Source organism: Streptomyces sp. JW3, assembly GCF_052216785.1.
In the GTDB taxonomy this organism is placed as follows: Bacteria; Actinomycetota; Actinomycetes; order Streptomycetales; family Streptomycetaceae; genus Streptomyces.
In genome coordinates this window covers 1-55,373 of the sequence record NZ_JBQOUX010000034.1, presented here as the reverse complement: position 1 = coordinate 55,373, position 55,373 = coordinate 1, and the positions used below count along the sequence as shown (strand labels likewise).

Sequence of the window (55,373 nt, the reverse complement as noted above, 5' to 3'; positions counted from 1 at the left end):
CGCAACCTGCGCCCGCACCTGGACCGTTACCCGGTGATCGAGTCCGCGCACCCCTCCCCGCGCTCCGCCGACCGCGGTTTCTTCGGCTCCCGCCCGTTCAGCCGGGCCAACGACTTCCTGGCCCGGCAGGAGGCGGCGCCGGTGGACTGGCGCCTGCCGTAAGGTCCGTCACCCCTCGTCGGCGTCCAGCGCGGTCAGCCGCGCGGAGACGTCGGTGACCAGGCGCCGCAGCAGCCGCCCGAGGTCGGCCCGGTCCTGCTCCGGCCAGTGCCCGATCGCCTCGGTGAACCAGCCCATCAGCGTCGTCGTGTAGCGGTCGGTGGCCGCCGCGCCCTCCTCGGTGGGCTCGATGAGACTGGCCCGCCGGTCGTGCGGGTCGGCGATCCGCCGTACCAGGCCGCGCCGCTCCAGCTCCTGCACCTGCCGGGTGACATGCGGCCCCACCACCTGCATGCGCTCGGCGATCTCCCCGATCCGCAGCGGCCGGTCGGCCAGGTGCACGGAGAGCAGGACCGTCATCGCCGGCCGGTCCAGGGCGAGCCCCGCACGGTCCATGGCCTGCTCGGTCAGCCGCCCGCGATTGATCGCGTTGCTCAGCTGGGCCAGATGCGGGAGGACCTCCCGTACGTCGTCCATGCCCTCCATGCTCCCACTCGCTTGCATACCTAACTCAGGTATCTATATAGTCCCGAAAGAAAGATAACTAAGGTACGCATCTTTCCGATGCGACGCACGCGAAGGGTATGTCATGACCCGCTCCGTTCTCGTCTCAGGTGCCAGCATCGCGGGCCCCGCCCTGGCCTACTGGCTCGACCGCCACGGCTTCGACGTCACCGTCGTGGAGAAGGCGCCCGCCGTCCGCGGCGGCGGCTACGCCATCGACATCCGCGGCACCGCGCTCGGCGTCGTCGAGCGCATGGGCCTGCTGCCCGAACTGCGCCGGGCGCACGTGGACACCCGCCGGATCACCTTCCTCGACACCGAGGGAGCGCCGATCGCCGCGCTGGACACCGACACCGTCGTCGGGTCCGACGCACAGCGCGACCTCGAAGTACGCCGCGGCGACCTGGCCGCGGGCCTGTACCGGCTCACCCGCGACTCGGTGGAGTACCTCTTCGACGACTCCATCGCCACCCTCGACGACCGGGGTGACCACGTCGACGTCACCTTCCGCGGCGGCGCCCGCCGCCGGTTCGACCTGGTGATCGGCGCCGACGGACTGCACTCCCACACCCGCGGCCTGGTCTTCGGCCCGGAACAGCCCTACCACCGCTACCTCGGCCGCGCCTTCGCCGGCTTCACCCTGCCCAACGACTTCGCACTGGAGCGCGAGGCGGTGGTCTGGAACGTCCCCGACCGGGGCGCCGCGCTGTACGCCTACGAGCCGGGCGAGCGGATCCACGGCTTCCTCTTCTTCGGCCGGGCCGAGCCCCCGTTCGACGCGTTCCGCGACCCGCAGGCGCAGCGCGACCTCGTCGCCGCCACCTTCCCCGACCGGCGGTGGGAGATCCCCCGGCTGGTGGCCGCCCTGCGCGAGGCGGACGACCTGTTCTTCGACATAGTCAGCCAGATCCACCTGCCCGCCTGGTCCAAGGGCCGGGTCGCGCTGGCCGGCGACGCGGCGCACGCGCCCTCCTTCCTCTCCGGCCAGGGCTCCAGCCTCTCCCTGGTGGGCGCCTACGTCCTGGCCGGCGAACTGGCCACGCACGCCGACCACACCGCGGCGTTCACCGCCTACGAGAAGACCCTGCGCCAGTTCGTCACCCTGAACCAGGCCCTCGCCACCACCGGCGGCACCGTGGTCACCCCGCGCACCCAGGAGGAACTGGACGCCCGCGACCAGGCGCTGCGCGGCCGGACCGCCCTGCCCTCGGAGGAACGGGGCCGCGCCGCCTACAACGCGCTGGTCCTGCCGGAGTACGAGGACCTGACCTGACGCCCCGTCAAGCCGCCTGTGTCACCCGGTCCCACACCCAGTAGCAGCTGACCAGCACGATCGGCGCGGTCAGCGCGGGCAGCGCCCAGCGGTGCGCGGGGACCCGGCGCAACAGCGCCAGCAGCGGGAAGACCACCGCGATGATGCCCAGCTGCACCACCTCGATGCCGACGTTGAAGCTGAGCAGGGACAGCAGCAGTTCCCAGGACCAGCTCTCGTCGATGCCGAGGGAGCCGGCGAACCCGAGCCCGTGCACCAGGCCGAAGACGAAGACGGTGGGCAGCCGCCAGCGGGCATTGCGCGCGCGGTCGCGCAGCAGGACGTTGGCGAGGGCGACGACCGCGATGGACGCGGCGATCACCGGCTCCACCACACCCGCCGGCACCTCGACCACCCCGCACGCGGCCAGCAGGAAGGTGACGCTGTGCGCGGCGGTGAACGCGGACGCGGTGAGCACGATGTCGCGCAGCGAGCGGGCGCCGAGCAGCAGCGACAGCAGGAAGAGGATGTGGTCCAGGCCGAACAGCAGGTGTTCGGTGCCCAGCACGAAGAAGTCCCCCACCTGGTGCGTCGTCGCGGCCGGGTCCGCGCCGGCCAGGGTGAGGGAGGCCGCGGCGGGGGTGAGGACCTGGGAGCCGCGCCGGCCGCCGACGTCGTAGTGCACGATCGTCCGGGTGCTGTGGACGAAGCTCTCCGCGTCCGGGAACAGCGCGCTGGCGACGGTGACCGGCTCGTCGGCGCCGGCCGGACAGGTGTAGTCGAGGGTGACGACGGCGAAGGCGCGCCCGCCGCGGCTGCGCAGGTCCGCGTCGCCGGCTGGACGGGCGGTACAGGCCCGCGCACCGCGGACGAGCCCGAAGTGGCCGGTGACGTAGGCGCCGACCGCGTCGGCGTGCTGCGCCAACTGCCGCAGCTGCTCGTCGCGTTCCCGGGCCTGGTACGCCTCGGCGTACAGCCAGGCCGACTTCATCAGCAGGTCGTACTCCAGGTCGAGCCTGGCCTCGGGACGGTCGGCGGTGCCGGTGATCTCGGCGTACGCGGTCGAGGTGGCGTCGTGGGCGGCGGCGGGGGTGGCGCGCGGCAGGACGGTGAGGAGGACGGCGGCGAGCACGGTCAGCAGGAGGGCGGTGGAGGTGCGGCGCATGGCGGGCCCGGTTCCGATGTCTGATGGCGGTCGGTGGCCCCGCCGCCCGGACCGGTCCGGTCCGGGCGGCGGGGGAGCGGGGTGTACTCCTACGGGGTCAGTCCGCTCCTACGGGGATCAGCCCCGGTCCTCCAGGTGGCCGAACCAGTCGTAGTACGGCGACCCGGGGCCCCAGTGGCCCGGGCGCCCGTCGGCGTCCTTCGTCACGAAGACGCTCGGCGGGGAGGCGGTGACACCGCCGCCGCTGGAGCGGGCCGTGACGAACCACGCGTGGGTGCTGCCGGGCTTCAGGTTCCGCCAGGTCACCGAGGCGGCCTCGCCCGACTTCACCTTGGCCCGGCCGATCACGCCGACCGGGTCGTACAGCGCGACCGAGTCGGTTCGGAAGGTCGTCGCGCGGGACTGGAGGTCGATCGGCAGCACCATGTTGTCCTCGGTGCCGTCGTACCGGTGGTCGGTGTCGTACTCGGTGGCGCCGAACTCGTCGAGCAGCGGCGAATAGGTGTCGACGGTCAGCTCGGAGCGGTCCACGTCGAACTGGAGCATCCGGAAGAAGCTCGCGCCGAACTGGAGTTGGTCGTCCGGCTGGTAGCCGCCCACCTCGGTGAGCCCGAGCCGGTCCGCGGAGACCGTGTAGAACTGGTAGTCCGCGAGCAGCTCGACCACGTCATGGCTGATTTGGCCGACCTTCGGCTTCACGTTGGTGCCCACCCCGTGCTCGTGGCCGGCGAGGATCAGGAACACGTTCGGGTTGTCCTGGACCACCGTCTTGTACAGCATCGAACCGTCCGGCGCGGAGAACGCGGCGCCGCGGCCGTCCGGGCTGGTGCTCGGCGCGAGGTAGTCGTGCGAGAGCAGGATGCCGTTGCGGTTGGAGAACCGCTCGAACACCGAGTCGGCCCATTCGGCCTCCTCGCGGGTGACGCCGTAGGACAGGCCGACCACGACGAAGTCCTGGCCGCCGGCCGAGAACAGGTCGTAGTGGTTCTGGTTGTCGCCCGGCTGCCAGGGACCGCCGTAACTGGCGTGCTCCCAGCCCTTGGCGAGCGCCTGGTAGCGGTCCGGACCGTAGTACTGGTTGTAGAGGGCGTCCGGGCCGTTCTCGGTGCCCGACTGGTTGTCGTGGTTGCCCGCGATCACGCCGTTCGGGATGCCCGCGTCGTCCAGGATCCGCTGCTGCCTCGAGGACAGTTCCAGCTCGCCGACGACCTGCTGCTGGAGGGCCTCGGTGGCGGGCTTGCGGATGTTGTTCTCGATGATGTCGCCGGTGTGCGCGACGTACGCGATCTTCCGCTCGTCCTGGTTGGCGACGATCCAGCGGTCGACGTCCCCGTACGCCTTCTCCCACACCGCGCGCTCCGCCGCCGTCTCCTGCTCGACCGCGCCCTCGGAGAGGTACTGCGTGTCGGTGTGGTGGACGATCGAGAAGTCGTACGAGTCCGGGTCGGCGAAGGAGTCCGGGTCACCGGCGTCGATGTCGTCGGCGAACGGGTCCTCGCCGGTGACCATGACGTGCACCGTGCGCCGGTCGACATACCTGTCGTCGTCCAGTACGGCGCTCAGGACGGTGTTGCCCTCGGCGGCGCCGCGGGCGCTGCCGACCACGTCCCACTGCCGGGTGCCGGTGTTCCACACCCGCAGCGCGGCCAGCCGCTCGGGGTCGATGACCCCCTCCCAGCGCAGCACCGGGTGGTCGACGCGGCCGGTCACCCCGACGTCGTACCGCTGGAAGGTGACGTCGGAGGAGGCGGGCGCGTCCAGGGTGCGTCCGTCGGCCGGGGCCAGGCCCGCGGCCTTGACCTTCTTCTCGCCCTTGACCTTCAGGGTGGTCGGCACGGCGGTGGCCGTGCCCTGGTACACCTGGTCCGGGGTGAGGATGTCGGCCTCGGCGAAGGTGGCGGTCACCTCGCCGCCGTCCGGTTCGCCGACCTTCGCGGACAGCTTCACGTTCCGGCCGGCGTCGGTGGTGCCGGCCGCGGGGGTCAGCCCGGCCGGTGCGTCCGGGATGCCGGCCGAGGTGAAGGCGATCTCGCGGGTGCCGGTGTTGCCGAGGCCGTCGGTGGCGGTCACCGAGAGGGTGTGCTTCCCGGCCTTCAGACCGGGGCCGATCGGGTCCCCCGCCTCGACCGCCTTGCCATCCAGCTCGATGTCCGGGCCGTCGGTGACACCGGAGGAGTCGTCCAACTGCACACCGAGCACGACCGAGGCGGTCAGCCGCTGCCCGGCCTTCGGGGTGCTGCTCGTGACCACGGGCGCCGAGTTGTCGGTGGCCAGTACGCGGGTGGCGGTCTGCCCGGACTCGGCGGTAGCGGCCAGCGTGTGGGTGCCGTCGGGGAGCTTCGTGGTGTCCAGGTCGGTGCGCAGGCCCCCGGCGGGGCCGTCCACGAAGAACTCCAGGTCGACCTCGGCCAGCGGGTTGGCGCTGGAGCCGCAGGAGCCGTCGCCGAAGCTGTACGACCCCTTCACCAGCCGCCCCTCGGCGGTGCCGGCGGCCGGGGTGAGGGTGAGGTCGGAGAGCACGAAGTCGTCGCGGTTGACGCCGCAGGTGCTGTCGATGCCGCCGGTGACGACATCGAGCGTGTTCCAGCCGGGCACCAGCCACTCGTCGGGGAAGGTGAGATCGACGTGCTGGCTGACGTAGTCGCTGTCCAGCAGCACCCTCTGACCGTTGACCAGGACGTGGTTCTGGTAACGCGCCTCGATCGAGTTGCCGCCCACGGTGAACCCGAGGGTGGCGGTGCCGGAGCCGAGCGTCTCCACGACCGGCACCGCCGGGGCGTCGATCGTCCAGTGCAGCTCGGCCTCGCGCAGCGCGGTCGACGACGAACCGCAGGTGCCGTCGCCCATCACATAGGAGGCCGCGATGTCCTCGCCGGTGACGGTGGCGCCGTCCAGGGCCAGACCGAGGCCGCCGATCGTGAAGTCGTCGCGGTTGGCGCCGCAGCTCTCCTGGTAGTCACCGGTGACCACCTTGACGGTGTTGTCGCCGGGCACCAGATACCGGGCCGGCACCGGGATGGCGACATGCTGGCCGACCCAGGTGCCGCCCAGGTCGATCCGCTTGCCGTTGACCAGCAGGTAGTTGTCGAACTTGTCGTCGATCGAGTTGGCGCCGACGTCGAAGGAGAAGGTCGCCGCACCGTTGCCCAACCGCGGCTTCGCGGCGGGTGCCGTGCCGTCCACGGTGAGCGAGGCGACCTCGCCGTCGGCGCCGGCCGGGAAGGTGGCGAACACCGGCTGCTCGCCCTTGACCAGGGTGCCGTCCTTCGGGAGCAGCCGGGGCGCGCCGGCCGGGGCGTTGTTGACGGTCACCTTGTTGGTGACGGTCTTGCCCGAGGCGGTGGTCGCGGTGAGCGCGTGGTCGCCGCCCGCCAGCTTCGTGGTGTCGAGGTCGCCCTTGAGCCCGGTGGTGCCGCTCGGGTCGCCGAGCACGAAGAAGCTCAGCGACGCCTCGGTCCGCAGTGAGGTGTTGGAGCCGCAACTGCCGTCGCCGAACGAGTAGGTGTACTCGTTCTCCTCGCCGTCCGCGACCTCGCCGAGCAGCGTGAGCTGGATGTCGGAGAGCACGAAGTCGTCGTGGTTCGTGCCGCACGAGGTCTCCACTGCACCGGCCACGAACCGGACCGTGTTCTCGCCCTTGACCAGGTGCTCGTTCGGGATCTCGAGGGTGCCGCGCTCGTTGACGAGGTCACCGAGGGTCGCCCGGTACTCGCCGTTGACGAGCACGTAATTGCCGTAACGGGCCTCGGTCGAGTTGGACCCGACGTCGAAACTCAGCCGCGAGACCCCGACCGTCCGCTCCGCCGCGACGGCCTTCCCGTCCACGGTGAGCCCGGTGACGGAGTCGCCCGCCAGGGTCGGGGTCGCCTCGATCTCCTGGGTGCCCTCCAGGTAACTTCCGTCGGCGGGCGTGAGGGCGGGCAGGGCGGTCGCGTCCCCGGCGGTCGGGTCCCGCCGGTCGGTGGTGTGCGGATCGGTCGTGGGACCGGCGTACGCCGCCGTCACGTTCCCGCCCACGAGGACGAGCGCGGCGAGCGCGGCACCCGCCAGCCGCTGTCCGGCGGACCCGCCGCTCGGCCGTCTTCGTCGCTGTGCTGGCCGCATCGGCAGCCGTCCTTCCTGTCGCTACGAGGCGTGTTGTCGTCCAGAGCGGATCATGCGCACGTCAGATGAACGCCCATGAGCCACCTGTGAACGAGCGGGGGAAGGAATGTCAGGCAACTTTGAACACATCCATGACAAAGTGTGGACATGTCAAGCAGAAGTCTCCTACCGTGACGGCGGAACGGAAGCCACACCGCTCACGACCGGAGCGATTTCCGGCACGGTCCGGTCCCCACCCCCGGAGGACCAATGCACCCACGCCTGTTACCCCGGCTGCGCAGACGCGCCGTACTCCTGCTGGCCACCGGCGTCCTGACCGGCGGCCTGTACGCCGTCCCGACCGCCACCGCCGCCGCACCCGCTGACATCCCGCCCCAGGAGCCCGGCGTCACCCTGCGCGTCTTCGACACGCAGACCCCGCTGAACGAGCTGTGCGTCCTCAAGCCGGGCCAGACGCCCAACCACGACCAGCTGATGCCGACCGTCGACTGGTCCACGGAGGCCGACTTCGGCGGCTTCGCCGACAACTTCACGACGGAGACGTCCGGCTACCTGAACGTGCCGAGCGAGGGCAGTTACGTCCTCCGCCTCACCAGCGACGACGGCTCCCGGCTGACCGTCGACGACGCCACGGTCATCGACCACGACGGACTGCACGGCGCCGAACCGAAGGACGGCACCGTCCACCTCACCGCCGGCCCGCACCCGTTCCGCATCGACCACTTCGAACGCACCGGCGGGCAGGAGCTGCGGCTGTCCTGGCGCCCGCCCGGCGCCGCCGACTTCACCGTCGTACCGAACGAGGCACTGAGCACCGACGCCGGAGTCGTCCGCGTCACCGCACCGGGCCGCAAGGAGTGCGAGGCGGGCCGCGACACCCCCGGCGACGGCCTGCCGCTGACCTCCGTACGCCCCGACCTGACCCTCACCGACCTGCGCCCCGAGGGCTTCGAACCGCAGGTCAGCGGCATGGACTGGCTGCCCGACGGGCGCCTGGCCATCAGTACCTGGGGCGGCACCGACAACCTGGCCGGCGAGGTGTACTTGCTGGACCACGTCACCGGGGCCACCAGCGCCGAGCAGGTCACCGTGAAGAAGGTGGCGAGCGGACTGCGCGAGCCGATGGGCATCAAGTACGTCGACGGCTCGCTGTACGTCTCGCAGAAGCATGAGCTGACCCGGCTCGTCGACGAGGACGGCGACGAGGTCACCGACGACTACCGCACGGTGGCCACCTGGCCCTACGGCGGCAACTTCCACGAGTTCGCGTTCGGCCTGCTCTACCGCGACGGTTACTTCTACGTGAACCTGTCCGTCGCCATCAACCTGGGTGGCGCCACCACCGTCCCGCAGCCCGCGCCGAACCGTGGCGCCACCTACAAGGTCAGCAAGAAGACCGGGAAGATCAGTTCGGTGGCCGGCGGACTGCGCACCCCCAACGGCATCGGCTGGGGACCCGGGGGTGACCTGTTCGCCACCGACAACCAGGGCGGCTGGCTGCCGGCCTCCAAACTCGTCCAGATCAAGCAGGACCGCTTCTTCAACCACTACACCGAGCCGGCCGGCCCCTTCGACGCCAACCCCGTCACCGAGCCGGTGCTGTGGTTCCCGCAGAACGAGATCGGCAACTCGCCCTCCACCCCGCTGTACCTGAAGCAGGGCCAGTACGCGGGCCAGATGCTGATCGGTGACGTCACCTACGGCGGTCTCCAGCGCGCCTACCTGGAGCAGGTCAAGGGCCAGTACCAGGGCGCCGTCTTCCGCTACACCCAGGGCCTGGAGGCCGGCGTCAACCGGATCACCCTCGGCCCGGACGGCGCGATCTACGCGGGCGGCCTGGGCGCCGACGGCAACTGGGGCCAGGAGGGCAAGCTCAAGTTCGGCCTGCAGAAGCTGACCCCCAACGGCGGCAACACCTTCGACGTCAAGACCATGCGCGCCGTACCCGGCGGCTTCGACCTGACCTACACCCAGCCGCTCTCCGCCCAGACCGCCGCCGAACTCACCGCGCGCTACGAGGCCGAGCAGTGGCGCTACACCCCGACCGCCGACTACGGCGGCCCCAAGATCGCCGAGGAGCGGCTCGCCGTCCGCTCGGCCACCCTCTCGGCCGACGGCCGCACCGTCCGGCTGCGGCTGGACGGCCTGAAGCCGGACCGGGTGGTGCACCTGCGCTCGCCGCGCCCCTTCGCCTCGGCGTCCGGCGAGACGCTCTGGAGCACGGAAGCCTGGTACACCCTCAACGAGCTGCCCGGCAAGCAGCCGCCCGCCGCCACTCTGTACGAGGCCGAGGAGGCCACCCTCACCGGCACGGCCGGCATCCACACCGACCACACCGGCTACTCCGGCAGCGGCTTCGTCGACCGCTACGCCACCGAGGGCAAGGCCGCCACCACCTTCGACGTGACGGTCCCGAAGCAGGGCACCTACGACGTCGGCCTGCGCTACTCCAACGGCCCCAACCCCTTCCAGGGCACCAAGTCCCTCTCCCTGTACGCGAACGGGAAGAAGCTGCGCCAGACCCGGCTCCCCTCGACGGGCGACTGGGACACCTGGTCCACCAGGACCGAGCGGCTGACCCTGCGCGCCGGACACAACAAGGTCTCCTACCTCTACGACCCCGGCGACACCGGACACGTCAACCTCGACCTGATCACCGTGCACCCCAAGGGCGCCCGGGTCACCCTCTTCGACGGCACCGCCGCCGCGCAGGCCCAGTGGCAGCACACCGACGGCCGGCCCACCGCCTGGCCGCTGGCGGACGAGAAGTCCATGGAGGTGTGCTGCGGCGACCTGCGCACCAAGGACGCCTACCAGGACTTCGCGCTGCACGTGGAGTTCCGGGTACCGGAACTGCCCCCGGAGGTGACCGGCCAGGACCGCGGCAACAGCGGCATCTACCTCCAGGACCGCTATGAACTCCAGATCCTCGACTCCTACGGCGACACCACACCGGCGGCCAACGAGGCCGGGGCGCTCTACGAGAAGAAGGCACCCGACGTCAACGCGGCCACCGCGCCGGGCACCTGGCAGACGTACGACATCGTCTTCCGGGCGGCCCGTTTCGACGACGACGGCGACAAGACCGCCGACGCCCGGGTGACGGTGGTGTGGAACGGCCGGACGGTCCACGACGACGTGGCCCTGGACGGCCCCACGGCCGCGGGACGGCCGGAGACCCCGGCCGCGGGGGCGATCCGGTTGCAGGACCACGGGAACACCGTGCGGTTCCGCGACATCCAGGTGCGGCCGCTGGGCTGAGGTGGTGTCCGGGGGCGCGCCCGCGCCCCCGGACGTCAGCCGCGTGCCCGGTTGCCCGGCGGCAGGTCGGCGGGGGTGGACCCGGGCGGGCCGAGCAGGATGTCGCCCATCTCCTGGGCCACCGCGTTGAACAGGTCCACGTCGAGCGCGGTCTGCTCGGTGGCGAGGTGCAGCGGGGTGGCGACCCGGGCGATGAGCTCGGCGAACCCGGCGGGGGAGGAGATGTTGAGGGCGCGGGCGCCCTCGGGACCGGCCGCTATCGCGTGCGGGACGTGCAGGGGGATGGCGTAGAAGTCCCCGGAGCGCAGCGTCACCGTCGCGTCCCCGGCCCACACGGTCAGCGACCCGGAGGAGACCCAGAGCCGCTCCTCGTAGGCGGTGTGGGCGTGCAGCGGGGTGGCCGCGCCGGCCGGCATGAAGGAGTCCGTCACGTCGTGGCGGCCGTCGGTCTCCTCGCCCGAGGTGAGGATCGAGATCCGCAGTTCCTGACCGAGCGCGTACTGCCGGTCGGGGTGGTCCGGGTTGATGGACAGAGACGGGAAGTGGCTCACTGATCGTCCTCGGAACGCTCTAAAGGGGGCTGTATTTGGTTAGAGGCGACATTGGTTAGAGGCAACATTGGTTAGAGGCAACCTATATCGAATAGCCTCCGCGCACCGCCGGTGCGGCAGAATGGCCCGGTGAATCCGCAAGACCCGCCCGCCGGGCCCAGGCAGCGCCGCCCCTACCACGCGCCCCGCCGGGCCGAGTCGGCCGCGGAGACCCGCGCGGCGATCCTCGACGCGGCCACGCGCCTCTTCCTGGCCCACGGCTACGCGAGCGTCACCGTCGCCCAGATCGCCCGGGCGGCGGGGACCGCCGTCCCCACGGTGTACGCCAGCACCGGAGGCAAGGGCGCCATCCTGACGCTGCTCATCCAGGACGGCGTGCGGGGCTCCGCGTCCGGGGCGGCGCTGGCCGCGGTGCGCGGCACCGGCGTACCGCGCGCGGTGCTCGCGGCGGCCGCCCACGGCACCCGCCGCGACAACGAGCGGCACCACGGCCTGGTCCGGGTCATGGTCAGCGCCGCGCACGCCGACGCGTACGCCGCCGCGGCCCTGGCCCGCGCCGACGAGGCGTACCGGGCGGCCCTCGCCGCCGTGGCCCGGCGCCTTCGCGAACTGGACGCGCTGCGTCCCGGCCTGGCCGCCGAGCGGGTCACCGACATCCTGTGGTTCCACCTGGGCCACGCCTCCTGGCATCAGCTGGTCGTCGAACGCGGCTGGTCCTGGGACAGCGCGGAGCACTGGCTCACGGAGCAGCTCGCGGCGGCCCTGCTGCCGGGGACGGGGACGGGGACGGGGGCGGGGTCCGCTCCGGAGGTGGCTTCCGACCAGGGCGCCCGATAAGCTTCACAATGTAAGCTGACGGGATGGAACACACCAGTTCAACGGCCGAGCCCACCGCGCCCAAGCGGACCCGTACCCGCAACCGCCGCGGCGAGGGCGGGCGGCTGCGGGAGGAGATCATCACCGCGGCCGCCGAACTGCTCGACGAGACCGGCGACGAACACGCCGTCACCCTGCGCTCGGTGGCCCGGAAGGTGGGCATCGCCGCCCCCTCGATCTACCCGCACTTCCCCGACCAGCCGGCCATCATGCTGGCCGTGGTGCGGCGGGAGTTCGCCGGTCTGGAGCGCTGTCTGCGCACCGCCCTGGACGAGGCCGGCCAGGACCCCCGGCGGCGGCTGCTGGCGGTGTGCGACGCCTACCTCGACTTCGCCCGCAGCCATCCCGAGCGCTACCGCACGATGTTCGGCGGCCTGTGGGTGCCGGCCCTGGAGGACAGCTCCCTGACCGTGGAGGACATGGCCACGCTCGGTATGGAATCCATGCAGCTGCTGATCGACGCCCTCGGGGACTGTGTCGCCGCGGGTCTCGCCAACAGCACCGACCTGACCGCCGACGCCACGGCGCTCTGGGTGGGCCTGCACGGACTCGCCCACCAGCGGGCCGTCAGCCCCTCCTTCCCCTGGCCGGAGGACATCGCCGAGCGCGTCATCACCTCACTCGCCCACCTGGCCGAACCGAGGCCGTGAGGGTCGCTGCGGCCCTTGTGGCCCTGCGGCCCTTGCGGCCCTGCGGGGCGCCCACCGCCTCATCCGACCACCGCCGCCCGCACACACAGCACGTCCGGCAGATGCGCGGCCAACTGCCGCCAGCTGTCGCCGTCGTCGGCCGACGCGTACACCTCGCCGTTGCGATTGCCGAAGTACACCCCGGCCCGCTCGCCGGCGTCGTCCGTGCACAGCGCGTCGCGCAGCACCGTGCCGTAGTGGTCCTCCTTCGGCAGCCCCGCCGTGAGCGGCTCCCAGCTCTTGCCCGCGTCGGGGGTACGGAAGACCCGGCAGCGTCGGTCGGCCGGGACCCGGTCCGCGTCGGCGTTGATGGGAAAGACGTACGCCGTGTCACCGCGCCGCGGATGCGTCGCCACCGCGAAGCCGAAGGTGGACGGCAGGCCCGCGCCGATGTCCGTCCAGTGCGCGCCCGCGTCGTCGCTGCGGTACACCCCCCAGTGGTTCTGGAGGTAGAGGCGGTCGGGCTCGGCCGCGTCCCGGGCCACCTTGTGCACGCACTGGCCGAACTCCGGGTGCGGATCCGGCAGGAAGACCGCCGAGACACCGGAGTTGGACGGCGACCAGCCGGCGCCGCCGTCGGTGGTGCGGAACACGCCCGCCGTCGACACCGCGACGGTCACGGACCGCGGATCGCGCGCGTCGGTGAGCACGGTGTGCAGCCCCTCGCCCCCGCCGCCCGGCACCCACCGCGAACGCGTGGGGTGCTCCCACAGCGGCCGGACCAGCTCGAAGCTCTCCCCGCGGTCCGCCGAGCGGTACAGCGCGGCCGGTTCGGTGCCCGCGTACACCACGTCGGGTTCCGCCGCGGACGGGTGCAGCTGCCACACCCGCTCCAGGGAGGCGCCTGTCTCCTTGGGGAACTTCACGGCGGGCCGGGCCGGTTCGCTCCAGGACCGGCCCAGGTCGTCGGAGTGGAAGACGGACGGTCCCCAGTGCGCGCTGTCGCCGCCGGCCAGCAGCCGCGGGGTGTCCCGCCGGGTGTCGATGGCGACCGAGTACACGGCCTGCGCGTTGAAACAGGGGTCCGCGTCGAACTCCCAGCCGCCCCCTCGACGGCGCCCGATGAACAGACCCTTCCTGGTGCCCACGGCGAGCAGTACCTCGGTCATGCCGATCACCTCCGCGGCGTCCTCGTCGACGCCTTTGTCTCGGACATCGGCCAGTCTGCACCCCACCACTGACACTCACCTCCGAGATCGGAGTCCGCGCAGGTCAGACCGGCAGTGCGCGCTCCAGGACCCGGCCGGCCGCCGCGCCGCCCTCACTGCGGTCGGACTCGTCGTCGCCCTCCTCGGTCACGTGCTCGGATCCTGTGGTGCGGGACCGCTCAGCACCCGCGCGGGTCGCCCGGCTCGCGAGGGATCTCCGCGGCGGCGCGACGACGTCCGGCACTCCCCTGGTGGACTACACGGTTTCCCCCGAGGGAGCCGGGGTGCCGCTCCTTACCGGTTCCCCGGAAGCCGAACCGGCGCGCGCGGGCAGGTGGTTGAAGAGCAGGTTCAGTACGATCGCCGTCAGGCAGCCCGCGCTGATGCCGCTGTGCATCACCGTCTGGAACCAGTCCGGGAACGCGTCGTACACGGTCGGCACCCCGACCGGCAGCAGTCCGACCGCCAGGGACACCGCCACCACCGTGAGGTTGTGGTTGCCCTCGAAGTCGACCTCGGAGAGCGTGCGCAGACCGCTGGCGGCCACCGTCCCGAACATCACCACGCCCGCCCCACCGAGCACCGGCGCGGGGATCGCCGCCACCACCGCGCCCAGCTTGGGCAGCAGGCCGAGCAGCACCAGCATGCCGCCCGCCGCGGCGACCACCCAGCGGCTGCGCACCCGGGTCATGCCGACCAGGCCCACGTTCTGCGCGAACGCCGTGTACGGGAAGGTGTTGAACACGCCGCCGAGGACCGTGGAGAGGCCGTCGGCGCGCAGTCCGTCCGCCAGCGAGCGCGGCTCGGCCTTCCGGCCGGTCATCTCGCCGACCGCGATGAAGTCGCCCGTGGTCTCGGTCATGCAGACCAGGGCCACCACCAGCATCGACACGATCGCCGACGCCTCGAACGTCGGCGCGCCGAAGTGGAACGGGGTGCTGATGCCGACCCAGTCGGCGTCCCCGACCCCGCCGAAGTCGGTGAAGCCGAACGGCACCGCGACCGCCAGCCCGACGGCTATGCCGACCAGCACCGCGATCCGGCTGAGGAAGGCCGGCCCGAACCGCTGCACGGCGAGCACGACCACCAGCACGAAGGCCGCCAGCCCGATGTTCCCCGGATCGCCGAAGTCCTCGGCGCCGGAGCCGCCGGCCACCCAGTTGCCCGCCACCGGCATCAGCGACACCCCGATGATCAGGATCACCGTGCCCGTCACCAGCGGCGGGAAGAACCGCAGCAGCCGCCCGAAGACCGGGGCCAGCAGCATGATCCCCAGCCCGGCGACGATTACCGCCCCGTAGATCGCGGGCAGCCCGCCGCCCGTCGTCCCGATCATCACCATCGGGGAGACCGCGGCGAACGTACAGCCCTGCATGATCGGCAGCCGCACGCCGAACCGCCAGAAGCCGACGCACTGGATGAGTGTGGCGATGCCGCATATCAGCAGGTCGGCCGTGATCAGGTACGCCAGGTCCGCGGGCGGCAGCTGCATCGCCCCGCCGACGATCAGCGGGACGGCGACCGCGCCCGCGTACATGGCGAGCACGTGCTGGAGGCCGAAGGCGGACAGTTGCCGTACCGGGGGTATCTCGTCGACGGGGTGCACAGAGGTGGGCGGGGCCATGGGCGCTCCTGGGCTGCGGGTGGGAAACAAGCCGACAGGCAGAGACCGTAAGCGCCTTGAACAGTTTGTTGATTTCTGGCTTGTTGCCGCCGTGTGTCCCGCCACCTCGCCTTGACCTCAAGCGCTTGAAGTGTGTTCTGCTGCATCCATGGCAACAACCTTCACCATTCGGGACGTATCCCGACGCAGCGGGCTCAGTGAGCCCACGCTGCGCTACTACGAGGACGTGGGACTGATCGGCCCGGTGGAGCGGGACGAGAGCAGCGGGCACCGCCGCTACCGGGCCGAGGACCTCGACATGCTGGACATGCTGTCCTGTCTGCGCGCCGTCGGCGTCGGCATCGAGGACATGCGGACGTACATGGCCAACCGGGCCCGCGGCCGGGCGGCGGCGGCCGAGCAGCGCGATCTGCTGCTGCGGCACGCGGAACGGGTCGAGCGCGAACTGGCCGCACAGCGGGCCCGCCTCACCTACCTGAAGGAGAAGGCGGCGATGTGGGACGCCCGGGACCGCGGCGACGACGCCGCCGAGGCCGAGGCGACCCGACGAGTGAAGGCGGCGGCAGGCCGCCTGGAGGTGGAACGATGAGCAAGGTTCTGGTCACCGGTGGCTCCGGATATCTGGCGACGCACCTGATCGCGGCGCTGCTGCGGGACGGCCGGGAGGTACGCGCCACGGTCCGTTCGACCGCCGCCCGCGAGGCGGAGCTGCGCGCGGCGGTGCGGCGCGGCGGCGCCGACGACGCCGGCCTCGAGGTGGTCGCCGCGGACCTGATGTCCGACGCCGGCTGGCCCGCGGCGCTGGCCGGCTGCGCGGAGGTGCACCACGTCGCCTCACCCATCCCGGCCACCCAGCCCAAGGACCCCGACGAACTGATCGTCCCGGCCCGCGAGGGCGTCCTGCGGGTCCTGCGCGCCGCCCGCGACGCCGGCGCCCGGCGCACCGTCCTCACCTCGTCCTTCGCGGCGATCGGCTACAGCCCGAAGCCGGCGCCCGACTACACCGAGGACGACTGGACCGACCCCGACACCCCGGGGCTCGCGCCCTACCCGCGCTCCAAGGCGATCGCCGAACGCGCCGCCTGGGACCTGATGGCACGCGAGGGCGGCGACCTCGAACTCGTCGTCGTCAACCCGACGTTCATCCTCGGACCCACCCTCACCACCGACCTGCGGATGTCGGCCCAGCTCGTCAAGTCGATGCTCGACGGGACGCTGAGCGTGCTGCCCCGGCAGTACTTCGGGGTGGCCGACGTCCGGGACGTCGCCGATCTGCACCTGCGCGCGATGGCCGCGCCGGAGGCCGCCGGGCGGCGCTATCTGGCGCTGGCCGACGGTCCCACGATCAGTTACCTGGACGTGGCCCGGACCCTGCGCCGGCGGCTCGGCGCGGCGGCCGCCCATGTCCCCACCGAGGAAGCCCCGGGGGCGGAGCCGCGCCGCCCGGTCATCCACAACGACCGGGCCCGCGAGGAACTGGGCTGGACGCCGCGCCCCGCCGAGACGACCATCGTGGAGACCGCCGAGAGCCTGCGCGACCTGGGGCTGCTGGAGAATCCGGCCTAACCGGAGGCGGCCCCCGCCGCCCGCAGCAGCGACTCCCAGTCGGGCAGCTTCACCACACCCCGGCCGAGCCGGCCGCCGAGTTCCGCCTCGGCGCGTTCGATGGCCCGCCACCCCGCCCACGGCACCGGCCGCACGCCCTCGGCGCGCAGCGCGGGCAGCGGATCGCCGGGCGGCTCGGCCCGGATCAGTACCGGCGCGTCCGCCAGCAGCGACGTCACCGTCTCCTTCGCGCACGGCCGGTTGGTGCCGATGACGCCGGTGGGGCCGCGCTTGATCCACCCGGCGACGTACACCCCGGGCACCACCCCGCCGCCCTCGCCCAGCACCCGCCCGGCGAGATGCGGCACCGTGCCGCTCGTGGCGTCGAACGGCAGCCCCGCCACCGGCACCCCGCGGTACCCCACCGAGCGCAGCACCAGCCGCGCCTCGATGTCCTCGTACCGTCCGGTGCCGGTGACCCCGCCGTGCCCGTCGGGCGCCGTCCGTTCGAAGCGGACGGCGCCCACCCGGCCGCCTCGGGGGAGCAGTTCGACGGGCCGCAGGAAGAAGCGCAGCCGGATGCGGCGCGCCGCGCCCGTCGCGGGTGCCGTGGCGAAGCCGCGCACCGCCTCGACGTTCCGCCGCGGGCCGGCGGGCAGCGCGGCCGGGTCCCGGTAGGCCGGGTCCAGCGCCGCCTCCGCCGGGTCCACCAGGACGTCGGTGTCCGGCAGGCCGCCGAGTTCGCGCAGTTCCCTGGTGGTGAACCGGGCCTGGGACGGGCCGCGCCGGCCCACCATGTGGATCTCCCGGACCCGGCTGGCGGCCAGCGCGCCGAGCGCCGCCTCGGGAATGTCGGTCCCGGTCAGCTCGGCCGCGCCGCGGGCCAGCATCCGTACCACGTCCACCGCGACGTTCCCGACCCCGATCACCACCGCCGACCGGACGCCGCCTTGGACGTATCCGGCGTCGGCCGCGTCCGGATGGGCGCTGTACCAGGACACGAACCCGGTCGCCGGCCAACTGCCCGGCAGGTCCTCGCCGGGGATGCCGAGCCGCCGGTCGGTGGCGGCGCCCACGCAGTACACCACCGCGTGGTACAGCCGGCGCAGCCGGTCGGCCGGCACCCCGCCGGGCCCGACCGGGACCCCGCCGAGGAACCGCACCCGCTCGTGCTCCAGCACCGTGCGCAGCGCGCCCTGCAACGACTTGATCTTCTCGTGGTCGGGCGCCACCCCGTACCGCACCAGACCGTACGGACACGGCAGCCGGTCCAGGACGTCGACGTGCACCCCGGGATCGCGCTGGACGAGGCTCTGGGCGGTGTAGCACCCGCTCGGCCCCGAGCCGACGACGGCGACCCGCAGCATGGGCACCCCCTTCGACGGGAGTCGCTGACACGGTCCAGCATCGCACCGCTCCGGGTCGGCTGACAGGGTGCCGCACGGGGTGCTCGACGCGTGTCCGTTTCGTATCGAATGTGATCATGCGGTTACGTTCCGGGGGTGTCCGACACTCCGCGCGTTCCTCGCTCCCTCCGGCTCTCCGACCGCTGTCAGGACGACGGCGAGGTCTCCGTGCGGCACGCGTGGAACGTGTGCGAGGACGGTGCCACCGCCTCCTGGTACGACGTCCGGCTGGTGTTCGCCGACGGCGCCCGGATCGAGGCCCTCGCGGTGGTGTCGGCGGAGGGCGTCTGCCTGGAGGACGTACAGGCCCGGCCCGCGCTCTGCCTGGACGATCTGCCGGCGCTAGGCGAGTGGCTGGAGGACCCCCTCGCCGAGGCGTGCGGCGCGGGCCGTGCGGACGGCACCCCGTCCGCCGTACGGCACGCCCGGCCCGGCCACCCGCGCGGCCCGGAGGGGCAGCGGCTGGTGGCGCGCGAGTACCGGGCCGCTCAGGAGCGCGGCGGCGACCCGGTCCTGGCGGTGATGGCCGCGACCGGGTGCAGCCGGCGCGGCTCGCTGCGGCTGATCGGACAGGCCCGGGACGCCGGCCTGCTGGCCCCGCGCCGGGCCCGCCGCTGACCCGCGCCCCGGTCCGTCAGAGCATCTCCCGCATCCGCGCGATCTCGCTGGTCTGCTGCGCGACCACGTCGTCGGCCATCTCCTCGATCCGCACGTTGTTGCCCTGCGCCTTCACGTCCGTCGCCATGGTGATCGCCCCCTGGTGATGGGTGATCATCAGCGTCAGGAAGAGCTGGTCGAACGCCTTGCCCCGCGCCGCCCGCAGGTTCTTCAGCTGCGCCTCGGTGGCCATCCCCGGCATCGCGGCGTGGTCGTGCGCGCCGCCGCTCTCGGTCGCCTTCGCGCCGTGCTCCGTCAGCCAGCCCCGCATGGTGTCGATCTCCGGCTCCTGGGCCGCGGCGATCCGTTCGGCCAGGCGCTTCAGCTTCCGCGACGCGGCGCGCGCGGGCACGAGGTCGGTCATCGTCAGGGCCTGGGCGTGGTGCTGGATCATCATCCGCGCGTAGTCGACGTCGGCCGAGTTGGGCGAGTCGTCGTCGGCGCGCTGCTCCTCGGCGTCCTGGGCGGACAGCGTGCGGTTGGCCCCGCCCGGTTCGCCGGGCGCGATCACCGAGGGGCCGGAGGAGGCCGCCGCGCCGGTGTCCGTACCGGAGCCGCCGGAGTCGCAGGCCCCGAGCCCGAGCACGGCCAGGGCGGTCAGCGAGACCGTGACGAGCGAGGCACGGGACGCGGGACGGAAGGGCACAACGACCTCCTGTGGCAGCCGGGGCAGGGGACACCTCGTGAGTGTCGTGACCGTCCTAGCACGCCTGTGCACGCCAGTGATCAGAAAACTTCATTACGAGTCTGTTGCCCCCTGTTGGTATGAGCATGGCGAAGACGATACTGCGGGGTGCGTACACCGTTCCCACGCGAACGGAACCAGGGAGGAAGCAGTGATCCTGTTGAACGACCCGAGAACCCGGCGCAGACACCTGGGAGTTGCCACCGCAGCCGCCGGGCTGCTGGCCGCGCTGCTCACCGCGGCACCGGCGACGGCGACCCCCGACCCCGGGGACAAACCGGCCGCCACCGAGGAGGTCTCCAAGAGCGCGCGGGCCGAGGCGACCGAGGCCATCGCGAGCGGTGAGATACCCGGCCAGGACGAGATCGTCCACTCGGCCAACCTCGAGCACCTCGTCAACATCCCCAAGGACGTGCTGCCGGGCACCAACTCGGACCTGGCCTTCCAGGGGAAGTACGCCTTCGCGGGCAACTACGACGGCTTTCGCGTCTTCGACATCAGCAACCCGAAGCAGCCGAAGACCGTCGCCCAGGTGCTCTGCCCCGGCTCGCAGAACGACATCTCCGTCTCCGGCGACCTGCTGTTCCTGTCGACCGACTCCTCGCGCAGCGACGACAGTTGCAACAGCACCACCCAGCCGGTGACCGAGAAGTCCTCCTGGGAGGGCATGAAGGTCTTCGACATCAGCGACGTGCGCAACCCGAAGTACGTCGCCGCCGTCGAGACCGCCTGCGGCTCGCACACCCACACCATCGTGCCCGAGCGCCGCAACGTCTACATCTACGTCTCCTCGTACTCGCCGAGCGCGTCCTACCCGGACTGCCAGCCGCCGCACGACGGCATCTCGGTCATCAAGGTGCCGCGCGCTGCCCCCGAGAAGGCGGCGGTCGTGGGCTTCCCGGTGCTGTTCCCCGGTGAGGGCCCCGACGGCGGCGGCAACCCGGGCGCGCCCACCAACCCCGGCGTCTCCAAGACCACCGGCTGCCACGACATCACCGTGCTGCCCTCCAAGGACCTCGCGGCGGGCGCCTGCATGGGCGACGGCATCCTGTTCTCCATCAAGGACCCGGAGCACCCGAAGGTCATCGACCGGGTCCAGGACAACGTCAACTTCGCGTTCTGGCACTCGGCGACCTTCAACCAGACCGCCAAGAAGGTCGTCTTCACCGACGAGCTGGGCGGCGGCGGCGCGGCCACCTGCAACGCGGAGATCGGCCCCGACCGCGGTGCCGACGGCATCTACGACATCGTCGGCAAGGGCGAGAAGAGCAAGCTGGTCTTCCGCAGCTACTACAAGATCCCGCGCCACCAGGCCGACACGGAGAACTGCGTCGCCCACAACGGCTCGCTGATCCCGGTCAAGGGCAAGGACCTCATGGTCCAGGCCTGGTACCAGGGCGGCGTCTCCGTCTGGGACTTCACCGACTCCGCCAAGCCGAAGGAGATCGCCTACTTCGAGCGCGGCCCGCTGTCCACCGAGACGATGGTCACCGGCGGCTCCTGGTCGGCGTACTACTACAACGGCTACGTCTACTCCAACGACATCGCCAAGGGCTTCGACGTGCTCAAGCTCAGCGACCGGCGCACGGACCCGGCCAAGCGGGTCCGGCTGGACGAGCTGAACGTCCAGACGCAGCCGGACTACTTCGACTGATCCTCGGCCCCGGTGGCGAAGAAACGCGACAGACCCGTGTCGCACGTCCCGTCGGGCGCCTCGGCGTCCGGCGGGACCCCCAGGTCCCAGGCCAGCCCGTAGCGCGCGAACAGTTCGGCGCGCAGGACCGGGACCGGCATCGGCGCCCCCGGCAGCAGGGCGGCGTACACCGCGCCCATCAGCAGGGCCCGCAGCACCGGATAGTCCCGGTCGACGTCGCCCGAGCCGTGCCGGGCGACGGTGTCCCGCAGCAGTTCGGCCAGCCGCCGCTGCTCGGGGCAGGGCACGAAGCCCTCGGCGTGCAGCAAACCCGCCATGTGCTGGCGCATCAGCACCTGCCGGTCCCGGGCCAGACCCAGGATCGCGTCGATGGCCCGCGCCAGCCGCTCCGGCCCGTCGGCGCCGGCCCGGTACGGCTCCCGCTCCAGCGCCTCCTCCAGCGTGCGGTGCAGCAGCCGGTGCACGGCCGACTGCACGAGCCGGCGCTTGCCGGGGAAGTAGTACGAGATGAGCCCCCGCGCCGCGCCGGCCCGGTCGGCGATGTCCCCCAACGTGGTGGCGTCGTAACCGCGTTCGCCGACCAGCTCCACGGCCGCCTGGAGCAGCCGCTCCTGGGATCGCCGGCGCAGTTCTTCGTTGACCGAGGCGCTGCGCGGGGACATGTCGCGACTCCTGTGTTGACTGGCTGCCGGCCAACTATACTCAGTACGGCCGGACCCGCTCCGTCGTGGACGCGTCCGGCTGCCGCCCGCCTCGGGCGACGCGGGGGATCGCCCGAGGCGGGCGGTTTTCCGCGGTATCGGTTGCCTCGGGCTATGTTCGGTCCGCGGACCGGCCCACCAGGTCCAGTACCGGCCGCAGGCCGTCCGGCCGCTCGGTGACCGGGAGATGGTCGACGAAGTGCACCGCGCAGCCCAGGGCCGCGGCGCCGCCGTCCGCCCGGCGGTCGTCGCCGACCATCAGGGTCCGGGCCGGATCGGCGCCCAGCCGGGCGCAGGCCGTGGCGAACAGCCGCGGATCGGGCTTGCGGACACCGTGCCGGTAGGACAGGACGTAGGTGTCCACGTACGGGTCGAGTCCGTGCTCGCGGAAGACCGGGCGCGGGTCCCAGCCGATGTTGCTGACCACGCCGACCGCGATCCCGCGCTCCTTCAGGACGCGCAGCACCTCGGCTGCGTCCGGATAGGGACGCCACGCGGCCGGGGTCATGTGCCGTTCGTACAGCGCGTCGTGGAGTTCCGGCACGGGCAGCGGCACCCGGCGGGACAGCCCGGTGTACGCCGCGCGGTGCAGTTCGGGAGTCTGGTCGCGGACCTCCCACACTCCCACCAGTTCCTCCGGCACCACCAGCGGGGCCGCCCCGCCCGGCTGCGCGCCCGCCTCCGCCAGCGCCCGCGCCGTACGCGCCAACTCCGCCTCGGACAGCGGGACCTGAGCCTCGGCGAGCACCGTGCGCAGCCACGCCTCGCAGGACTCGATGCGGAAGAGGGTGCCGGAGAAGTCGAAGAGTACGGCGGTCATGCCCGGGATCCTACGAGGCGGGAGCCCGCCGGGGCGCGGCCCCCGCTTCCCGGGCCGGACCCCAGTGGTGATGCGCCGTCACCGCCAGGCACACCGCCAGCGCGCCCATCAGCCAGCCGGCGACGACGTCCGTGGCCCAGTGGACGCCCAGCCAGACGCGGGTCGGACCGACGCCGGCCACCGAGACCACGGCCACCACCAGCGCGGCCGACCGGACGGCGCGGGCGGCGGCGCAGTGGTGCAGCAGCCACAGCAGCAGGCCGCACACGACCGTGGCGGTCATGGCGTGGCCGGAGGGGAACGCCGCGTAGTGCGCGCTGTCCACCGGATCCGGCCAGACCGGGCGGGCCCGGCCCACCGCGGCCTTCAGCACCTGCTGCACCAGCGCGGTCAGCGCGCAGGTCGCCGCCAGCCACACCGCCGTCCACCAGGCCCCGCGCCGCAACCCCAGCCACAGCACCGCCACCGCGCACAGCAGCCGCATCGTCCACGGGTCCCACACCCAGTCGGTCAGCACCCGCAAGACGCGGGTGACACCGGCCTCCTCGACCGCCCAGCGGTGCGTGGTGCGGGAGACGGCGCCGTCCAGGCTCATCAGCGGGCGCCACTCGGCGGCGACCAGGACGAGCAGCAGCGCCGAGCACAGCGCCAGGATCCAGGCGGCACCGAGCGCGGTACGGGTGCGCGGCGGACGGGGCGGGGAGTCGAGGGGCGGCGTCTGCATCCTGCGATCCTCGCCGACCCGGCGGCATCGAGGCCAATCCCGGTGTCGGGACCCGCGCCGGGCGGCCGCCGTCCCTCACATGGTCAGCAGCATCGCCAGCATCCCGATGCCCATCGACAGCCGGCAGGCGCGGGCCACTTCCGGCCGGTCGCCCCAGCCGCCGGCCGAAGCGCGGGCCGCGGTGCGGGCCTCGGGGCCGGACGTGGTGCCGGACGTGGTGCCGGCCGAGGGACCGGTCGAGGGGCCGGCCAGCGCGGGTACCGGCACCAGGCGCGCCCCGGCCGTCAGCACGTACCCGGCGAAGTAGAGCAGCAGGGCGCCGGTGAGCAGCGGGACGCCGGAACCGCCGTGGCCGTGACCGTGGCCGGGGGCGGCGGCCATCACCAGCGACATGTAGACCATCGCCCCGGCGCCGACCAGATGGTGCAGATGGTGGCGGCTGCGCCGGGCGGCCCACAGGGCGCGCAGCCCGGCCGAGCCGAACACCGCCGCGTACAGCGGCCAGGCCCAGCCCGGCGGGGTGAACACGGCCGCCGGCACGGCCATCGCGGCCATGCCGAAACCCATGAGGGCCTCACCGCCCGCGGCGCGGCGCTGCTCCTCGACGTCGCTGCGCATCCGCAGCAGGCAGTAGGCGCCGGTCGCCGCGCACAGCGCGACCAGCAGCCAGCCGGAGGACACCGGTATGAGCACGCGCCCCTCCCTCGCTCTGAGCTCGGCGGTCGGTCAAGGGATGCCCGGTGCACGCGGCGCGCACGCGAGCGCAAAGGGGCGTCCCGGGGGCATTCCCGGAGTGCGGCGTGAGAAGCCACGCATCGTTTACAGGTAAAACACCTGTTAAGCTCATTTCATGAGCAGTGCGACCCCCACCCCCGGCACCCCCCGCGCCCGCCGCCTCCCCCTGGCCGGCGTGCTGCGGCCGCGCCGCCCCTCCGACATCTGGTTCAAGCCCGCGCTCAGCTCCGTCGCCTCGCTCGCCCCGCCCAACCTCACCCTGCTGGCGCTCGGCCGGCTCGACCTGGCCATGTACACGATGGCCGGGTCGATGTGCGCGCTGTACGCCCACAACCGGCCCTACGCCGCCCGCGCCCGCACCCTGCTCTGGGTGATCCTCGGCATGGTCGGCGGCCTCGCCGTCGCGCTGACCGCCGCGTCGCTCACCGGCAACGCCGTCGTCCTGGTCGCCGTCGGCGCCCTGCTGGCCGCCGTACAGAAGACGCTGTGCGACGCCACCCGGGTCGGCCCGCCGGGCAACGTCGTCCTCTCCTTCATCAGCTCGGCCGCCCTGTTCGTGCCGGGGACCCTCGGGCAGCTCCCCGGCCACCTCGGACTCGCCCTCGCCGCGGCCGCCTGGGCCTGGATCGTCTGCATGGCGCCCGGCCTGGTCCGGCCGCACGGCCCCGAGCGCCGCGCCACCGCCGCCGCCCTCAACGCCGCCGCCGGATACGCCGACACCCACGGCACCGGCGACGGCCACGCGGGTGCCCGCGCCGCCGGGTACGCCGCCGTCCAGGCCGCCTGGCAGACGCTGCTCGCGGTGCCGGCCACCGGCGCCCGCGCCGCCACCCGGCGGGCCCTGGAACGCCTCCTGGTCCGCGCCGAGGTCGCGCTCGCCGCGCCCGCCGACGCCGACCCGCGCCGGCTCCGCGACTGGGCCCGCGACCTGCGCGGCACCGGGCGGGTCCCGCGCACCGGGGACCACGGCGCCGACACCGGGGAACTGCTCGGCGTCGAGACCGAACTCGCCGCCCGCCCCAGCTCGCTGTGGCACCGGCTCGGCCCGCTGCTGCCCATCGGCGCCCGCACCGCGCTCGGCTGCGCGCTGGCCGGCTGGGCCTCCCTCGCGCTCGGCGTCGGCCGTCCGTACTGGGCCCTGGTCACCGCCGCCGCGCTCTACCAGGCCAACCTGACTCTCACCTGGAGCCGCACCGTCCAGCGCGTGGTCGGCAACCTCGCCGGGGTGCTGGTGTTCGCCGTCGTCGCCCCGGTCGCCCACCTGCACCAGGCGTTCCTCGTCGTGTTCTGCCTCGCCTGCGGCTTCGGCGCCGAGGCGTTCATCAGCCGCAACTACTGGCTCGGCAGCGTCTGCGTCACCCCGATGGCACTGCTCATCACCGAGTTCGCCCGCTACCAGGACCCCGGGGAGCTGATCACCGAGCGGGTGCTGGACACCGTGGTCGGCGCGGTGGTCGGTTTCCTGGCCGCGGTCGCCGTCACCAACCGGCGAGCCGGCTCCCGGGTCGAGGCGGCCGTCACCGCCGCCGACCGGGCCCGCGAGCACGCCGCCCGGCTGCTGGCCGAACCGCGCCCCGGCCCCGCCGCCCTGGAGGCCGCCCGGCGCGCCCTGTCCGCCGCCCTGACCGACCTGCGGGCCACCGCCGACGCCGCGGCCGGCGAGTGGTGGCAGCGGGCCCTGCCGCAGGAGAGGGTCGTGCTGGCCGAGCAGGCCGGACACCGTACCCTCGCCGCTACGGTGCGCCGCCGCCCGGCCGGCGCCGACCAGGACTCGGGCACCACCACGGAGGACGCGAAGCCATGACGGCAACCGACCGGCCCTCGGCGGCCAAGGACGACCCGACGGGGCCGGCGCGGGGCGACACCGTCGCCGGGGTCGTCCGGCAGTGGCGGGCCGTCCATCCCGACCTGGACACCGGCCCGATGGAGATCATCGGCCGCATCAACCGCTGCGCCGCCCTGCTCCAGCAGGCGGAGGACGCGCCGCTGCGCCGGGCCGGTCTCAGCCGGGCCGAGTTCGACCTGCTCGGCGCGTTGCGCCGCACCGGGCACGAACTGACCCCCGGGGAACTGGCCCGCGAGACCTTCTCCTCCGGCGCCGCCGTCACCAAGCGCCTCAAGCAGCTCTCCGAGCGCGGCCTGGTCGAACGCCGCGGCGACACCCGGGACCGCCGGGTCGCCCACGTCCGCCTCACCGACGCCGGACGCGACACGGTGGACGGCATCCTCCCCGAGCAGCTCGCCTACGAGACCGCCGCGCTGTCCGGCCTCGGCACACCCGAGCGCGACACGTTGACCGGGCTGCTCGGCGAACTCCTGGTCCAGCTGGAGGGGCGGCTGGGAGTGCCGCGCGTCTGATCCCCTGTCGGGGGACCTGCCGGTCACCCGGTCCGGGGCCCGGGGCCGGGGAAGGGGGCCTCAGATACCCGGCCGGTACCGCAGCGGATGGTCGTCGGGGATCTCCACCAGGACGATCCGCGTGCCGTCCGGGTCCTGGAGCCACATCTCCACCAGCCCCCACGGCTCGCGCACCGGCTCCCGCACGATCGGCACGCCCTTGGCCCGCAGCTCGGCGCGGGCCGCCGCCGCGTCCGCCACCTGCATCCAGATACTGAGCCCCGGCGCGGCCGGTGCCTCGGCCCGGCCGGAGACCTCCAGGAAGCCGCCGCCGAGGAAGTAGACGGTGCCGCGCTCCGGACCGGTGCCGAACTCGCGGTGCACGGCGAGACCGAGTCGCTCGCCGTAGAAGGCACGGGACCGGTCGGGGTCGACGGGACGGAGCAGGATACGACTGCTGAGTACATGCACCATGCGTCCGGAGCCTAACGCCCCGGCGTTACGCTCTTCGGTGCCCGCGCCGCGCCCGCACCGAACCGGAGATGCCGCACATGGACACCGTCCAGCCCCTCGCCACCGACCTGACCTTCCGGGACGCCACCGCCGCCGACGTCGACGCGCTCGTCGCGCTGATCGAGTCGGCGTACCGGGGCGACAGCAGCCGGACCGGTTGGACCACCGAGGCCCACCTCCTCGAAGGGCAGCGCACGGACCCCGAAGGGGTGCGGACGGTCATCGAGACGCCCGGCAGCCGGCTGCTGACGGTCCAGCGGGACGGCGAGACGGTCGCCTGCTGCCAGCTGGAGCGCCGGGACGGCCACGCCTACTTCGGGATGTTCGCCGTCCGCCCCGGCCTCCAGGGCGCCGGCCTCGGCAAGGCGGTCATCGCCGAGGCGGAGCGGCAGGTGCGCACCGAGTGGGGCGTGCCCGAGATGCACATGACCGTGATCACCGCGCGCGAGGACCTCATCGCCTGGTACGAGCGGCGCGGCTACCGCCGTACCGGCCGCACCAGTCCGTTCCCCTACGGCGACGAGCGCTTCGGCGTCCCGCTCCGCGCCGACCTCGCCTTCGAACTGCTGGTCAAGGAACTGGTCTGAGGGGCTATGCGGTGAAGCGGCCGGTCCGCTTGATCTCCGGGTAGTCGGTCGTCACGCCGTCGAGCCCGAAGGCCCGCGCCAGGCGCAGCTGCTCCTGGGTGTTGACCACCCAGCCGATGATCCGCAGGTTCGCCTCGCGGGCCAGCTCCACGGTCTCCAGGGTGAGCCGGCGGATGTTGAGACAGACGGTCGCCGCGCCGGCCTCGACGGCGCGCTCCACGATGTCGGTGCCGTACCGGCCGGCGATGAGGGCGGTCCGTACCCCCGGCACCAGCCGGGTGGTCTCGGCGACCGCCTCGTCGTGGAACGAGGACACCTCCACCCGTCCGGTCAATTCCCGCTCGGTGATCACCCCGGCCAGCGCCCGGGCCGCCGCCACGTCCTTGATCTCCGCCTGCAACGGCAGCGACACGGCGTCGAGCACCTCTTCGAACACCGGCACCCGCTCCTCGCGCCCCGCGTCGAGCGCGCGCAGTTCGGCGAGCGTCTTCGCGGCGATCGGACCGGTGCCGTCGGTCGTGCGGTCCACGTCCGTGTCGTGCATGACGACGAGGGCGCCGTCCTTGCTCAGGTGCAGATCGAGTTCGATCATGTCTAGCCCGGCCTGCTCGGCGGCGGTGAAGGAACGCAGGGTGTTCTCGGGCTCGACGCCCATGACACCGCGGTGACCGATGGTGAGGAAGTTCACGGCCGCAGCCTAACCGGCCCCTCCCGACCCAGGCCCTCCCCGGTGACCCACAGGAAAAAATGCGGTGAAGCCCGGGGTAGGGCAGGATAATTTCCCGAGGTTTCTCTTGCTGCGGGAAACCCTCTTTGCATACGGTGTCCTTACGCGAGGTTCTCCCGTGGAGGATGGAACATGACGGAAATTCTTGTGCAGGCGGCGACGGAGGACGGGCTTCCTCCGGCGGACAGGGTGGTGGAGCAACCGGCGTGGCCCGTGCTCAAGGATGCCGTGGAGCGCGTCCGGCCCTGGCAGTCCAAGGACGGCTCGATCGACCTCGGCGCCGAGGGCGCCCCGGCGCGCGGTGCCGCCGAGGCCGCCGTACGGCAGGTCGCCGACGCCGTACGGGAGCTGTCCCCGCTGCTGCCGCACGACCGCGCGTACCACGAGGCCCTGGTGAGCGACCTGGAGCGGTGGGCGGACGGCGGCTTCGCGGTGCCGGACTTCCTGGACTCGCTGCTGGCCTTCCAGCCCGCCGCGCAGCGCGCCGACGGCCTCCAGCACCTGGTGGTCTTCCCGATGTACACGCAGAACGGCAACCCGGACCGCAACCTCGAAGCGGTCGTGCTGCGCATGGTCTGGCCCGACTGGCTGGCCGAACTGGAGCGCACCCGCTACGACAACCCGCTGTTCTGCGGCATCACCTTCGAGGACTTCACCTCCGGCTACGACACCAACTCCGCCGTCCTGTTCCCGGAGACCATCGCGGTGCGCGAGGCCCCCGAGCGGTTCACCTGGGGCGGCATCTTCTGTGACCGGGAGGCCGCCCGCTTCCGCCGGGTCACCGCCGCCGCCGTCGACGTGCTGGGCCTGGAACTGCCCGCGGAGGTGGCCGCCCTCGTCCACGACCAGCGGCGCTGCGAAGCGGCGTTCGTGCTGTGGGACATGGTCCACGACCGCACCCACAGCCACGGCGACCTGCCGTTCGACCCGTTCATGATCAAGCAGCGGCAGCCGTTCTGGATGTACGGCCTGGAGGAGCTGCGCTGCGACCTCACCGCCTTCAAGGAGGCGGTGAAACTCGCCGGCGAGGGCGTCCCGCAGGCCCGGGACGTGCAGGTCGCGGTGCTCTTCGACCGCATGTTCCGCTTCCCGGTCACCGGCGAACGGGTCCGCAACTACGACGGTCTCGGCGGCCAGCTGCTCTTCGCCTACCTGCACCGGCACGACGTGGTCCGCTGGACCGACAACCGGCTCTCGGTCGACTGGGAGCGGGCCCCCGAGGTCACCAACCGGCTGTGCGCCGAGATCGAGACCCTCTACCGCGACGGCATCGACCGCCCCAAGCTCGTGCACTGGTTCGCCGGCTACGAACTCGTCGCCACCTACCTCGCCCCGCACCCCGGCTCCAAGTGGGCCAAGGGCCCGGACGCCCTCGACCTGACCCTGCCGCCGCGCAAGCTCGTCGACGACGTGCTTCCGGACGAGTTTCCGCTGAGCATGTTCTACGAGGCACTGTCCAAGAAACTGAAGCACGTGATCGCCTCGACCAAGGGCATCACGGCGGACGGTGCCGAGCGGGCCGCCGCGTGAGCGACGGCACCGACATCGGGAACAAGGCTCGGGAGGCGAGGACCATGGGGTCCAGCAGCACGGCGGCCAAGGGGAACGGGGCGCTCGACGGCGCGGTGGTGGCGGTGGCCGGCGCGGGCGGCCCCGCCGGACGGGCCGCGCTGCTGCGGCTCGCCGAGGCCGGGGCGACGGTGGTCGGCTCGGACCACGACCCGGCGAAACTGGCGGAGGCGGTGGACGCGGCCCGCTACGCGCACGGCGGCGCCACCGTCACCGGCGAGACCGTCGACCTGCTGGACCTGGCCGCCGCCCGCGCCTGGGCCGACCGGATCGAGCAGGACTTCGGCCGGGTCGACGGCCTGGTCCACCTCGTCGGCGGCTGGCGCGGCAGCCAGACCTTCACCAAGACCGACCTGGACGACTGGGACCTCCTGGAGAAGCTGCTGATCCGCACCGTCCAGCACACCTCCCTCGCCTTCCACGAGGCCCTCCAGCGCAGCGACCGCGGCCGCTACGTCCTGATCAGCGCCGCGGGCGCCTCGCAGCCGACCGCCGGCAACGCGGCCTACTCCGCCGCCAAGGCCGCCGCCGAGGCGTGGACGCTGGCCATGGCGGACTACTTCCGCAAGGCGGGGGGCGAGCAGGGGCCGACCTCCGCGGCTGCGATCCTGGTGGTGAAGGCGTTGGTGCACGACGCGATGCGCGCCGAGCGCCCCAACGCGAAGTTCGCGGGCTTCACGGACGTCAAGGACCTGGCCGAGGCGGTCGCCGGAGTCTGGGAGCAGCCCGCCGCGGAAGTGAACGGAAACCGTCTGTGGCTGACCGAGAAGCCGTGAACCCGCCGAGAACCGACGCGCGTCGCCATCACGACCCCGAGGTCCGCGGATTCGCCAGCGACAACTACGCCGGGGCGCACCCGGAGATACTCGCCGCCCTGGCCCTGGCCAACGGCGGCCACCAGGTGGCGTACGGCGAGGACGACTACACGGACAACCTCCAGAGCGTGATCCGGAGCCACTTCGGGCCCACCGCCGAGGCGTTCCCGGTCTTCAACGGCACCGGCGCCAACGTCGTCGCGCTCCAGGCGGTCACCGACCGCTGGGGGTCGGTGATCTGCGCGGAGAGCGCGCACATCAACACCGACGAGGGCGGCGCCCCGGAGCGGATGGCCGGCATCAAGCTGCTCACCGTGCCCACCCCGGACGGCAAGCTCACCCCCGAGCTGATCGACCGGCAGGCATACGGCTGGGACGACGAGCACCGCGCGATGCCGCAGGCCGTCTCGATCACCCAGAGCACCGAACTCGGCACCCTCTACACGCCCGACGAGATCCGCGCGATCTGCGCGCACGCGCACGCCCACGGCATGACCGTGCACCTGGACGGCTCCCGGATGGCCAACGCCGCCGCCGCCCTGGACGTCCCCATGCGGACCTTCACCAACGCGGCCGGCGTCGATCTGCTCTCGCTGGGCGGCACCAAGAACGGCGCCCTGTTCGGCGAGGCCGTCGTCGTCATCAACCAGGACGCCGTGCGGCACATGAAGCACCTGCGCAAGCTGTCCATGCAGCTCGCCTCCAAGATGCGCTTCATCTCGGTGCAGCTGGAGGCGCTGCTCGCCAAGGACCTGTGGCTGCGCAACGCCCGGCACGCCAACGAGATGGCCCAGCGGCTGGCCGAGGGCGTGCGGGCCGTGCACGGCGTCGAGATCCGCTACCCCGTGCAGGCCAACGCCGTCTTCGCCCGGCTGCCGCACGACGTGACCGAGCGCCTCCAGAAGCGGTTCCGCTTCTACTTCTGGGACGAGGCGGCCGGCGAGGTCCGCTGGATGTGCGCCTTCGACACCACCGAGGACGACGTGGACACGTTCGTGGCGGCCCTCAAGGAGGAGACGGCCCGCTGACCACGGCGTGAGGCTCTATGCATAGGTATGCGGTCACTCGAAAATGTATTGACCTCGGGTGATCGCTTTCCTATGCTCTGCGGGCATGGAGCCGATCCAGGAAACCCCTGACCTGTCCGCCTATCTGGCCGCCGACGAGGTCATCGACCACGAGCACCCGCTGGTCCGCGAGACGGCCGGGCGCCTCGCCAGGGACGCGGAGGACTCGTATGCCTATGCGCGGCTCGCGTTCGAGTTCGTCCGCGACACCGTCCCGCACTCCCAGGACTCAGGTGACCTGCGCGTCACCTGGCGCGCCTCCGACGTACTGGAGCGGCGCACCGGCATCTGCTACGCCAAGGCGCACGCGCTGGCCGCGCTGCTGCGGGCCGAGGACATCCCGGCCGCGCTGTGCTACCAGCGGCTGCGGCACGACGACGGGAGCGGTCACGTGGTGCACGGGCTGATCGCCGTACGGTTCAACGGCGGCTGGCACCGGCAGGACCCGCGCGGCAACAAACCCGGTGTCGACGCCCGGTTCTCCCTCGACGGGGAACGGCTGGCCTTCACTCCCGATCCCGAGGCGGGGGAGGCCGACCACCCGGTCCTGTACGCCGCCCCGCACCCGGCCGTGCTGAAGGCCCTGCGCACCGCCACCGACCGGCCGCACCTGTGGCGGATCCTGCCGGCCGCCCTCTGAGACGGGCGGTCAGTGCGCCTCGGCCGCGCGGACCTGCTCCGGCGTCGGAGCCGTGCCGCCGAGGTGGGCCGGCATCCACCAGGTGTCGTCCGGGCCCTTCGGGCGCACCGGGTAGGCGCGCTGCGCGGCTTCGAGCAGCTCGTGCACCCGGTCGCGCAGCCGGCGGGTGATCGCGCCCGCGTACTGCTCGCGCGGGGCCTCAATCGCCTCGCCGACCCGGATGGTGATCGGGGTGTGGCTGCGCTTGAAGTTGCGCGGGTGGCCCTTGGTCCACAGCCGCTGCGTGCCCCACAGTGCCATCGGCACCAGCGGGACGCCCGCCTCCTGCGCCAGCCGCGCCGCACCCGACTTGAAGCTCTTCAGCGTGAACGACTCGGAGATCGTCGCCTCCGGGAAGACCCCGATGATCTCACCGGAGCGCAGCGAGTCCAGCGCGTGCGCGTACGCCGCCTCGCCCTGCTTGCGGTCGACCGGGATGTGCTTCATCCCGCGCATCAGCGGGCCGGAGATCCGGTGCCGGAAGACCGACTCCTTCGCCATGAAGCGCACCAGCCGCTTCTGCGGCAGCGCCGCGAGGCCGTCGAAGATGAAGTCCAGGTAGCTGATGTGGTTGCTGACCAGCACGGCGCCGCCCGAGCGCGGGATGTTCTCCGAACCCTGGCAGTCGATCTTGAGGTCCCACACCTTGAACAGGGTGCGGGCGAGACCGATGACCGGACGGTAGACGAGTTCTGCCATGGGCGGCGCGGACCCTTCCTGCTTCGCCTGGGAAGGGGACTCCCAGTCAAGAACTTACGCAGCCGTAGGTTTACGGCTTGTCGCAGATCGTGCCCGAAGAACGACCGGTGTACCAGCCCTGGTGCCCACACAGGGCGAGATTCTCATCACGTCCCCCCGGTAGGGCGGGACGGCGGGAATCTTTCACCGTCCCCCGGGCGCTGCACCGGCGGGAGATTCCGATCGAGGCGGGAGCGTGCGGGTGCGCGGGCGGAGCGAGGGCGAGCGGCTGGCCGCCGCCGAACTGGGCGCGGAACTGGGTGTACGGGCCACGTTGGTGCAGTTCTCCAGTGCCTTCTGCGCTCCCTGCCGGGCCACCCGCCGGGTGCTGGCCGAGGTGGCCGCACTGGTCCCGGGCGTCGCCCATGTCGAGATCGACGCCGAGGCCCGGCTGGAGCTGGTGCGCGCCCTGGACATCGTCGGCACGCCGACCGTGCTGGTGCTGGACGCCGCCGGACGTGTGGTGCGGCGGGCCGCCGGGCAGCCGCGCAAGGCGGACGTGATCGCCGCGCTGGGGGAGGCCGTGTGACGGCTGCCCGCACCGCCCCGGCGGCATGGGTTCCGCATTCCGGAACACCCGCTTGACGGTGCGCACCCTCTATCGTCAGCCTGACACTTGAGCCTCCGGCCACTCCCCGGCCGGCCGGGGCGCGGCGCAGAAGGACATACGCATGACGGCCACACCCGACCTGGCCCGCCTCCGATCCGACACCCCCGGTCTGCTGCGGTCCGTCTTCCGGCGGCACGCGGCGGGCGTCGCCGTGATCACCGCGAGCGGCCCGTCCGGTCCGGTCGGTTTCACCGCCACCTCCCTCACCTCGGTCTCCGCCGAGCCGCCGCTGCTCTCCTTCGGCGTCGGCACCGGTTCCTCGAGCTGGCCGGTGATCGCCGAGGCCGACCATGTCGGGGTGCACATACTCGGCGAGCACCAGCAGGAGCTGGCCGCCACCTTCGCCCGCAGCGGCGCCGACCGCTTCGGCCCGCCCACCGCCTGGCACACCGGCCCCGAGGGCGTGCCCGTACTGGACGGCGTACTGGCCTGGCTGGTGTGCCGCGTCGCCGGCCGCGTGCCGGCCGGCGACCACCGCATCGTGCTCGCCGAAGTCCTCCTCGGCGACCCCGCCGGCGCCGGCCGGCCCCTCGTCTACCACCAGGGACGCTTCGGCGGGCTGCGCGGCTGACCGCCCTCCGGGCGCTGCTGCGCAGCCGTCGGGTTCCGGTTACGCTGCGTTGCGAAGGTCACAGTTCAAAGCGCTTGCTCAGCGGGCACGAACTGAGTGTACTGACGAGTAATATTTCGGCCGGAGCGCAGGTCGCCCCGGCCGGGATCGGCCGCTTGGGGCGCCTATGCTGCCTGCAAGAGGCAGCAACGGAAATGTCGAGGCAGTAGGAGAGCCGGCGTGAGCTTGAGGATCGTTGTCACCGTGAAGTACGTGCCCGACGCCACCGGCGACCGGCACTTCGCCGATGACCTGACCGTCGACCGTGACGATGTGGACGGTCTGCTCTCCGAGCTGGACGAGTACGCGGTCGAGCAGGCGCTCCAGATCTCCGAGAATTCGGACGACGACGTGGAGATCACCGTTTTGACGGTGGGCCCGGAGGACGCCAAGGACGCGCTGCGCAAGGCGCTGTCGATGGGCGCGGACAAGGCGATCCACGTCGAGGACGACGACCTGCACGGCACCGACGCCATCGGCACCTCGCTGGTGCTGGCCAAGGCGGTCGAGAAGGCCGGCTACGACCTGGTGATCTCCGGTATGGCCTCCACCGACGGCACGATGGGTGTGGTGCCCGCGCTGCTCGCCGAGCGGCTGGGTGTGCCGCAGGTGACGCTGCTGTCCGAGGTCGCCGTGGAGGACGGCACGGTGAAGGGCCGCCGGGACGGCGACGCCGCCTCCGAGCAGCTGGAGGCGTCCCTGCCGGCGGTCGTGTCGGTGACCGACCAGTCCGGCGAGGCCCGTTATCCGTCCTTCAAGGGGATCATGGCGGCCAAGAAGAAGCCGGTGGAGTCCTGGGACCTGTCCGACCTCGACATCGACGAGGACGAGGTCGGCCTGGAGAACGCCTACACGGTGGTGGAGTCGGCGGCCGAGCGCCCCGCGCGCACCGCGGGCACGATCGTCAAGGACGAGGGCGAGGGCGGCAAGCAGCTGGCCGCCTTCCTCGCGGAGCGGAAATTCGTCTGACACAGCCTCGCGGGCCAGAAGTTCATCTGAGCCGCGCACCGCTGACCGCCCCTCACATCTCGCAAGCAGGAGAGAAGAAGTCCCATGGCTGAAGTTCTCGTCTACGTCGACCACGTGGACGGTGCCGTCCGCAAGCCGACCCTTGAGCTGCTCACCCTGGCCCGCCGGGTCGGCGAGCCGGTCGCCGTCGCGCTGGGCAACGGCGCCGCCGACACCGCCGCCGCCCTCGCCGAGCACGGCGCGGTCAAGGTCCTCACCAGTGAGGCCGCCGAGTACGCCGACTACCTGGTGGTCCCGAAGGTGGACGCCCTCCAGGCCGCCGTCGAGCAGGTCTCCCCGGCCGCCGTGCTGGTCCCGTCCTCCGCCGAGGGCAAGGAGATCGCCGCCCGCCTGGCGCTGCGCCTGGGGTCGGGCATCATCACCGACGCGATCGACCTGGAGTCCGGCGCCGAGGGCCCGGTGGCCACCCAGTCGGTGTTCGCCGCCGCGTTCACCACCAAGTCCCGGGTCGCCAAGGGCACCCCGGTGATCACCGTCAAGCCGAACAGCGCCGCCGTGGAGCCCGCCCCGGCCGCCGGCGCGGTCGAGGCCCTGTCGGTGTCCTTCTCCGCCGCCGCGACCGGCACCAAGGTCACCTCGCGCACGCCGCGCGAGTCGACCGGCCGCCCCGAACTGACCGAGGCCGCGATCGTGGTCTCCGGCGGCCGCGGTGTCAACGGCGCGGAGAACTTCGCCATCATCGAGGCGCTGGCCGACTCGCTCGGCGCGGCCGTCGGCGCCTCCCGCGCCGCCGTCGACGCCGGCTGGTACCCGCACACCAACCAGGTCGGCCAGACCGGCAAGAGCGTGTCGCCGCAGCTGTACATCGCCTCCGGCATCTCCGGCGCGATCCAGCACCGGGCGGGCATGCAGACCTCGAAGACCATCGTCGCGGTCAACAAGGACGCCGAGGCCCCGATCTTCGACCTGGTCGACTACGGCGTCGTCGGCGACCTGTTCGACGTCGTCCCGCAGCTCACCGACGAGATCAAGACCCGCAAGGGCTGATCCCGTCGCGACGACGGCCGAGGCCCCCACGACCGCTTCCCGGTCCTGGGGGCCTTGGCCGTCCGCACCCCTCAGCCGAGCGTCAGTGACGCCTGCACCGGCAGATGGTCACTGGGGAACTGACCGTCCCGCGCGAAGGTGTTGATGTCCGCGCGGTGCACCGTGACGCCCGGGGTGACCAGGATCCAGTCGATCCGGTCGCCGCCCGGGGTCAGCGGCTGGTAGCCGTGGAACGTGGCGTACAGCGCGCCGCGCCGGGCCGCCGCGTCCCAGGAGTCGACGAGACCGGCGCCCAGCATGGTGTCGTAGACCGGGTTGCCGTGCGCGGCCACGTTGAAGTCCCCGGTCACCACCAGCGGCAGCGACCCGTCGAGAGCGGCGACGCGCTGCGCGACGAGCGCGGCGGCACGCGCGCGTGCGTTCTGGCTCGCGTTGTCCAGGTGGGTGTTCAGGAAGTAGAACTCCCGGCCGCCGTCGCCCAGATCGCTGAAGCGGACCCAGGTGACCATGCGGATGGAACCGCCGCCCCAGGTGTTCGAACCGATCACGTCCGGCGTGTCGGAGAGCCAGAAGTGGTCGTACTCCAGCGGCGCGAGCCGGCGGGTGTCGTAGTACACGGCCATGAACTCGTCGCGGCTGCCGCCGGCGCGGCCGGTGCCGATCCAGTCGTAGGCCGCGCCGAGGTCGGCCTCGATGTCCCGCACCTGCTGGTACAGGCCCTCCTGGGTACCGATGACGTGCGGGCGCTCGTGGCGCAGCAGCGCGCGGGTCACGGGTCTGCGCACGGTCCAGCTGTTCGGCTCGGTGCCGCTCGCGAAACGCAGGTTGAACGACATGACCTCCAGCCGGCCCGGGTCGCGCTCCAGGGGCGCGGCGGTGGCGGGTGCTGTACTGGCGAGCGGCAGGGCGGCGGTGGTGGCCAGGGCGGTCTTCAGACTCAGACGGCGGGTGAACCGGCCGGGACTGGGCACGGGAGCTCCTTCCGAAGGGGCACGCCGGTGGGCACCACGACCGTGCCAGATGGACGTGAACATGCCGAGAGTGCCGGATGGACCGGTGGGCAAGACGGTGTTGACCGGCGGGAAGATCGCCGGATAACTTCGCTCTACGGATTGCTGATTCCGTACAGCGGAAGTTCTGGCGGGCGGAAACGAGGAGGGTGCTGCATGGGTGGTCAGCTGGAGAAGGTGGCGACGAGCCTCGCGGGCGCGGTCGGCGAGGAGATCAGCGCCTCCCTCGCGCCGGTCGACGCGGAACTGGCCCGCCGCTACCCCGGAGACCCCGGCACCCGCCAGCCCGTGCACACCGTCTACGTCCCCGGCGACGCCTTCGCCGCCGACACGGTACGCGCCTGGGGCGACGCGGCCCTCGCCGCGCTCGACGAACACGCCCCCGACGCCGCCGCCTTCGCCGCCGTCCTCGGCCTGCCGGACGACCTCGCCGAGCCGGTGTACGCGCGGGTGCGGGCCAAACTGGAACGCGAGCCGGTCGAAGACCTCCGGGTCGACTTCGAGGACGGCTACCACGGCCGGGACGAGGACCAGGACGCCGCCCGCGCCGCCCGCCTGATCGCCGAGGCGTGCGCTGGGGGCGGCACGGCCGCCCCGTACCTGGGCATCCGCATGAAGTGCATGGAGGCCGCCGTCCGCGACCGGGGCATCCGCACCCTCGACATCTTCCTCAGCGGTCTGACGGAGGCCGGCGGACTGCCCGACGGGCTGGTCCTCACCCTGCCGAAGGTGACGTACCCGGAGCAGGTCACCGCGATGGTGCGGCTGCTGGAGGCGTTCGAGACGGCGCGCGGTCTGCCGCCCGGCCGGATCGGCTTCGAGATCCAGATCGAGACCAGCCAGGCCGTCCTCGCCGTCGACGGCACCGCGACGGTCGCCCGCATGATCCAGGCCGCCGAGGGCCGCGCCACCGGCCTGCACTACGGCACCTTCGACTACAGCGCCTGCCTCGGCGTCTCCGCCGCCCACCAGGCCAGTGACCACCCGGCCGCCGACCACGCCAAGGCGGTCATGCAGGTCGCCGCCGCGGGCACCGGCGTCCGGGTCTCGGACGGCTCCACCAACGTGCTGCCGGTCGGCCCCACCGCCAAGGTGCACGACGCCTGGCGGCTGCACTACGGACTCACCCGCCGCGCCCTGGCCCGCGCCTACTACCAGGGCTGGGACATGCACCCCGGCCACCTCCCGACCCGTTACGCGGCCGTCTTCGCCTTCTACCGCGAGGGCTTCGAACAGGCCGCGGGCCGCCTCGCCCGCTACGTCAACCAGGCCGGCGGCGACATCATGGACGAGCCCGCCACCGCCAAGGCGCTCAGCGGCTACCTGCTGCGCGGCCTGGACTGCGGCGCCCTCGACATCGGCGAGGTCGCCCGCCTGACCGGACTGACCCGCGCCGACCTGGAGAGCTACGCGGCACCGCGGCGCGGGGACCTGACCGCTTCGGCCCGCTGACGCCCCGCGCGCCGGTCAGTCCGCCGGCGGCAGCTCACCCGAGCCCCGGGTGATCAGACGGGTCGGCAGCTCGATGCGCTCGGGGACGAGCAGGCCCCCGTCCAACTGGCCGAACAGGCGTTCCGCGGCGGTCCGGCCCAGGGCCGCCGCGTCCTGGGCGACCACGGTGAGCCCCGGCCGCAGCAGGTCGGCGAGCTCGATGTCGTCGAAGCCGACCAGGGCGACGCCCCGGGTGTGCCCGGCCAGCACCCGGACCACCGTGACCGACACCCGGTTGTTGCCGGTGAAGATCGCGGTGACCGGGTCCCGGTCCGCGAGCATCTCCTCGGCCGCCCGGCGCACCCGCTCCGGGTCGGTGACGCCCAGGGACATCCAGGAGTCCTTCACGGGTATGCCCGCGTCCTCCATCGCGGCCCGGTAGCCGCGCAGCCGCTCCGCGGCGGTGTGGATGCGGGGCATGTCGCCGATGAAGCCGATCCTGCGGTGGCCGTGCGCGATGAGGTGGGCGACGCCGTCCCGGGCGCCGCCGAAGTTGTCGCACAGCACCACGTCCGCGTCGACGTGCCCGGCCGGCCGGTCCACGAACACCGTGGCCACCCCGGCCTTCAGCTCCGGCTCCAGATACCGGTGGTCGTCCCCGGCCGGGATCACCACCAGCCCGTCCACCCGCCGCGCGCACAGGGCCAGCACCAGTTCCTGCTCCCGTTCCGGGTCCTCCGCGCTGGACCCGTTGATGAGCAGCGCGCCGTGCGAGCGGGCCACCTCCTCCACGGCCCGGCTGAGCGGCCCGTAGAACGGGTCCGCGAGATCCTCCAGGACCAGCCCGACACTGGCGGTGCGGCCCTTGCGGAGCACCCGCGCGCTGTCGTTGCGGCGAAAGCCCAGCGCGTCGATGGCCTCCTGGACCCGGCGCTCGGTCTCCGGGGTCACCCCCGGCTCCCCGTTCACCACCCGGGACACGGTCTTCAGGCCCACACCGGCGCGGGCGGCGACGTCCTTCATGGTCGGACGGTTGCCGTAACGGTTCCCGCTGCTGCGGTGGGCGGGGCGGGCCATGTCGGGCACGATGGGAGATTCCTGTCCTGTTCGTCCACGGGGACCGGATCGCCCATGGGGTGATATGAGGATGTGGCATCGAGCATAGAGCCTGGACAACGTTGTCAGATGGGGTGGACACTGTCCATCGCGAAGAGCGCGACGCGCTCGTGTTGTCGAAGGCTGACGGGGAGAACCGACTCTGATGGACACCGACCTCGTGGCCGCGCTGGACATCGGCGGCACCAAGATCGCCGGTGCGCTGGTGGACGGTGCCGGCCGGATTCTGGTGCGGGCCCAGCGGGCCACCCCCGCGCGGGAGAACGGCGACACCGTGATGGGCGCCGTCGAGGAGGTGCTCGGGGAGCTGACGGCCGCGCCTCTGTGGCCGCGGGCCACGGCGGTCGGCATCGGCAGCGCCGGGCCGGTGGACGCGTCGGCCGGCACGGTGAGTCCGGTCAACGTGCCCGGCTGGCGGGAGTATCCGCTGGTGGCCCGGGTCCGGGCGGCGGCGGGCGGGCTGCCGGTCGAGCTGATCGGGGACGGGGTGGCGATCACCGCCGCCGAGCACTGGCAGGGCGCCGCCCGGGGCCACGACAACGCGCTGTGCATGGTGGTCTCCACGGGGGTCGGCGGCGGTCTGGTCCTGAACGGACGGCTGCACCCCGGTCCCACCGGCAACGCCGGCCACATCGGCCACATCAGCGTGGATCTCGACGGCGACCCCTGCCCGTGCGGTGCGCGCGGCTGTGTGGAGCGCATCGCGAGCGGCCCCAACATCGCGCGGCGCGCCCTGGAGGGCGGCTGGTGTCCCGGGTCCGACGGCGACACCTCCGCCGCCGCGGTGGCCGCCGCGGCCCGGGCCGGCGACCCGGTCGCGGTGGCCTCCTTCGAGCGGGCGGCCCAGGCGCTGGCGGCCGGCATCGCGGCCACCGCGACCCTGGTCGAGATCGACATCGCCGTGATCGGCGGCGGCGTGGGCAAGGCGGGCGAGGTCCTCTTCGCGCCCCTGCGCCGGGCGCTGGCCTCGTACGCCACCCTCTCCTTCGTACGCCGTCTGACGGTGACACCGGCTCAGATGGGCACGGACGCGGGCCTGGTGGGGGCGGCCGCGGCGGCGCTCACGCGGACGCAGGGCGTGACGGCGGCCCGGGTGTGAGGCGGGTCCGGTGCGGGGCCGGCCAGGCCGGGACCGGCCGGCCGGAGGGTAACTCCTGGCCGTCCACGCAGTTGAACCCGGCATGAAGAAGCGCAGCATGCTCGCCCTCGCCTCCCTCGCCACCGGCTTCGTGGTCGCGGCCGTCACCCCCTCGCACGCCGCGGGGGAGCTGCCGGTCGACCTGCGCAAGGCGACGGACGTCCTCAACCACGTCGACATCAGCGAGGACAGCCTGGCCCCGCACGACGACACGCCGAAGGACTGACCGGCCCGCAGCCGGACCGAGCGGCGCCGACGTCCCGGCCGGGGGCGGCGGCGCCGCTTTCGTACGCCCTCAACTGGGGCTGGTTTCCGTGGCAGGGTGGAGCGGGCAAGCCTCAGGGGGCCAACAGAAGAGGGGGACCTGTGACCGTCGTCTGGATCAACGGCGCGTGCGGTGCGGGGAAGACGAGCACCGCACGGGAACTGATCGACCTGATCCCGAACAGCACGCTCTTCGACCCCGAGGTCATCGGCGGAGCGCTCACGCACCTGCTCCCGCCCAAACGCCTCGCCGAGGTCGGCGACTGCCAGGACCTCCCGATCTGGCGGCGTCTCGTCATCGACACGGCGGCGGCGCTGCTCGCCGAGCTGGGCGGGACGCTGGTGGTCCCCATGACCCTGCTGCGCCAGGAGTACCGGGACGAGATCTTCGGCGGCCTCGCCGCCCGCCGGATCGCCGTCCGGCACATCCTGCTGGCCCCGGCCGAAACGATCCTGCGGGAGCGAATATCCCACCGTGAGATCCCCCCGGACCCGCCCGACGGCGAGCTGCGGGTACGGCAGTGGTCGTACGACCCCATGGAGCCCTACCGGGCGGCGCTCGGCGGCTGGCTGATGGCCGACGCCCATCCGGTCGACAACGGCGGTCTCACCCCGGGGGAGACCGCCGCCCGCATAGCCGAGGCGGTCGGCACCGGCACGGCGCCGCTCTGCGACATCGTGCAGACCCCGGAACCCACCGCCGAGACCATCGCCGCCGGGGTCCTGCTCTTCGACGAGCACGACCGGGTGCTGCTGGTCGACCCCACCTACAAGGCGGGCTGGGAGTTCCCGGGCGGCGTCGTCGAACCCGGCGAGGCCCCCGCCCGGGCGGGCGTCCGCGAGGTCGCCGAGGAGACCGGCGTCCACCTCGACGACGTACCGTCCCTGCTGGTCGTCGACTGGGAGCCGCCGCAGCCGCCCGGATACGGGGGGCTCAGACTGCTCTTCGACGGCGGCCGGCTGGCCTCCGCGGACGCCGGGCGGCTGCTGCTGCCCGGGCCCGAACTGCGCGGCTGGCGGTTCGTCAGCGAGGAGGAGGCGGCGGGGCTGCTGCCGCCGGTGCGGTACGCGCGGCTGCGGTGGGCCCTTCGGGCCCGGGAGCGGGGGGCCGCGTTGTATTTGGAGGCGGGGGTGCCGGTGGGGTGAGGCGGGTGCGGCGCGTGGGCTGTCGCCGGGTGCGGACGCGTTGTGGCTGGGCGCGGGGCGGCGCCGCATATCGGCACCGCCTCGCGCCCCTTGGGGACATTGCCCTCCCCAGCAGGAATCAGTTCCCCGCGTAATTCCGGAGGAACAGCGCCTCCGCCACCGACAGGCGTTCCAGTTCGTCCGGGGAGACGCTCTCGTCGACCGCGTGGATGCGGGCCTCCGGTTCGCTCAGGCCGATGAGGAGGATCTCCGCGTCGGGGTAGAGGCCGGCCAGGGTGTTGCACAGCGGGATGGAGCCGCCCTGGCCGGCGTACTGCATCTCCTGGCCCGGGTACGCCACCGCCATCGCGTCCGCCATGGCCTGGTAGGCCGGGCTGCTGGTGTCGGCGCGGAACGGCTGGCCCTGGCCGACCGGTTCGACGGCGACCCGGGCGCCCCACGGCGTGTGCGCCTCCAGGTGGGCCTGGAGCAGCTTGACCGCCTCGGTGGCGTCCGTGCCCGGCGGCACCCTGAGACTCACCAGGGCCCGCGCGCCCGCCTGCACCGAGGGCGTGGCGCCGACGACCGGCGGGCAGTCGATGCCGAGCACCGTGACGGCCGGCCGCGCCCAGATGCGGTCGGCGACCGTGCCGGAGCCGATCAGCTCCACACCGTCCAGCACCTTGGCGTCCGCGCGGAACGCCTTCTGCGGGTACTGGAGCCCGTCCCAGGTGTCGTCGCCGGCCAGCCCGTCGACGGTCGTCGAGCCGTCCTCGGCGCGCAGCGAGTCCAGCGTGCGGATCAGCGCGGCCAGCGCGTCGGGGGCGGCGCCGCCGAACTGCCCGGAGTGCAGGTTGCCTTCGAGGGTGTCGACGGCGACGCGGACCAGGGTCATGCCGCGCAAAGTCGTGGTGACCGTCGGCAGGCCGACCCGGAAGTTGCCCGCGTCGCCGATGACGACCGTGTCGGCCGCGAGCAGCTCCGGGTGTGCTTCGGCGTACCGCTCCAGACCGCCGGTGCCCTGCTCCTCCGAGCCCTCGGCGATCACCTTGACGTGCACCGGCACGCCGCCGTTCGCCTTCAGCGCGCGCAGCGCCAGCAGGTGCATGAGGACGCCGCCCTTGCAGTCGGCGCTGCCCCGTCCGTACCAGCGGCCGTCGCGCTCGGTCAGCTCGAACGGCGGAGTGGTCCAGCCGGCCTCGTCCAGCGGGGGCTGCACGTCGTAGTGGGCGTAGAGCAGGACCGTCTTGGCGCCCTCGGGGCCGGGCAGGTACCCGTACACCGACTGGGTGCCGTCCGGGGTGTCGAGCAGGGCGACGTCCTCGAAACCCTCGGCGCGCAGCGCGCCGGCTATCCATTCGGCGGCGGCCTCGCTCTCGCTCTTCGGGAACTGCTCGAAGTCGGCCACCGACCGGAAGGCCACCAGCTCGGCGAGTTCGGTCCGCGCCCGGGGCAGCAGGGCGGCGACAGTCTCGGCGACCGGATTCGACGACATGGGCACGCTCCTTGTAGGTGCGACGTTGTACTGATGACCACTCGCTGACCGTTCCGTTTTGTGCGGTGTTCGCGGGTGATCGTGTGGTGTGGGCACGCCCAGGTGTGTGCACGGTGTGTGCAGGGCGCATACATTGCCGATCCTCCCACAGTGGCCTGCGGCGATGCCCACCGTAGGATGCGGGGGACAGGTGCGGCATGCGGTTTGATCGGAGCAGTAGACCATCGTGAGCAGCGAGAACTCTTCGGCGGACGACGCGCGTCAGGTGTGGGACGTCGTCGTGGTGGGCGCGGGACCCGCGGGGGCCTCGGCCGCCTACGCGGCGGCGGTCGCGGGACGGCGCGTGCTGTTGCTGGAGAAGGCGGATCTGCCCCGCTACAAGACCTGTGGCGGCGGCATCATCGGACCCTCGCGCGACTCGCTCCCTCCGGGCTTCGAGCTCCCCTTCAAGGACCGCGTGCACGCGGTGACCTTCTCCCACAACGGACGCTTCACCCGCACCCGCCGCTCCAGGCAGATGCTGTTCGGGCTGATCAACCGGCCCGAGTTCGACCAGCAGCTGGTCGAGCACGCGCAGAAGGCGGGCGCCGAACTGCGCACCGGCGTGACGGTGACGCGGGTCGAGCAGCACGGCTCGGCGGTCCCCGACCGGCGTACGGCCGCCGTCGTGCTCCAGGGCGGCGAGACGGTGCTGGCCCGGGCCGTGGTCGGCGCGGACGGCAGTGCCAGCCGGATAGCGGCGCACGTCGGGGTGAAGGTCGACCAGGTGGATCTGGGCCTGGAGGCGGAGATCCCGGTCCCGCAGCCGGTCGCCGAGGACTGGCAGGGCCGGGTGCTCATCGACTGGGGCCCGATGCCGGGCAGTTACGGCTGGGTCTTCCCCAAGGGCGACACGCTCACGGTCGGGGTCATCTCGGCCCGCGGCGAGGGCGCGGCGACCAAGCGCTACCTGGAGGACTTCATCGGGCGCCTCGGCCTCGCCGGCTTCGAGCCGAGCATCTCCTCCGGCCACCTCACCCGTTGCCGCGCCGACGACTCGCCGCTCTCCCGCGGCCGGGTCCTGGTGTGCGGGGACGCGGCGGGGCTGCTGGAGCCGTGGACCCGGGAGGGCATCTCGTTCGCGCTGCGCTCGGGGCGGCTGGCGGGGGAGTGGGCGGTGCGCATCGCCGAGGCGCACGACGCGGTGGACGCCCGCCGCCAGGCCCTGAACTACGCCTTCGCCGTCAAGGCCGGGCTGGGCGTCGAGATGAGCGTCGGCAAGCGGATGCTGGCCGCGTTCGAGCGCCGCCCGGGGATCTTCCACGCGGCCCTGACCGGTTTCCGGCCCGCGTGGAACGCGTTCCGGGACATCACCCGGGGCGCCACGACGCTGGGCGAACTGGTGCGCAACCACCCCGTCGCGCAGCGCGCCCTGAACGTACTGGACCGCAGGCAGGCGGAAGCGGCGGCGCCGGCGACGGACCAGGACCGGGCTCCGGCGGACGAGCCGGTGGCCGCGGACGAGCCGGGCCCGGCCGGTTCCTGAGTGCTACGGCCGGGTGGCCGTGACGCGGAAGACGGGGTGGTCGGGAGCGATCCGGCGCAGCTCGGCGTCGGAGGAGCCCGGGCCGACGCCGCCGAAGAAGATCCCGACCTCCGCCTTCCAGCGTTTGAGGTAGGCCCGCAGCAGCGCGGGCTTGTCGTCGTCAGGGACCTCGGTCGCGATGAACGCCTCCACCTGCCGGCCGAGGCGCAGCTCGCCGCCGCCGACCGCGCGCATGTTGTGCGTCCACTGCACATGGCCGCGCGGTGCGACCAGGTACCGCTGTCCGTCCACGGTGAGCAGGTTGACGGGGGTGGTCCGCCACTGTCCGCTCTTGCGGCCGCGGACCGCCAGCACCCGGGAGCCCCAGACGCTGAGTCCGCGCCGGGTCAGCCAGGCGACGGACCGGTTGAGGACGTTGACGGTGAACCAGCCGGGCTGCTGCACATGCGCGGACACGGGGACCCCCTGGACGAGACGATGGACGGAGAGCGCTGCTCTCGTATGCGAGCACTGCTCTCTATTGCGCTGCGACGAGTATGCACAGGAGTGCCCGGCGAATTCAAGAGCACTGCTCTCTTTTGTGTGCGGTGCTCTCGCTCTGTGGCACACTGAGCCGCATGAGCACCGCACAGGGCGCCCGCGCGCGAGCCAGGACCGAGGTCACGGCGGCCATCAAGACCGAGGCCCGCAGACAGCTCGCCGAGGAGGGCGCCGCCAAGCTGTCGCTGCGCGCCGTGGCCCGCGAACTGGGCCTGGCCTCCTCCGCCCTGTACCGCTACTTCCCGAGCCGCGACGACCTGCTCACCGCCCTCATCATCGACGCCTACGACGCGGTGGGCGAGGCCGCCGAGCAGGCCCGCGACGCGGCGGCCGACGCCGGCCACCGGCGGCGCTGGACCGTGGTCTGCGAGGCGGTCCGGGCCTGGGCGCTGGCGCACCCGCACGAGTACGCCCTGATCTACGGATCGCCGGTGCCCGGCTACACCGCCCCGCAGGACACCGTCCGCGCCGCCGCCCGGGTCGGGTACGTGCTCATCGGCATCCTCCGGGACGGGCACCGGGCGCTCGGCCTGACCCAGCCGGCCCCGCCCGCCGCCGAACTGCGGCCGGAGGCGGAGCGGATGGCCGCCGACCTCGCGCCCGACCTGCCGCCCGGGACGGTGACGGCCCTGGTCGCGGCCTGGGCGCAGCTGTTCGGGCTGGTGAGTTTCGAGGTCTTCGGCCAGTTCAAGGGGGTCGTCGAGGAGCGGCCGGAGTTCTTCCGGCACGCGGCGGCCCGGCTCGCCGACGGGGTGGGGCTGGTGGACGGGGCCGGGGCCGGCTGAACGCCGTACGGGTCCCGGCTCGTTGACCCGGGCCGTGCCGACCGGGCGGGCCCGGTGGTGCCGGCCTACGCGTCGGGACCGGTCCGGCCGGGCCGGACGTCGCGTCCGAAGCGGAGCAGTACGCTCACCACCCGGACCGCGAAGACCACCGCCGCCAGCGTCGTGCCCGCTCCGACCAGTGCGCGGCGCGCCCCGGCCGGCAGTTCGAAGACGTACGCCGGTCCGGCCACCGCGCCGAACAGCACGGCCGCCGCGAACGCCGCGCTGAACAGGGCGTACCCGATCTCGACGGTGATGGCATCGCGCTCGGTCGTGGTGCGCCGTCCCCCGTGGTCAGTCATTCGACGAGTGTCGCCCCGTCCGCCCGGCCGGGCAAGCGGCATCTCACCGCCAGGTGACGGCCGACCTCTCCCGCCACAGTGCGGCCGGTCCGGGGTCGCCGGTCACCGCCGGGAACGGCACCCGGTTCCACAGCGCCAGGTACAGCTCGGCCGCCGGGCCGGCCACCTCGCAGTCGGCGTCCGCCGTGACACCCCGCTCGGTGGCGGGCGGCCGCTCCGACAGCCGTACGGTCCACACGGCGTCCTCGGTGTCGGTTGCCCGGACCCGCAGCACCCGCGGCTGCGCGCTGCGCAGTCGGCTCTTTTCCCGGGCGTGGAAGCCGAGCAGCAGTTCGTCGACGCCGTCCACGGCGAAGTCGGTGCCGACGGAGCTGGGGGCGCCGCCCCGGGCGGACTCCGCGTCGAAGCGGTGCACGGTCGTCTCGTGCGCCTGCCGCCGGGCCCAGAACACCAGGGGGGACGGGGCGGGCAGGAAGTGCCAGCACCGCGCAGTGGGCGCGGCGCCGGCGAGGGTGTCGACCAGGTACCGGTGACCCTCGCGGAACCAGGCGGTCAGCGCGGCGCCGTCCAGGTCCGGCAATCCCCCGTCGGGGTGGTACCCGGTGTGTTCCTCGGCGACGAACGCCGCCGCCCAGCGGTGCACCATGCCGGTGTGCCGTACCAGGTCCCGTACCTGCCAGTCGGGGCAGGTGGGCACCTTCGCGTCACTTCCCGCGGTCTCCGCGGCGGCGGCCAGCAGCTCGCCCTCCCGCTCCAGGGTTCGCACGTACGCGGCAGTCTCCATGGTGGCGAGTCTGCCTGACGAAGCGCGGTGCACGGGAGGGGATTTCCGCGCCGGGCGGTTCAGCCGGCCGCCGCCCGCCGGGTCGTCAGGGAGACCAGTGCCGCCACCGCGGCGAGCACCGCGACGGTGGTCAGCGCCGCCGGCAGGGAGAACCAGTCGGCCATGAAACCGATCGCGGGCGGCCCGAGGAGCATGCCGCCGTAGCCGAGCGTGGAGGCGGTCGCCACGCCGCCGGGCCCGCCCAGCGCCCCGGCCCGCTCCACCATGACCGGGAAGATGTTGGCCAGCCCGAGCCCGGTGACCGCGAAGCCGAACAGCACCGCCCACGCCGACGGGGCGAGCGAGCCGAGCAGCATCCCGGCCGCGGCGACCGCGCCGCCGGCCACCACGGTCGGGGTCCGGCCCAGCCGCTCGAGCAGGGTCGTGCCGGTCAGCCGGCCCACTGTCATGGCCAGTGCGAAACACGAGTAACCCACCGCCGCGAGACCCGGCGAGGCGGCCAGGTCCTGCTCCAGGTGGAGCGCGCCCCAGTCGGCCATGGCGCCCTCCCCGTAGGAACTGCACAGGGCGATCAGCCCGAAGGTGACGACGAGACGGCGGGTACGGGCGTCCGGCTTGCCGCGCGGCGCCTGGTCGCCGCGGGGTGAACGGTCCGGCGGCACGAGCGGTTCGCAGCGCAGCAGGACCCGCCCCGCCGCCAGGGTGACGAGCAGGCCGACGCCGGTGAGGCCGAGCAGGTGCCACAGCGGGGACAGCGACCCGGCGACCAGAGCGCCGAGCCCCGCGCCGACCATGCCGCCGAGGCTGAACGCGGCGTGGAAACTGGGCATGATCGGCCGGCGCAGTACGGCCACCAGATCGACGGCGGCGCTGTTGAAGGCGACGTTGATCCCGCCGTACGCGCTGCCGAACACCAGCAGCACGGCGCCCAGCGCGGGCGCGGAGTGGGTGAGCGGGGGCAGGGCGACGCTGAGGCAGAGCAGGACGGCGCAGACCACGGTGACCGGATGGCTGCCGTAGCGGCGGCAGAGCCGTCCGGTCAGGGTCATGGTGACGACGGCGCCCGCCGACACGCCGAGCAGCGCCAGCCCCAGGGCGCTGGCGGAGGCGCCGGTCTGTTCCTTGATGGCGGGGACGCGCACCACCCAGCCGGCGAAGACGAAGCCGTCCAGGGCGAAGAAGACGGTCAGGGCGATCCGGAGCCGGACGAGCTGGTCGCGGGGGCCCGGCACGGCGTGGTGCGAACGGGTTTTGTTTATCAGCGGCACAAAGTGAGAGTAGGAGCACCCCTCGGACCGGGCAAGGGGCCCACCGCACGTCGCATACGCTCGACACCACGATGAAGAACAACCTGACCCCCCTGGAGCCGAAGGCCGACAAGGCCACGGTCCGACGGCACAACCTCAGTCTGGTCCTGAGGGCCGTGCACGACGCGGGGGAGGCCACCAGAGCCGGTATCGCCACGCACGTCGGACTGACCCGGGCGGCGGTGTCCTCCCTGGTCGAGCAGTTGCTGGAGTACGGCTTCGTCACCGAGTGGGGCAAGACCAGCAGCGGCCAGGTGGGCCGCCCCGGCACCGTCCTGAAGGTGTCCAGGACCGGCCCGGCGGGCCTCGGCGTCGAGATCAACATCGACTTCATCACCGTCTGCGTCGTCGACCTGGCCGGCACCGACCGGGTGCGGCTGGTCGAGCACGTCGACAACCGGGGCGTCCAGCCCTCCGAGGTGCTGGCCCGCGCCGCCCGGCTCGCGGCCCGCGCCATCGGCTCGGCCGCCGAGCAGGACCTCGGCCCGGCCGGCGTCCATGTCGCGCTGCCCGGCCTGGTCACCGGCGGCAGCGTCCGCCAGGCCCCGAACCTCGGCTGGCAGCGGGTAGCCGTCGAGGGCCTGTTCGCGCAGGCGCTGCTCGCCCTGCGCCCCGCCGAGCGCCCCCTGCCGGTCAGCTCCGACAACGAGGCCAACGCCGCCGCCCTGGCCGAGCTGTGGTTCGGCGCCGGCACCGAGGGCGTGCGCAGCTTCCTCTACCTGACCGGCGAGATCGGCATCGGCGGCGCCCTGGTGCTGCGCGGCGAACTGCTGCGCGGCGCGCACGGCTTCGCCGGCGAGATCGGGCACATGGTGGTCGACCCGGACGGCCCGCTGTGCCGCTGCGGGGCGCGCGGCTGCCTGGAGCGGTACGCCGGGCAGGGCGCCCTGCTGGCGGCGGCCGGCCTCGACGCGGACACCGGCGTGCGGGGCGTGGCCGAACTGGGGCGCCGGGCCCGGCGCGGCGAGCCGGAGGCGCTGGCGGCGATCGAGCGGGCCGGCCGGCAGCTCGGCGTGGTGGTGTCCGGCGCGGTCAACCTCTTCGACCCGGAGGCGGTGATGCTCGGCGGCGTCTACCGGGAACTGAGCGACTGGCTGGCCCCCGCCGTCGACCGCGAACTGGCCCGCAGAGTGGTCTCCGGCCTGTGGACCGAGGGCGGCAAGCGGCTGCGCGCCTCCTCGTCGCTGGGCGACGCGGCCCGGGGCGCGGCCGGCGTCATCGTCCGCGAGGTGCTGGCGGACCCGGCGGCGTACGCGGAACGCGGCGGCGGGGCATGAGAAAGGGGCCGCCCGCTTCCGGGCGGCCCCCTCCCCGCGGCTCACCGCCGGTGGGCGGCGATCAGCTCCTGGTAGAACCGGTAGCTGTCCTTCGGCGTGCGCTCCTGCGTCGCGTAGTCGACCCGGACGATCCCGAACCGCTTGTCGTAGCCGTACGCCCACTCGAAGTTGTCCAGCAGCGACCAGACGTAGTAGCCGCGGACGTCCACGCCCGCGTCCATCGCCGCCTTCAGCGCGGTCAGGTGGCCGCGCAGGTACTCCACCCGGTCGGTGTCGTGCACCGCGCCGTCGGCGGCGACCGGGTCGTCCTCCGCCGAGCCGTTCTCGGTGATGTGCACCGGCGGCAGCGCGTCGCCGTACTGCTTCTTCAGCCGCACCAGCAGATCGGTGAAGGACTCCGGCACCACCGGCCAGTTCATCGCGGTGTGCCGCACTCCGGGGAGCGTGACCTCCTCGTACCGGTTGTCGGTCGCCACCCGGACCGCCGGGTCGGGCTCGCGGTGCGGGGCGTCGGCGACCACGATCGGCCGGTAGTAGTTGATGCCGAGGAAGTCCAGCGGCTGGGAGATCAGCGCCAGGTCGCCGTCGCGCCGGAAGTCCGCGCCGGTGATCAGCTCGCCCCAGGTCTCCTCCTCGGTGGCCGGGTAGCGGCCCGCCAGGATCGGCTCGGTCCACACCAGATTGTGCTGGGTGTCCGCGCGGACCACCGCCGCGAGGTCGGCGGGGGAGTCGGTGGCGGGCAGGTTGCGGTCCAGGTTGAGCGTGATGCCGACCTCGCGCACCCCGGCCGCGCGCAGCGCCTGGACCGCCAGACCGTGCCCGACCAGCAGGTGGTGCGCGGCGGCCAGGGCGCCCCGGCCCTCCTTGGCGCCGGGCGCGTGCCGCCCGATGGAGTAGCCGAGGAAGGCACTGCACCACGGCTCGTTCAGCGTGATCCAGCGCGGCACCCGGTCCCCGAGGTGCTCGGCCACCACGGCCGTGTACTCGGCGAACCGCTCCGCCGTCGCCCGCACCCGCCAGCCGCCCCGGTCCTCGAGGGCCTGCGGCAGGTCCCAGTGGTAGAGGGTGGCGGCCGGCTCGATGCCCGCCGCCAGCAGCTCGTCCACCAGCCGCGAGTAGAAGTCCAGCCCCTTGGCGTTCACCGGCCCCGACCCGTCCGGCACGATGCGCGGCCAGGCGATCGAGAAGCGGTACGAGTCCACGCCCAACTCGCGCAGCAGCGCCACGTCCTCGGGGTAGCGGTGGTAGTGGTCGCAGGCCACGTCACCGGTGTCGCCGTTCGCCGTCAAACCGGGGGTGTGGCTGTAGGTGTCCCAGATCGACGGGGAGCGGCCGTCCGCCGTCGCCGCGCCCTCGATCTGGTACGAGGCGGTCGCGGCGCCGAAGACGAAGCCGGACGGGAAGCGAGGGGAGTCACTCATGCGGAAAGGAACCCATTTCCTGTGCGGTGGCGGTCACTTGACGGAACCGCCGGAGATGCCGGCGGCGATGTACTTCTGGGCGAGGACGAGCAGGATCGCCGCCGGGACCGCCGACAGCACGGAGGCGGCCATCACCGAACCCCAGTCGCCGACGTGCGCGCCGATGTACTGGTAGATGCCGAGGGTCACCGGCTTGACCTCGTCGGTGGTGTTCAGGGTGAGCGCGAACATGAAGTCGCTCCACGAGAACAGGAACGCGAACAGCCCGGACGTGATCAGCGAGTTGCGGCTCATCGGCAGCACCACCGTGAGGAACGTCCGCACCGGCCCGGCGCCGTCGATCTGCGCCGCCTCGAGCACCTCGCCGGGGATGGACACCATGAAGGAGCGCATCAGCACGATGGAGAACGGGATGCCCAGCGAGGCGTCCGCCAGCATCAGGCCGAAGTAGGAGTTGACCAGGCCCAGATCGACGTACGAGTTGTAGAGCGCGTTGGCGATGACGATGCCCGGCACCATCTGGGTGATCAGGGTGCCGAAGACGATGGTCTTCGAGCCGCGCAGCCCGAACCGGGCCAGCCCGTAGGCGGCCGGCGCGGCGATCGCCAGGCAGATGACGACCGCGCCGAGCGAGACGGCCAGCGAGGTCAGCAGGTGGCCGCCCTGGTCGGAGACGGCCTTGGAGAACCCGGACAGATCCAGGCTGCCCGGCACCGGGTCGACCTTGAGCAGGCCGGACTCCGGCTGGAGCGCGGTGTTGAGCATCCAGTACAGCGGGAAGAGCATCACGCACAGGATCAGCACACCGGCGACGGTGGAACCCCAGCGGCGCCTCGGTGCCGTGGCGGTGGTCGGCGAGGCCATGGACGTCACTTCCCCTCGGTGCGGTTGGCCCGCAGGTAGAACACCGCGAACACGGCGGAGATCAGGATGAGTACGTTGCCGACGACCGCGCCCGCGCCGAAGTCCAGCTGCACGAAGGAGTTCTGGTAGGTGAGCGTGCCCAGCGTCTGGGTGGCGTCGGCCGGTCCGCCGTCGGTGAGGGCCAGGATCAGGTCGAGGATCTTGACCGTCGACATGAAGCCGAGCACCAGCACGACGGTGACCACCGGCTTGAGCATCGGCAGGGTGACGGACCGGAACGTCCGCCACGCGGAGGCGCCGTCCAGGGCCGCCGCCTCGTGCAGCTCCTTCGGGATCTCCTGGAGACCGCCGTACAGGATCACCATGTTGAACGGGATGCCGATCCAGATGTTGACCAGGATCACGGAGAGCAGCGCCATGTCCGGGCTGGTCAGCCACGGGGTGTGGCCGCTGCCCAGGCCGATCGTGTCCAGGAAGGTGTTCAGTACGCCGGTGTCCTGGTCGAGGATGCGGCGCCACACGACACCGGACACCACCATGGGCACCAGCCACGGCAGCAGGATCAGCGAACGCAGCACGCCGTTCAGCGGGAAGCGGCGGTTGAAGAAGACGGCCAGTGCCAGGCCGATGCAGAACTGGCCGAGCAGCGAGCCGGCCGTGAACACCAGGGTGTGCCACAGGGCCTTGCCGAACAGGGCGTCCTGGAAGACGTTCGACCAGTTGTCGGTGCCGTTGAACGGCGACTCGCCGGTGAAGAACGTCTTCGGCGTGTAGTGCTGGAAGCTCATCACGACGTTGCGGACGAGCGGGTAGCCGAAGAACAGCAGCATGAAGACGACGGCGGGGGCGACGAAGCCCCACTGGGTGAGCCGGCGCCGGCGCCTGAGCCGGTTCGGGTCGGGAGCGGTGGCCGCCTTGGGTTCGCTGGCGGCCGGCGTCGCGGTGACGGTGGAGGTGGTCATGGTCACGTACCTCAGTTCCCGCTCGTGGCCCGCTGCTGGGCGCGCTTGAGGGCGGCCTCGCTGGACTCACCGGTCAGGGCCGACTGGAAGGCGCTCTGCAGGGCGAGCGACACGCTCGACCAGCCGGCGCCGAGCTGGGCGGTACGGGACCGGGCGACGGCCACCTGGTCGGCGAGCGCGTCCAGCTCCGGCACCTTCTCCCGCCACACCGCGGCGGCCTTGGTGTTGGCCGGCACCATCCAGCTGTTGAGCGCGTAGGTCAGCTGCTCCTGCTGGCTGGACAGACAGGCGACGATCTTCCCGGCCGTCTTCTCGCGCTGCTCGTCCCCGGTGTTGGGCACGGTGAGGATCGCGCCGCCGAGCGGACCGACCGAGTCGTCGCCCGCCTTCGGCACCGGGATCTGCGCGATCTCCCAGTGCAGCGACTTGTCCGTGTTGAGGGTCTCCACCTGCCAGGGACCGTTGATCATCATCGCCGCGTTGCCGGCCATGAACTGGTCGTTGACGTCCGCCTGGGTCCAGTTGACCGTCGACTTCGACAGCGAACCGTCCGCCAGCAGCGCCTTCCAGTAGTCCAGCGCCTCGGCGACCTGCGGGCTGTCCAGCTCCTTCTCGTCACCGCCGTTGGACCACATGAACGGCATGAACTGGAAGACGCCGTCCTCCGCGCCGCCCGCGCTGAGCGCCAGCCCGTACCGCTTGCCCTCGGTGAGCTTCTTGGCGGCCGCGCGCAGTTCGTCCCAGGTGGTGGGGACCTTGACGCCGGCCTGGTCGAGCAGGTCCTTGTTGTAGAAGAGAGCGAGGGTGTTCACGGAGCGCGCCGCCCCGTAGTACGTCCCCTTGTAGGAGCCGAAGTTGACGATGCCCTCGGGGATGTCCTGAGTGCTCAGGCCGAGGGACTTGAGGTCGACCAGACCGCCCGCGTCGGCGAACGTGGGCATCTCGGAGGCGTCGAACTGGACGATGTCCGGCAGTGACTTGGACGAGGCCATGCGCAGCGCCTTGGTCATCACCTGGGCGGCGGGGACGCTCTGCTGCTCGATGGTGACGCCCAGCTGCTTGCCGCAGCGGGCCATCGCCTCCGCGTCCCAGCGGTGGTAGGACTCGTCGGTCGAGGAGTTCATCACGGTGTACACATCGGGGTCGCGTTGCTGTCCGCAGCCGCTCAGCGCCGCCCCGGCGACCAGGACGGAGACGGCGGCGAGCGGGACTGCGGCGCTGCGTGAGCGACGGCGCCGGCGAGGTCCGGCGGCCGGAGGGTGTGCTGTCACGGTGGGTGCCCTTGGGTGCGAGGGGGTGCCGGCCCGCCCGCGCGACCACGGTGTCACGGGGCGGATCAAGGGGTGTTCGCGGGCACCGGCGGACCCGCGAACCCGGGGTCAGCGGGCGCCGAGGAGGTGGTCCATGGCGAGTTGGTCGAGGTGTTCGAAGGCCATGCCGCGGGCGGCGGCGGCCTGCGG

General features: G+C 72.6%; 54 protein-coding genes (1 of these 54 running past the window's edge). 27 read left to right on the top strand and 27 right to left on the bottom strand.

From position 1 onward, the window contains the following. Positions 1-162: the 3' end of a uracil-DNA glycosylase gene (locus ACTT8P_RS16295; protein ID WP_442832358.1), read on the top strand. It extends 516 nt beyond the left edge of the window; only the last 162 of its 678 coding nucleotides appear in the window; its start codon lies beyond the left edge, outside the window; its stop codon occupies positions 160-162. Between the two features lie 6 nt (positions 163-168). On the opposite strand, the gene ACTT8P_RS16290 is transcribed toward ACTT8P_RS16295, so the two are convergent. After that, a complete protein-coding gene (locus ACTT8P_RS16290; protein ID WP_442832357.1) occupies positions 169-636 on the bottom strand; it encodes a MarR family winged helix-turn-helix transcriptional regulator in 468 nt (155 codons plus the stop codon). Between the two features lie 112 nt (positions 637-748). Here ACTT8P_RS16290 and ACTT8P_RS16285 point away from each other — a divergent pair, with 112 nt between their 5' ends. Further along, positions 749-1,936, top strand: a complete 1,188-nt coding sequence (locus tag ACTT8P_RS16285; RefSeq protein WP_442832356.1) for an FAD-dependent monooxygenase — start codon at positions 749-751, stop codon at positions 1,934-1,936. Between the two features lie 7 nt (positions 1,937-1,943). Here ACTT8P_RS16285 and ACTT8P_RS16280 read toward each other — a convergent pair whose 3' ends face one another. Together ACTT8P_RS16280 and ACTT8P_RS16275 are read right to left on the bottom strand one after the other, a co-directional pair. Then, positions 1,944-3,080 (bottom strand): HupE/UreJ family protein, encoded by a 1,137-nt coding sequence (locus ACTT8P_RS16280; protein WP_442832355.1) that lies wholly within the window; start codon positions 3,078-3,080, stop codon positions 1,944-1,946. A 117-nt stretch (positions 3,081-3,197) separates the two neighbouring features. Further along, positions 3,198-7,184, bottom strand: a complete 3,987-nt coding sequence (locus ACTT8P_RS16275; RefSeq protein WP_442832354.1) for a metallophosphoesterase — start codon at positions 7,182-7,184, stop codon at positions 3,198-3,200. 249 nt (positions 7,185-7,433) lie between these two features. On the opposite strand from ACTT8P_RS16275, the gene ACTT8P_RS16270 reads away from it, so the two are divergent. Then, a complete protein-coding gene (locus tag ACTT8P_RS16270) occupies positions 7,434-10,445 on the top strand; it encodes a family 16 glycoside hydrolase (protein WP_442832353.1) in 3,012 nt (1,003 codons plus the stop codon). A 35-nt stretch (positions 10,446-10,480) separates the two neighbouring features. Here the strand turns inward: ACTT8P_RS16270 and ACTT8P_RS16265 are convergent, their stop codons facing one another. Continuing rightward, positions 10,481-10,996 (bottom strand): cupin domain-containing protein, encoded by a 516-nt coding sequence (locus tag ACTT8P_RS16265; protein ID WP_442832352.1) that lies wholly within the window; start codon positions 10,994-10,996, stop codon positions 10,481-10,483. Positions 10,997-11,125: 129 nt separating this feature from the next. Between ACTT8P_RS16265 and ACTT8P_RS16260 the strand changes: the two genes are divergently transcribed. After that, on the top strand, positions 11,126-11,833 hold the full coding sequence (locus ACTT8P_RS16260) for a TetR/AcrR family transcriptional regulator (protein ID WP_442832351.1): 708 nt from the start codon (positions 11,126-11,128) through the stop codon (positions 11,831-11,833). Between the two features lie 23 nt (positions 11,834-11,856). Then, positions 11,857-12,522, top strand: coding sequence for a TetR/AcrR family transcriptional regulator (locus ACTT8P_RS16255; RefSeq protein ID WP_442832350.1), 666 nt, complete (start codon positions 11,857-11,859; stop codon positions 12,520-12,522). Positions 12,523-12,581: 59 nt separating this feature from the next. Here the strand turns inward: ACTT8P_RS16255 and ACTT8P_RS16250 are convergent, their stop codons facing one another. Genes ACTT8P_RS16250 through ACTT8P_RS16240 form a run of 3 tightly spaced genes read right to left on the bottom strand, consistent with a single transcriptional unit; the run spans position 12,582 to position 15,333 of the window. After that, entirely contained in the window at positions 12,582-13,739 is a 1,158-nt protein-coding gene (locus tag ACTT8P_RS16250) for a WD40/YVTN/BNR-like repeat-containing protein (protein ID WP_442832349.1), read from the bottom strand. 34 nt (positions 13,740-13,773) lie between these two features. Continuing rightward, positions 13,774-13,953, bottom strand: a complete 180-nt coding sequence (locus ACTT8P_RS16245; RefSeq protein WP_442832348.1) for a hypothetical protein — start codon at positions 13,951-13,953, stop codon at positions 13,774-13,776. 12 nt (positions 13,954-13,965) lie between these two features. After that, positions 13,966-15,333, bottom strand: coding sequence for a nucleobase:cation symporter-2 family protein (locus tag ACTT8P_RS16240; RefSeq protein ID WP_442832347.1), 1,368 nt, complete (start codon positions 15,331-15,333; stop codon positions 13,966-13,968). A gap of 148 nt (positions 15,334-15,481) precedes the next feature. Here ACTT8P_RS16240 and ACTT8P_RS16235 point away from each other — a divergent pair, with 148 nt between their 5' ends. Both ACTT8P_RS16235 and ACTT8P_RS16230 read left to right on the top strand, forming a co-directional pair. Next, positions 15,482-15,922 (top strand): MerR family transcriptional regulator, encoded by a 441-nt coding sequence (locus tag ACTT8P_RS16235; protein ID WP_442832346.1) that lies wholly within the window; start codon positions 15,482-15,484, stop codon positions 15,920-15,922. Then, positions 15,919-16,899 (top strand): NAD-dependent epimerase/dehydratase family protein, encoded by a 981-nt coding sequence (locus ACTT8P_RS16230; protein ID WP_442832345.1) that lies wholly within the window; start codon positions 15,919-15,921, stop codon positions 16,897-16,899. The genes ACTT8P_RS16235 and ACTT8P_RS16230 overlap by 4 nt, the downstream gene beginning before the upstream one ends. Here ACTT8P_RS16230 and ACTT8P_RS16225 read toward each other — a convergent pair. Further along, positions 16,896-18,245, bottom strand: a complete 1,350-nt coding sequence (locus ACTT8P_RS16225; RefSeq protein WP_442832344.1) for an FAD-dependent oxidoreductase — start codon at positions 18,243-18,245, stop codon at positions 16,896-16,898. The two genes, ACTT8P_RS16230 and ACTT8P_RS16225, sit on opposite strands and share 4 nt — an antisense overlap. A 207-nt stretch (positions 18,246-18,452) precedes the next feature. Between ACTT8P_RS16225 and ACTT8P_RS16220 the strand changes: the two genes are divergently transcribed. Then, positions 18,453-18,902, top strand: a complete 450-nt coding sequence (locus tag ACTT8P_RS16220) for a DUF6214 family protein (protein WP_442832375.1) — start codon at positions 18,453-18,455, stop codon at positions 18,900-18,902. A gap of 16 nt (positions 18,903-18,918) precedes the next feature. Here ACTT8P_RS16220 and ACTT8P_RS16215 read toward each other — a convergent pair whose 3' ends face one another. Then, the gene (locus ACTT8P_RS16215) at positions 18,919-19,587 is read right to left on the bottom strand and encodes a DUF305 domain-containing protein (protein WP_442832343.1); all 669 of its coding nucleotides are present in this window, start codon (positions 19,585-19,587) and stop codon (positions 18,919-18,921) included. A 190-nt stretch (positions 19,588-19,777) separates the two neighbouring features. Between ACTT8P_RS16215 and ACTT8P_RS16210 the strand changes: the two genes are divergently transcribed. Continuing rightward, positions 19,778-21,280, top strand: a complete 1,503-nt coding sequence (locus tag ACTT8P_RS16210) for an LVIVD repeat-containing protein (protein WP_442832342.1) — start codon at positions 19,778-19,780, stop codon at positions 21,278-21,280. On the opposite strand, the gene ACTT8P_RS16205 is transcribed toward ACTT8P_RS16210, so the two are convergent. The 4 genes from ACTT8P_RS16205 to ACTT8P_RS16190 all read right to left on the bottom strand — a co-directional run bounded on the left by ACTT8P_RS16205 (position 21,268) and on the right by ACTT8P_RS16190 (position 24,218). Then, positions 21,268-21,942, bottom strand: coding sequence for a TetR/AcrR family transcriptional regulator (locus ACTT8P_RS16205; protein ID WP_442832341.1), 675 nt, complete (start codon positions 21,940-21,942; stop codon positions 21,268-21,270). The two genes, ACTT8P_RS16210 and ACTT8P_RS16205, sit on opposite strands and share 13 nt — an antisense overlap. A gap of 151 nt (positions 21,943-22,093) precedes the next feature. Then, entirely contained in the window at positions 22,094-22,801 is a 708-nt protein-coding gene (locus tag ACTT8P_RS16200) for an HAD family hydrolase (RefSeq protein ID WP_442832340.1), read from the bottom strand. 10 nt (positions 22,802-22,811) lie between these two features. Beyond that, complete coding sequence (locus ACTT8P_RS16195) at positions 22,812-23,525, bottom strand: phosphatase PAP2 family protein (protein WP_442832339.1); 714 nt, start codon at positions 23,523-23,525, stop codon at positions 22,812-22,814. 75 nt (positions 23,526-23,600) lie between these two features. Next, the gene (locus tag ACTT8P_RS16190; protein WP_442832338.1) at positions 23,601-24,218 is read right to left on the bottom strand and encodes a DUF5134 domain-containing protein; all 618 of its coding nucleotides are present in this window, start codon (positions 24,216-24,218) and stop codon (positions 23,601-23,603) included. 157 nt (positions 24,219-24,375) lie between these two features. Between ACTT8P_RS16190 and ACTT8P_RS16185 the strand changes: the two genes are divergently transcribed. Together ACTT8P_RS16185 and ACTT8P_RS16180 are read left to right on the top strand one after the other, a co-directional pair. Then, positions 24,376-26,064 (top strand): FUSC family protein, encoded by a 1,689-nt coding sequence (locus ACTT8P_RS16185; protein WP_442832337.1) that lies wholly within the window; start codon positions 24,376-24,378, stop codon positions 26,062-26,064. Continuing rightward, positions 26,061-26,618, top strand: a complete 558-nt coding sequence (locus ACTT8P_RS16180; protein WP_442832336.1) for a MarR family winged helix-turn-helix transcriptional regulator — start codon at positions 26,061-26,063, stop codon at positions 26,616-26,618. The genes ACTT8P_RS16185 and ACTT8P_RS16180 overlap by 4 nt, the downstream gene beginning before the upstream one ends. A gap of 60 nt (positions 26,619-26,678) precedes the next feature. Here the strand turns inward: ACTT8P_RS16180 and ACTT8P_RS16175 are convergent, their stop codons facing one another. Continuing rightward, on the bottom strand, positions 26,679-27,071 hold the full coding sequence (locus ACTT8P_RS16175; RefSeq protein WP_442832335.1) for a VOC family protein: 393 nt from the start codon (positions 27,069-27,071) through the stop codon (positions 26,679-26,681). A 77-nt stretch (positions 27,072-27,148) separates the two neighbouring features. Here ACTT8P_RS16175 and ACTT8P_RS16170 point away from each other — a divergent pair, with 77 nt between their 5' ends. Further along, positions 27,149-27,697: a GNAT family N-acetyltransferase gene (locus ACTT8P_RS16170; protein ID WP_442832334.1), complete on the top strand. Its 549-nt coding sequence runs from the start codon at positions 27,149-27,151 to the stop codon at positions 27,695-27,697. 4 nt (positions 27,698-27,701) lie between these two features. On the opposite strand, the gene ACTT8P_RS16165 is transcribed toward ACTT8P_RS16170, so the two are convergent. Continuing rightward, positions 27,702-28,385, bottom strand: coding sequence for a glycerophosphodiester phosphodiesterase (locus ACTT8P_RS16165; protein WP_361172562.1), 684 nt, complete (start codon positions 28,383-28,385; stop codon positions 27,702-27,704). A gap of 171 nt (positions 28,386-28,556) precedes the next feature. Between ACTT8P_RS16165 and ACTT8P_RS16160 the strand changes: the two genes are divergently transcribed. From ACTT8P_RS16160 to ACTT8P_RS16145, 4 genes are all read left to right on the top strand, one after another. Next, entirely contained in the window at positions 28,557-29,954 is a 1,398-nt protein-coding gene (locus ACTT8P_RS16160) for a DUF6421 family protein (protein ID WP_442832333.1), read from the top strand. A gap of 44 nt (positions 29,955-29,998) precedes the next feature. Further along, positions 29,999-30,769 carry an SDR family NAD(P)-dependent oxidoreductase gene (locus ACTT8P_RS16155; RefSeq protein ID WP_442832332.1) on the top strand — a complete coding sequence of 257 codons (771 nt, stop codon included), beginning with the start codon at positions 29,999-30,001 and terminating at the stop codon, positions 30,767-30,769. After that, entirely contained in the window at positions 30,766-31,836 is a 1,071-nt protein-coding gene (locus ACTT8P_RS16150; protein WP_442832331.1) for a threonine aldolase family protein, read from the top strand. The genes ACTT8P_RS16155 and ACTT8P_RS16150 overlap by 4 nt, the downstream gene beginning before the upstream one ends. A gap of 85 nt (positions 31,837-31,921) precedes the next feature. Continuing rightward, on the top strand, positions 31,922-32,515 hold the full coding sequence (locus ACTT8P_RS16145; RefSeq protein WP_442832330.1) for a transglutaminase domain-containing protein: 594 nt from the start codon (positions 31,922-31,924) through the stop codon (positions 32,513-32,515). Between the two features lie 9 nt (positions 32,516-32,524). Here the strand turns inward: ACTT8P_RS16145 and ACTT8P_RS16140 are convergent, their stop codons facing one another. Then, positions 32,525-33,253: a lysophospholipid acyltransferase family protein gene (locus ACTT8P_RS16140; RefSeq protein ID WP_442832329.1), complete on the bottom strand. Its 729-nt coding sequence runs from the start codon at positions 33,251-33,253 to the stop codon at positions 32,525-32,527. Between the two features lie 178 nt (positions 33,254-33,431). Between ACTT8P_RS16140 and ACTT8P_RS16135 the strand changes: the two genes are divergently transcribed. From ACTT8P_RS16135 to ACTT8P_RS16120, 4 genes are all read left to right on the top strand, one after another. Further along, a complete protein-coding gene (locus ACTT8P_RS16135; protein WP_442832374.1) occupies positions 33,432-33,821 on the top strand; it encodes a TlpA family protein disulfide reductase in 390 nt (129 codons plus the stop codon). Positions 33,822-33,963: 142 nt separating this feature from the next. Beyond that, positions 33,964-34,473, top strand: a complete 510-nt coding sequence (locus tag ACTT8P_RS16130; RefSeq protein WP_442832328.1) for a flavin reductase family protein — start codon at positions 33,964-33,966, stop codon at positions 34,471-34,473. A 219-nt stretch (positions 34,474-34,692) separates the two neighbouring features. Continuing rightward, positions 34,693-35,481, top strand: coding sequence for an electron transfer flavoprotein subunit beta/FixA family protein (locus ACTT8P_RS16125; RefSeq protein WP_442832327.1), 789 nt, complete (start codon positions 34,693-34,695; stop codon positions 35,479-35,481). Positions 35,482-35,565: 84 nt separating this feature from the next. After that, positions 35,566-36,528, top strand: coding sequence for an electron transfer flavoprotein subunit alpha/FixB family protein (locus tag ACTT8P_RS16120; RefSeq protein WP_442832326.1), 963 nt, complete (start codon positions 35,566-35,568; stop codon positions 36,526-36,528). Between the two features lie 71 nt (positions 36,529-36,599). Here the strand turns inward: ACTT8P_RS16120 and ACTT8P_RS16115 are convergent, their stop codons facing one another. Continuing rightward, positions 36,600-37,499: an endonuclease/exonuclease/phosphatase family protein gene (locus ACTT8P_RS16115; RefSeq protein WP_442832325.1), complete on the bottom strand. Its 900-nt coding sequence runs from the start codon at positions 37,497-37,499 to the stop codon at positions 36,600-36,602. 195 nt (positions 37,500-37,694) lie between these two features. On the opposite strand from ACTT8P_RS16115, the gene ACTT8P_RS16110 reads away from it, so the two are divergent. After that, complete coding sequence (locus ACTT8P_RS16110; RefSeq protein WP_442832324.1) at positions 37,695-38,990, top strand: DUF6986 family protein; 1,296 nt, start codon at positions 37,695-37,697, stop codon at positions 38,988-38,990. A 15-nt stretch (positions 38,991-39,005) separates the two neighbouring features. Here ACTT8P_RS16110 and ACTT8P_RS16105 read toward each other — a convergent pair whose 3' ends face one another. Next, complete coding sequence (locus ACTT8P_RS16105; protein ID WP_442832373.1) at positions 39,006-40,046, bottom strand: LacI family DNA-binding transcriptional regulator; 1,041 nt, start codon at positions 40,044-40,046, stop codon at positions 39,006-39,008. Between the two features lie 184 nt (positions 40,047-40,230). Between ACTT8P_RS16105 and ACTT8P_RS16100 the strand changes: the two genes are divergently transcribed. The 3 genes from ACTT8P_RS16100 to ACTT8P_RS16090 all read left to right on the top strand — a co-directional run bounded on the left by ACTT8P_RS16100 (position 40,231) and on the right by ACTT8P_RS16090 (position 42,633). Next, positions 40,231-41,184, top strand: a complete 954-nt coding sequence (locus ACTT8P_RS16100) for an ROK family protein (RefSeq protein WP_442832323.1) — start codon at positions 40,231-40,233, stop codon at positions 41,182-41,184. An 82-nt stretch (positions 41,185-41,266) separates the two neighbouring features. Further along, positions 41,267-41,449 (top strand): hypothetical protein, encoded by a 183-nt coding sequence (locus ACTT8P_RS16095; RefSeq protein WP_442832322.1) that lies wholly within the window; start codon positions 41,267-41,269, stop codon positions 41,447-41,449. A 140-nt stretch (positions 41,450-41,589) separates the two neighbouring features. Next, positions 41,590-42,633, top strand: coding sequence for an NUDIX hydrolase (locus tag ACTT8P_RS16090; protein ID WP_442832321.1), 1,044 nt, complete (start codon positions 41,590-41,592; stop codon positions 42,631-42,633). Positions 42,634-42,751: 118 nt separating this feature from the next. Here ACTT8P_RS16090 and ACTT8P_RS16085 read toward each other — a convergent pair whose 3' ends face one another. Next, positions 42,752-44,107, bottom strand: coding sequence for a dipeptidase (locus ACTT8P_RS16085; protein WP_442832320.1), 1,356 nt, complete (start codon positions 44,105-44,107; stop codon positions 42,752-42,754). Between the two features lie 226 nt (positions 44,108-44,333). On the opposite strand from ACTT8P_RS16085, the gene ACTT8P_RS16080 reads away from it, so the two are divergent. Further along, positions 44,334-45,632, top strand: a complete 1,299-nt coding sequence (locus tag ACTT8P_RS16080; RefSeq protein WP_442832319.1) for a geranylgeranyl reductase family protein — start codon at positions 44,334-44,336, stop codon at positions 45,630-45,632. Between the two features lie 3 nt (positions 45,633-45,635). Here ACTT8P_RS16080 and ACTT8P_RS16075 read toward each other — a convergent pair whose 3' ends face one another. After that, the gene (locus tag ACTT8P_RS16075; RefSeq protein ID WP_442832318.1) at positions 45,636-46,088 is read right to left on the bottom strand and encodes a nitroreductase family deazaflavin-dependent oxidoreductase; all 453 of its coding nucleotides are present in this window, start codon (positions 46,086-46,088) and stop codon (positions 45,636-45,638) included. Between the two features lie 161 nt (positions 46,089-46,249). Between ACTT8P_RS16075 and ACTT8P_RS16070 the strand changes: the two genes are divergently transcribed. After that, on the top strand, positions 46,250-46,957 hold the full coding sequence (locus ACTT8P_RS16070; RefSeq protein ID WP_442832317.1) for a TetR/AcrR family transcriptional regulator: 708 nt from the start codon (positions 46,250-46,252) through the stop codon (positions 46,955-46,957). A gap of 65 nt (positions 46,958-47,022) precedes the next feature. On the opposite strand, the gene ACTT8P_RS16065 is transcribed toward ACTT8P_RS16070, so the two are convergent. From ACTT8P_RS16065 to ACTT8P_RS16055, 3 genes are read right to left on the bottom strand one after another with little or no spacing between them, the layout of a single operon-like run. Continuing rightward, positions 47,023-47,298, bottom strand: coding sequence for a DUF6332 family protein (locus ACTT8P_RS16065; protein ID WP_442832316.1), 276 nt, complete (start codon positions 47,296-47,298; stop codon positions 47,023-47,025). Positions 47,299-47,341: 43 nt separating this feature from the next. Then, a complete protein-coding gene (locus ACTT8P_RS16060; protein WP_442832315.1) occupies positions 47,342-48,082 on the bottom strand; it encodes a maleylpyruvate isomerase family mycothiol-dependent enzyme in 741 nt (246 codons plus the stop codon). A 59-nt stretch (positions 48,083-48,141) separates the two neighbouring features. Continuing rightward, positions 48,142-49,314: an MFS transporter gene (locus ACTT8P_RS16055; protein WP_442832372.1), complete on the bottom strand. Its 1,173-nt coding sequence runs from the start codon at positions 49,312-49,314 to the stop codon at positions 48,142-48,144. Between the two features lie 107 nt (positions 49,315-49,421). Here ACTT8P_RS16055 and ACTT8P_RS16050 point away from each other — a divergent pair, with 107 nt between their 5' ends. Then, positions 49,422-50,666 (top strand): ROK family protein, encoded by a 1,245-nt coding sequence (locus ACTT8P_RS16050; protein WP_442832314.1) that lies wholly within the window; start codon positions 49,422-49,424, stop codon positions 50,664-50,666. Positions 50,667-50,707: 41 nt separating this feature from the next. Here the strand turns inward: ACTT8P_RS16050 and ACTT8P_RS16045 are convergent, their stop codons facing one another. From ACTT8P_RS16045 to ACTT8P_RS16030, 4 genes are read right to left on the bottom strand one after another with little or no spacing between them, the layout of a single operon-like run. Beyond that, complete coding sequence (locus ACTT8P_RS16045) at positions 50,708-52,087, bottom strand: GH1 family beta-glucosidase (RefSeq protein ID WP_442832313.1); 1,380 nt, start codon at positions 52,085-52,087, stop codon at positions 50,708-50,710. Between the two features lie 33 nt (positions 52,088-52,120). After that, positions 52,121-52,951, bottom strand: coding sequence for a carbohydrate ABC transporter permease (locus tag ACTT8P_RS16040; RefSeq protein WP_442832312.1), 831 nt, complete (start codon positions 52,949-52,951; stop codon positions 52,121-52,123). A 5-nt stretch (positions 52,952-52,956) separates the two neighbouring features. Then, the gene (locus tag ACTT8P_RS16035) at positions 52,957-53,913 is read right to left on the bottom strand and encodes a carbohydrate ABC transporter permease (protein ID WP_442832311.1); all 957 of its coding nucleotides are present in this window, start codon (positions 53,911-53,913) and stop codon (positions 52,957-52,959) included. An 11-nt stretch (positions 53,914-53,924) separates the two neighbouring features. Beyond that, on the bottom strand, positions 53,925-55,184 hold the full coding sequence (locus ACTT8P_RS16030) for an ABC transporter substrate-binding protein (protein WP_442832310.1): 1,260 nt from the start codon (positions 55,182-55,184) through the stop codon (positions 53,925-53,927). Positions 55,185-55,373 lie beyond the last annotated feature (189 nt).

What these genes read in the sequence shown, in the direction of transcription:
- ACTT8P_RS16290 (WP_442832357.1), bottom strand. Translation starts at nt 636, where the DNA reads ATGGACGACGTACGGGAGGTCCTCCCGCATCTGGCCCAGCTGAGCAAC.
- ACTT8P_RS16285 (WP_442832356.1), top strand. Translation starts at nt 749, where the DNA reads ATGACCCGCTCCGTTCTCGTCTCAGGTGCCAGCATCGCGGGCCCCGCC.
- ACTT8P_RS16280 (WP_442832355.1), bottom strand. Translation starts at nt 3,080, where the DNA reads ATGCGCCGCACCTCCACCGCCCTCCTGCTGACCGTGCTCGCCGCCGTC.
- ACTT8P_RS16275 (WP_442832354.1), bottom strand. Translation starts at nt 7,184, where the DNA reads ATGCGGCCAGCACAGCGACGAAGACGGCCGAGCGGCGGGTCCGCCGGA.
- ACTT8P_RS16270 (WP_442832353.1), top strand. Translation starts at nt 7,434, where the DNA reads ATGCACCCACGCCTGTTACCCCGGCTGCGCAGACGCGCCGTACTCCTG.
- ACTT8P_RS16255 (WP_442832350.1), top strand. Translation starts at nt 11,857, where the DNA reads ATGGAACACACCAGTTCAACGGCCGAGCCCACCGCGCCCAAGCGGACC.
- ACTT8P_RS16240 (WP_442832347.1), bottom strand. Translation starts at nt 15,333, where the DNA reads ATGGCCCCGCCCACCTCTGTGCACCCCGTCGACGAGATACCCCCGGTA.
- ACTT8P_RS16235 (WP_442832346.1), top strand. Translation starts at nt 15,482, where the DNA reads ATGGCAACAACCTTCACCATTCGGGACGTATCCCGACGCAGCGGGCTC.
- ACTT8P_RS16230 (WP_442832345.1), top strand. Translation starts at nt 15,919, where the DNA reads ATGAGCAAGGTTCTGGTCACCGGTGGCTCCGGATATCTGGCGACGCAC.
- ACTT8P_RS16225 (WP_442832344.1), bottom strand. Translation starts at nt 18,245, where the DNA reads ATGCTGCGGGTCGCCGTCGTCGGCTCGGGGCCGAGCGGGTGCTACACC.
- ACTT8P_RS16205 (WP_442832341.1), bottom strand. Translation starts at nt 21,942, where the DNA reads ATGTCCCCGCGCAGCGCCTCGGTCAACGAAGAACTGCGCCGGCGATCC.
- ACTT8P_RS16200 (WP_442832340.1), bottom strand. Translation starts at nt 22,801, where the DNA reads ATGACCGCCGTACTCTTCGACTTCTCCGGCACCCTCTTCCGCATCGAG.
- ACTT8P_RS16195 (WP_442832339.1), bottom strand. Translation starts at nt 23,525, where the DNA reads ATGCAGACGCCGCCCCTCGACTCCCCGCCCCGTCCGCCGCGCACCCGT.
- ACTT8P_RS16185 (WP_442832337.1), top strand. Translation starts at nt 24,376, where the DNA reads ATGAGCAGTGCGACCCCCACCCCCGGCACCCCCCGCGCCCGCCGCCTC.
- ACTT8P_RS16180 (WP_442832336.1), top strand. Translation starts at nt 26,061, where the DNA reads ATGACGGCAACCGACCGGCCCTCGGCGGCCAAGGACGACCCGACGGGG.
- ACTT8P_RS16175 (WP_442832335.1), bottom strand. Translation starts at nt 27,071, where the DNA reads ATGGTGCATGTACTCAGCAGTCGTATCCTGCTCCGTCCCGTCGACCCC.
- ACTT8P_RS16170 (WP_442832334.1), top strand. Translation starts at nt 27,149, where the DNA reads ATGGACACCGTCCAGCCCCTCGCCACCGACCTGACCTTCCGGGACGCC.
- ACTT8P_RS16160 (WP_442832333.1), top strand. Translation starts at nt 28,557, where the DNA reads ATGACGGAAATTCTTGTGCAGGCGGCGACGGAGGACGGGCTTCCTCCG.
- ACTT8P_RS16155 (WP_442832332.1), top strand. Translation starts at nt 29,999, where the DNA reads ATGGGGTCCAGCAGCACGGCGGCCAAGGGGAACGGGGCGCTCGACGGC.
- ACTT8P_RS16145 (WP_442832330.1), top strand. Translation starts at nt 31,922, where the DNA reads ATGGAGCCGATCCAGGAAACCCCTGACCTGTCCGCCTATCTGGCCGCC.
- ACTT8P_RS16140 (WP_442832329.1), bottom strand. Translation starts at nt 33,253, where the DNA reads ATGGCAGAACTCGTCTACCGTCCGGTCATCGGTCTCGCCCGCACCCTG.
- ACTT8P_RS16130 (WP_442832328.1), top strand. Translation starts at nt 33,964, where the DNA reads ATGACGGCCACACCCGACCTGGCCCGCCTCCGATCCGACACCCCCGGT.
- ACTT8P_RS16120 (WP_442832326.1), top strand. Translation starts at nt 35,566, where the DNA reads ATGGCTGAAGTTCTCGTCTACGTCGACCACGTGGACGGTGCCGTCCGC.
- ACTT8P_RS16110 (WP_442832324.1), top strand. Translation starts at nt 37,695, where the DNA reads ATGGGTGGTCAGCTGGAGAAGGTGGCGACGAGCCTCGCGGGCGCGGTC.
- ACTT8P_RS16105 (WP_442832373.1), bottom strand. Translation starts at nt 40,046, where the DNA reads ATGGCCCGCCCCGCCCACCGCAGCAGCGGGAACCGTTACGGCAACCGT.
- ACTT8P_RS16100 (WP_442832323.1), top strand. Translation starts at nt 40,231, where the DNA reads ATGGACACCGACCTCGTGGCCGCGCTGGACATCGGCGGCACCAAGATC.
- ACTT8P_RS16095 (WP_442832322.1), top strand. Translation starts at nt 41,267, where the DNA reads ATGAAGAAGCGCAGCATGCTCGCCCTCGCCTCCCTCGCCACCGGCTTC.
- ACTT8P_RS16085 (WP_442832320.1), bottom strand. Translation starts at nt 44,107, where the DNA reads ATGTCGTCGAATCCGGTCGCCGAGACTGTCGCCGCCCTGCTGCCCCGG.
- ACTT8P_RS16070 (WP_442832317.1), top strand. Translation starts at nt 46,250, where the DNA reads ATGAGCACCGCACAGGGCGCCCGCGCGCGAGCCAGGACCGAGGTCACG.
- ACTT8P_RS16065 (WP_442832316.1), bottom strand. Translation starts at nt 47,298, where the DNA reads ATGACTGACCACGGGGGACGGCGCACCACGACCGAGCGCGATGCCATC.
- ACTT8P_RS16060 (WP_442832315.1), bottom strand. Translation starts at nt 48,082, where the DNA reads ATGGAGACTGCCGCGTACGTGCGAACCCTGGAGCGGGAGGGCGAGCTG.
- ACTT8P_RS16050 (WP_442832314.1), top strand. Translation starts at nt 49,422, where the DNA reads ATGAAGAACAACCTGACCCCCCTGGAGCCGAAGGCCGACAAGGCCACG.
- ACTT8P_RS16045 (WP_442832313.1), bottom strand. Translation starts at nt 52,087, where the DNA reads ATGAGTGACTCCCCTCGCTTCCCGTCCGGCTTCGTCTTCGGCGCCGCG.
- ACTT8P_RS16040 (WP_442832312.1), bottom strand. Translation starts at nt 52,951, where the DNA reads ATGGCCTCGCCGACCACCGCCACGGCACCGAGGCGCCGCTGGGGTTCC.
- ACTT8P_RS16035 (WP_442832311.1), bottom strand. Translation starts at nt 53,913, where the DNA reads ATGACCACCTCCACCGTCACCGCGACGCCGGCCGCCAGCGAACCCAAG.